The 46,669-nt window shown below is 72.7% G+C and carries 48 protein-coding genes (1 of these 48 running past the window's edge); 28 read left to right on the top strand and 20 right to left on the bottom strand.

What is annotated here, in order from left to right; genetic code table 11:
• Window positions 1–692: hypothetical protein (locus AB0C22_RS29105; RefSeq protein ID WP_357538114.1), on the bottom strand; the 692-nt coding region annotated here is incomplete at its 3' end.
• A 15-nt stretch (window positions 693–707) separates the two neighbouring features.
• Between AB0C22_RS29105 and AB0C22_RS29100 the strand changes: the two genes are divergently transcribed.
• From AB0C22_RS29100 to AB0C22_RS29090, 3 genes are read left to right on the top strand one after another with little or no spacing between them, the layout of a single operon-like run.
• Complete coding sequence (locus AB0C22_RS29100; protein ID WP_219464929.1) at window positions 708–926, top strand: hypothetical protein; 219 nt, start codon at window positions 708–710, stop codon at window positions 924–926.
• Window positions 923–1,549, top strand: a complete 627-nt coding sequence (locus AB0C22_RS29095) for a tetratricopeptide repeat protein (RefSeq protein ID WP_219464927.1) — start codon at window positions 923–925, stop codon at window positions 1,547–1,549. Before AB0C22_RS29100 ends, AB0C22_RS29095 begins: the two co-directional genes overlap by 4 nt.
• Window positions 1,550–1,557: 8 nt before the next feature.
• Window positions 1,558–2,823: a glycosyltransferase gene (locus tag AB0C22_RS29090; protein ID WP_208567859.1), complete on the top strand. Its 1,266-nt coding sequence runs from the start codon at window positions 1,558–1,560 to the stop codon at window positions 2,821–2,823.
• A gap of 46 nt (window positions 2,824–2,869) precedes the next feature.
• Here the strand turns inward: AB0C22_RS29090 and AB0C22_RS29085 are convergent, their stop codons facing one another.
• On the bottom strand, window positions 2,870–3,037 hold the full coding sequence (locus AB0C22_RS29085; protein ID WP_208567860.1) for a hypothetical protein: 168 nt from the start codon (window positions 3,035–3,037) through the stop codon (window positions 2,870–2,872).
• A gap of 230 nt (window positions 3,038–3,267) precedes the next feature.
• The gene (locus tag AB0C22_RS29080) at window positions 3,268–3,615 is read right to left on the bottom strand and encodes a co-chaperone GroES (RefSeq protein WP_208567861.1); all 348 of its coding nucleotides are present in this window, start codon (window positions 3,613–3,615) and stop codon (window positions 3,268–3,270) included.
• Window positions 3,616–3,843: 228 nt separating this feature from the next.
• On the opposite strand from AB0C22_RS29080, the gene AB0C22_RS29075 reads away from it, so the two are divergent.
• Window positions 3,844–5,148, top strand: coding sequence for an AI-2E family transporter (locus AB0C22_RS29075; protein ID WP_308290923.1), 1,305 nt, complete (start codon window positions 3,844–3,846; stop codon window positions 5,146–5,148).
• A gap of 64 nt (window positions 5,149–5,212) precedes the next feature.
• Here the strand turns inward: AB0C22_RS29075 and AB0C22_RS29070 are convergent, their stop codons facing one another.
• Window positions 5,213–7,405 (bottom strand): ATP-dependent DNA helicase, encoded by a 2,193-nt coding sequence (locus tag AB0C22_RS29070; protein WP_219464923.1) that lies wholly within the window; start codon window positions 7,403–7,405, stop codon window positions 5,213–5,215.
• Between the two features lie 142 nt (window positions 7,406–7,547).
• Here AB0C22_RS29070 and AB0C22_RS29065 point away from each other — a divergent pair, with 142 nt between their 5' ends.
• Window positions 7,548–8,054 (top strand): DUF402 domain-containing protein, encoded by a 507-nt coding sequence (locus AB0C22_RS29065; protein ID WP_219464922.1) that lies wholly within the window; start codon window positions 7,548–7,550, stop codon window positions 8,052–8,054.
• 48 nt (window positions 8,055–8,102) lie between these two features.
• Here the strand turns inward: AB0C22_RS29065 and sigJ are convergent, their stop codons facing one another.
• Window positions 8,103–9,059: an RNA polymerase sigma factor SigJ gene (gene sigJ, locus AB0C22_RS29060; protein ID WP_357538110.1), complete on the bottom strand. Its 957-nt coding sequence runs from the start codon at window positions 9,057–9,059 to the stop codon at window positions 8,103–8,105.
• Window positions 9,060–9,189: 130 nt separating this feature from the next.
• On the opposite strand from sigJ, the gene AB0C22_RS29055 reads away from it, so the two are divergent.
• The 3 genes from AB0C22_RS29055 (at window position 9,190) to AB0C22_RS29045 (ending at window position 11,946) form a co-directional block, all read left to right on the top strand.
• A complete protein-coding gene (locus AB0C22_RS29055; protein ID WP_357538108.1) occupies window positions 9,190–10,191 on the top strand; it encodes a PPK2 family polyphosphate kinase in 1,002 nt (333 codons plus the stop codon).
• A 119-nt stretch (window positions 10,192–10,310) separates the two neighbouring features.
• Window positions 10,311–10,937, top strand: a complete 627-nt coding sequence (locus tag AB0C22_RS29050) for a DUF47 family protein (protein WP_067311399.1) — start codon at window positions 10,311–10,313, stop codon at window positions 10,935–10,937.
• A 4-nt stretch (window positions 10,938–10,941) separates the two neighbouring features.
• The gene (locus AB0C22_RS29045) at window positions 10,942–11,946 is read left to right on the top strand and encodes an inorganic phosphate transporter (RefSeq protein ID WP_208567867.1); all 1,005 of its coding nucleotides are present in this window, start codon (window positions 10,942–10,944) and stop codon (window positions 11,944–11,946) included.
• Window positions 11,947–12,000: 54 nt separating this feature from the next.
• Here AB0C22_RS29045 and AB0C22_RS29040 read toward each other — a convergent pair whose 3' ends face one another.
• A complete protein-coding gene (locus AB0C22_RS29040; protein WP_219464919.1) occupies window positions 12,001–12,969 on the bottom strand; it encodes a Gfo/Idh/MocA family oxidoreductase in 969 nt (322 codons plus the stop codon).
• Between the two features lie 134 nt (window positions 12,970–13,103).
• Between AB0C22_RS29040 and AB0C22_RS29035 the strand changes: the two genes are divergently transcribed.
• A complete protein-coding gene (locus tag AB0C22_RS29035; protein WP_357538106.1) occupies window positions 13,104–14,021 on the top strand; it encodes an NUDIX hydrolase in 918 nt (305 codons plus the stop codon).
• A 414-nt stretch (window positions 14,022–14,435) separates the two neighbouring features.
• Here the strand turns inward: AB0C22_RS29035 and pstB are convergent, their stop codons facing one another.
• The 7 genes from pstB to AB0C22_RS29000 all read right to left on the bottom strand — a co-directional run bounded on the left by pstB (window position 14,436) and on the right by AB0C22_RS29000 (window position 21,617).
• Entirely contained in the window at window positions 14,436–15,212 is a 777-nt protein-coding gene (pstB, locus tag AB0C22_RS29030) for a phosphate ABC transporter ATP-binding protein PstB (RefSeq protein ID WP_357538104.1), read from the bottom strand.
• A 17-nt stretch (window positions 15,213–15,229) separates the two neighbouring features.
• Complete coding sequence (gene pstA, locus AB0C22_RS29025) at window positions 15,230–16,318, bottom strand: phosphate ABC transporter permease PstA (protein WP_208567871.1); 1,089 nt, start codon at window positions 16,316–16,318, stop codon at window positions 15,230–15,232.
• Complete coding sequence (gene pstC / locus AB0C22_RS29020; protein WP_219464917.1) at window positions 16,315–17,409, bottom strand: phosphate ABC transporter permease subunit PstC; 1,095 nt, start codon at window positions 17,407–17,409, stop codon at window positions 16,315–16,317. The genes pstA and pstC overlap by 4 nt, the downstream gene beginning before the upstream one ends.
• Before the next feature lie 45 nt (window positions 17,410–17,454).
• Window positions 17,455–18,558, bottom strand: coding sequence for a phosphate ABC transporter substrate-binding protein PstS (gene pstS / locus AB0C22_RS29015; protein WP_219464916.1), 1,104 nt, complete (start codon window positions 18,556–18,558; stop codon window positions 17,455–17,457).
• Between the two features lie 315 nt (window positions 18,559–18,873).
• Window positions 18,874–19,797 (bottom strand): mycothiol synthase, encoded by a 924-nt coding sequence (gene mshD, locus AB0C22_RS29010; protein ID WP_219464914.1) that lies wholly within the window; start codon window positions 19,795–19,797, stop codon window positions 18,874–18,876.
• A gap of 48 nt (window positions 19,798–19,845) precedes the next feature.
• A complete protein-coding gene (locus AB0C22_RS29005; RefSeq protein ID WP_357538101.1) occupies window positions 19,846–20,724 on the bottom strand; it encodes a polysaccharide deacetylase family protein in 879 nt (292 codons plus the stop codon).
• Window positions 20,725–20,900: 176 nt separating this feature from the next.
• On the bottom strand, window positions 20,901–21,617 hold the full coding sequence (locus AB0C22_RS29000; protein WP_088643167.1) for a response regulator transcription factor: 717 nt from the start codon (window positions 21,615–21,617) through the stop codon (window positions 20,901–20,903).
• A gap of 274 nt (window positions 21,618–21,891) precedes the next feature.
• On the opposite strand from AB0C22_RS29000, the gene AB0C22_RS28995 reads away from it, so the two are divergent.
• From AB0C22_RS28995 to AB0C22_RS28970, 6 genes are all read left to right on the top strand, one after another.
• Window positions 21,892–22,938 carry a hypothetical protein gene (locus AB0C22_RS28995; protein WP_208567875.1) on the top strand — a complete coding sequence of 349 codons (1,047 nt, stop codon included), beginning with the start codon at window positions 21,892–21,894 and terminating at the stop codon, window positions 22,936–22,938.
• A 163-nt stretch (window positions 22,939–23,101) separates the two neighbouring features.
• Entirely contained in the window at window positions 23,102–23,881 is a 780-nt protein-coding gene (locus tag AB0C22_RS28990) for a DUF2993 domain-containing protein (protein WP_219464911.1), read from the top strand.
• A gap of 64 nt (window positions 23,882–23,945) precedes the next feature.
• Window positions 23,946–24,074 carry an Ms5788A family Cys-rich leader peptide gene (locus AB0C22_RS28985; RefSeq protein WP_357538098.1) on the top strand — a complete coding sequence of 43 codons (129 nt, stop codon included), beginning with the start codon at window positions 23,946–23,948 and terminating at the stop codon, window positions 24,072–24,074.
• Between the two features lie 204 nt (window positions 24,075–24,278).
• Window positions 24,279–25,127 carry a sulfurtransferase gene (locus AB0C22_RS28980; protein WP_208567877.1) on the top strand — a complete coding sequence of 283 codons (849 nt, stop codon included), beginning with the start codon at window positions 24,279–24,281 and terminating at the stop codon, window positions 25,125–25,127.
• Window positions 25,128–25,130: 3 nt separating this feature from the next.
• Window positions 25,131–25,451, top strand: coding sequence for a DUF1416 domain-containing protein (locus AB0C22_RS28975; protein ID WP_208567878.1), 321 nt, complete (start codon window positions 25,131–25,133; stop codon window positions 25,449–25,451).
• 470 nt (window positions 25,452–25,921) lie between these two features.
• Window positions 25,922–26,161, top strand: coding sequence for a winged helix-turn-helix domain-containing protein (locus tag AB0C22_RS28970; protein WP_357538096.1), 240 nt, complete (start codon window positions 25,922–25,924; stop codon window positions 26,159–26,161).
• A gap of 560 nt (window positions 26,162–26,721) precedes the next feature.
• Here the strand turns inward: AB0C22_RS28970 and AB0C22_RS28965 are convergent.
• Window positions 26,722–31,104, bottom strand: a complete 4,383-nt coding sequence (locus AB0C22_RS28965; protein ID WP_357538094.1) for a S8 family serine peptidase — start codon at window positions 31,102–31,104, stop codon at window positions 26,722–26,724.
• A 304-nt stretch (window positions 31,105–31,408) separates the two neighbouring features.
• On the opposite strand from AB0C22_RS28965, the gene AB0C22_RS28960 reads away from it, so the two are divergent.
• The gene (locus AB0C22_RS28960) at window positions 31,409–31,909 is read left to right on the top strand and encodes a winged helix-turn-helix domain-containing protein (protein ID WP_308290922.1); all 501 of its coding nucleotides are present in this window, start codon (window positions 31,409–31,411) and stop codon (window positions 31,907–31,909) included.
• Between the two features lie 75 nt (window positions 31,910–31,984).
• A complete protein-coding gene (locus AB0C22_RS28955; protein ID WP_357538127.1) occupies window positions 31,985–32,761 on the top strand; it encodes a hypothetical protein in 777 nt (258 codons plus the stop codon).
• Between the two features lie 130 nt (window positions 32,762–32,891).
• Here the strand turns inward: AB0C22_RS28955 and AB0C22_RS28950 are convergent, their stop codons facing one another.
• From AB0C22_RS28950 to AB0C22_RS28940, 3 genes are all read right to left on the bottom strand, one after another.
• The gene (locus tag AB0C22_RS28950) at window positions 32,892–34,946 is read right to left on the bottom strand and encodes a glycogen debranching N-terminal domain-containing protein (protein WP_357538092.1); all 2,055 of its coding nucleotides are present in this window, start codon (window positions 34,944–34,946) and stop codon (window positions 32,892–32,894) included.
• Window positions 34,946–35,323, bottom strand: a complete 378-nt coding sequence (locus AB0C22_RS28945; protein ID WP_219464904.1) for an SCP2 sterol-binding domain-containing protein — start codon at window positions 35,321–35,323, stop codon at window positions 34,946–34,948. The genes AB0C22_RS28950 and AB0C22_RS28945 overlap by 1 nt, the downstream gene beginning before the upstream one ends.
• 111 nt (window positions 35,324–35,434) lie before the next feature.
• Window positions 35,435–35,809 carry a DsrE family protein gene (locus tag AB0C22_RS28940; protein ID WP_208567885.1) on the bottom strand — a complete coding sequence of 125 codons (375 nt, stop codon included), beginning with the start codon at window positions 35,807–35,809 and terminating at the stop codon, window positions 35,435–35,437.
• A 12-nt stretch (window positions 35,810–35,821) separates the two neighbouring features.
• Here AB0C22_RS28940 and mtfM point away from each other — a divergent pair, with 12 nt between their 5' ends.
• Both mtfM and AB0C22_RS28930 read left to right on the top strand, forming a co-directional pair.
• Window positions 35,822–35,926, top strand: a complete 105-nt coding sequence (gene mtfM, locus AB0C22_RS28935; RefSeq protein ID WP_067315095.1) for a small membrane protein MtfM — start codon at window positions 35,822–35,824, stop codon at window positions 35,924–35,926.
• Window positions 35,927–36,040: 114 nt separating this feature from the next.
• The gene (locus tag AB0C22_RS28930; protein WP_208567886.1) at window positions 36,041–36,628 is read left to right on the top strand and encodes an FABP family protein; all 588 of its coding nucleotides are present in this window, start codon (window positions 36,041–36,043) and stop codon (window positions 36,626–36,628) included.
• Window positions 36,629–36,697: 69 nt separating this feature from the next.
• Here the strand turns inward: AB0C22_RS28930 and AB0C22_RS28925 are convergent, their stop codons facing one another.
• Window positions 36,698–37,540 carry an aminotransferase class IV gene (locus tag AB0C22_RS28925; protein WP_219464902.1) on the bottom strand — a complete coding sequence of 281 codons (843 nt, stop codon included), beginning with the start codon at window positions 37,538–37,540 and terminating at the stop codon, window positions 36,698–36,700.
• Window positions 37,541–37,679: 139 nt separating this feature from the next.
• On the opposite strand from AB0C22_RS28925, the gene AB0C22_RS28920 reads away from it, so the two are divergent.
• The 4 genes from AB0C22_RS28920 (at window position 37,680) to AB0C22_RS28905 (ending at window position 41,435) form a co-directional block, all read left to right on the top strand.
• Window positions 37,680–38,084, top strand: coding sequence for a Fur family transcriptional regulator (locus AB0C22_RS28920; RefSeq protein ID WP_219470400.1), 405 nt, complete (start codon window positions 37,680–37,682; stop codon window positions 38,082–38,084).
• A complete protein-coding gene (locus AB0C22_RS28915; protein WP_357538089.1) occupies window positions 38,081–39,193 on the top strand; it encodes a folate-binding protein in 1,113 nt (370 codons plus the stop codon). Before AB0C22_RS28920 ends, AB0C22_RS28915 begins: the two co-directional genes overlap by 4 nt.
• A gap of 271 nt (window positions 39,194–39,464) precedes the next feature.
• Window positions 39,465–40,292, top strand: coding sequence for a 3-keto-5-aminohexanoate cleavage protein (locus AB0C22_RS28910; protein WP_357538087.1), 828 nt, complete (start codon window positions 39,465–39,467; stop codon window positions 40,290–40,292).
• Window positions 40,293–40,475: 183 nt separating this feature from the next.
• On the top strand, window positions 40,476–41,435 hold the full coding sequence (locus AB0C22_RS28905) for an asparaginase (protein WP_219464895.1): 960 nt from the start codon (window positions 40,476–40,478) through the stop codon (window positions 41,433–41,435).
• A 63-nt stretch (window positions 41,436–41,498) separates the two neighbouring features.
• Here AB0C22_RS28905 and AB0C22_RS28900 read toward each other — a convergent pair whose 3' ends face one another.
• Window positions 41,499–42,299 carry an alpha/beta hydrolase gene (locus AB0C22_RS28900; protein WP_308290921.1) on the bottom strand — a complete coding sequence of 267 codons (801 nt, stop codon included), beginning with the start codon at window positions 42,297–42,299 and terminating at the stop codon, window positions 41,499–41,501.
• Between the two features lie 117 nt (window positions 42,300–42,416).
• Here AB0C22_RS28900 and AB0C22_RS28895 point away from each other — a divergent pair, with 117 nt between their 5' ends.
• The 5 genes from AB0C22_RS28895 to AB0C22_RS28875 all read left to right on the top strand — a co-directional run bounded on the left by AB0C22_RS28895 (window position 42,417) and on the right by AB0C22_RS28875 (window position 46,300).
• Window positions 42,417–43,301 (top strand): helix-turn-helix domain-containing protein, encoded by an 885-nt coding sequence (locus tag AB0C22_RS28895; RefSeq protein ID WP_357538084.1) that lies wholly within the window; start codon window positions 42,417–42,419, stop codon window positions 43,299–43,301.
• Window positions 43,298–44,080, top strand: a complete 783-nt coding sequence (locus AB0C22_RS28890; RefSeq protein ID WP_219464892.1) for a hypothetical protein — start codon at window positions 43,298–43,300, stop codon at window positions 44,078–44,080. The genes AB0C22_RS28895 and AB0C22_RS28890 overlap by 4 nt, the downstream gene beginning before the upstream one ends.
• A gap of 70 nt (window positions 44,081–44,150) precedes the next feature.
• Complete coding sequence (locus AB0C22_RS28885; protein WP_091242743.1) at window positions 44,151–44,465, top strand: DUF2516 family protein; 315 nt, start codon at window positions 44,151–44,153, stop codon at window positions 44,463–44,465.
• A complete protein-coding gene (locus AB0C22_RS28880; protein ID WP_219464891.1) occupies window positions 44,462–45,349 on the top strand; it encodes an alpha/beta hydrolase in 888 nt (295 codons plus the stop codon). The genes AB0C22_RS28885 and AB0C22_RS28880 overlap by 4 nt, the downstream gene beginning before the upstream one ends.
• A 393-nt stretch (window positions 45,350–45,742) precedes the next feature.
• The gene (locus AB0C22_RS28875) at window positions 45,743–46,300 is read left to right on the top strand and encodes a nuclear transport factor 2 family protein (RefSeq protein WP_219464890.1); all 558 of its coding nucleotides are present in this window, start codon (window positions 45,743–45,745) and stop codon (window positions 46,298–46,300) included.
• Between the two features lie 48 nt (window positions 46,301–46,348).
• On the opposite strand, the gene AB0C22_RS28870 is transcribed toward AB0C22_RS28875, so the two are convergent.
• Window positions 46,349–46,669, bottom strand: partial view of a nucleotidyltransferase domain-containing protein gene (locus tag AB0C22_RS28870; protein WP_219464889.1) — the final stretch only. Its footprint extends 357 nt past the window's final position; only the last 321 of its 678 coding nucleotides appear in the window; its start codon lies off the right edge, out of view — the gene reads right to left on this strand; the stop codon is at window positions 46,349–46,351.

Genomic DNA, 46,669 nt, shown 5'->3' with positions numbered 1-46,669 from the left:
CTCAGGGGCCTCAGGGCGCGGCTGGTGCGCAGGGCGCACAGGGTTTCCAGGGTGCTCAGGGCGACGCAGGTGCTCAGGGTGCGACCGGTGCTCAGGGCCCGCAGGGTGATGCAGGGGCGCAGGGTGCTCAGGGTGACACCGGTGCTCAGGGGCCTCAGGGCGCGGCTGGTGCGCAGGGCGCACAGGGTTTCCAGGGTGCTCAGGGCGACGCAGGTGCTCAGGGTGCGACCGGTGCTCAGGGGCCGCAGGGTGATGCAGGGGCGCAGGGTGCTCAGGGGCCGCAGGGCGATGCGGGCGTGCAGGGGCCGCAGGGTGTGCAGGGTCCGCAGGGTGTCGCGGGCGAGACGGGTGCCCAGGGGCCGCAGGGTGTCGCGGGTGCGGCAGGCGCGCAGGGTGCGCAGGGTTTCCAGGGCGACGCCGGCGCGCAGGGTGCTCAGGGACCGCAGGGCGATATCGGTCCACAGGGTATCCAGGGCCCCCAGGGCGTTCAGGGTGCCCAGGGCGACGTGGGCCCGCAGGGTGCTCAGGGACCGCAGGGCGACGCGGGCGTCCAGGGCGCGCAGGGCGCGCAGGGAACGGCGGGTAACGGAATTCAGGCGGCCTACATCCAGGGCCCGCTGACCGTGATCGCGGACACGCCCGTTGACTTCGGGTGTGTGCCCGGAGACATCGCTGTCGGCACCGGATACCAACTGTCGGGTGCAGGCGTGAATCCGGTGCTGATCCAGCCACTCTCGATCAGTGGCTACCAGTTCACCTTCACCGGCGGGGGTGCCGACATCTGGGTGTCCTGCATCTCGCCCAGCACCCCGCTGGCGTTTGCCCCTACCGCCGACAGGTCGGATCGGGCAACGGCGGACAGCAGCCGTACCAGCCGGCCGAACCGCAAGTCGGACCGCCCCGGTTCCGTCAAGGAGGAGAAATGAGCACACGTCAGATCCTGGGTTCACTCGCCTGTGGTGCGGTCCTGCTCGCCGGAGTCCCGGCATGCAGTGCGAAACCCGACGACAAGCCGCAGGTCAGCAGTTCCGGCAGCAGCGACAGTGCGAACGGCGGTTCCCCCACCGGAACCACTGCGGCTGATCTGTTGAAACTCGGTGTCGAGCAGGGCCAGGCCGGTGACTACGACGCGGCGAAGACCAGCTTCGAGAAGGTGCTGGCCGCCGAGGCCGACAACAAGTTCGCCTGGTTCAACCTGGGCTTCATCGCCCAGTCGCGCAACCAGGCCGACGAGGCGATCAGCAACTACGACAAGGCGTTGTCGGCCGACGGCGAATACAAGCCGGCCCTCTACAACAAGGCCATCGTCCTGGAGGGCAGTGCGCCGACGACGTCGATGGAGATCTACCGCAAGGTCGTGTCCATCGACGACAAGGCGTCGACCGCCTATCTCCGACTGGGCGTGCTGCTGTCCAAGTCCGGTGACGACGCGGCGGCGCGGGATGCCTTCAAGGCGGCCATCCGGCTGGACAAGCGGCTCACCTCTGCCGTTCCGGCCAAGTACCGGCCGGCCCCGACGGCTCGGGCCTCCACGCCGGCGGGCAGGTGACTGACCCGATGCACACACCGCGCGTCACGGTCTTCACCGGGAGCAACCGTACCCGGTTCATCGACGAGTGCTTCCGTTCGCTGGTGGCGCAGACCTTCACCGACTGGGAGTGGGTTGTCGTTCTCAACCAGGGGTCCCGGTGGCGGCCCGAGACTCACGACGATCGCATCCGGCTCATCGTCCAGGACGACCTCAATGGTGTGGGTGCCGTGAAGGGGTTCGCCTGCGCCGAGGCCGTCGGGGACATCCTGGTCGAACTCGACGACGACGATCTGCTCAGCAGCGACTGCCTGCAGGAGATCGTCGAGGCCTTCGACTCCCACCCGGAGGTGGGGTTCGTCTACAGCGACACCGCCCAGATCCAGGAGGACGGTGGTCGCTGTGAGGACCGCTTCGCGAGTTCGTTCGGCTGGCGGCACTACGACGAGAAGGTGGATGGCCGCGAGGTGCTGGTCTGCCGAGCGTTGCCGCCGACGCCGCACAACGTGAGCTACATCTGGTACGCGCCGAACCACGTGCGGGCCTTCCGTCGGGACATCTACGAGAAGGTCGGCGGATACGACGAGTCGCTCGACGTCGCGGACGACGCCGACCTGATGGCTCGGATCTACCAGGTGAGCGAGTTCCACCACATCCAGAAGTGTCTCTACCTGCAGCGCATGCACGCCAAGAACACGCAGCGCATGCCGGAGTTCAATGCCCGTATCCAGCAGCGTACGGTCGAGATCTACGACCGGAACGTCCAACACAACGCGTTGGCCTGGTCGCGGCGACAAGGACTTCTGGCACTCGACCTGGGTGCGGCCCACAACAAGCCGGAGGGCTATCTCGGCCTGGACTGTCGCGACGGGCCGGGCGTCGACCTGGTTGGCGACGTGACGAAGGGGGTCGACCTGCCGGACGGGAGCGTCGGGGTCATTCGGGCCGTGGACTTCCTGGAGCACATCCCGGACAAGATCGCGCTCTTCAACGAGCTGTACCGGTTGCTCGCCCCGAACGGGATGCTGTTGTCGCTGACCCCCAGCACCGACGGCCGGGGTGCCTACCAGGACCCGACACACGTGGCGTTCTACAACGAGAACTCGTTCTGGTATTTCACGGACGCCAACTACTCCCGTTTCGTGCCGGAGATCCGGTGCCGATTCCAGGCGTCGCGGTTGGTCACGTACTTCCCCAGCGAATGGCACCAGGCGCACAACATCCCGTACGTCTCGGCGAACCTCATCGCGATCAAGGACGACGCCCTGCGCAACGGCGGCCTGCTGAACATCTGACCCCGCGTCCCGCGCCGGCGATCGGGTCGTGCCCGGCCGGGACCGGTCAGGTCATCAGGGTGGTGAGGAAGTCGCCGAGGCCCTGGGCCATCGCCATCAGGGCCGCCCCGATCCCCTTGAACAACTGCGCCGCCCCGTCCGGGCGGAACGCCATGAAGTAGATCAGGAAGGCGACGCTGCCCCAGAGCAGCACCTTCTTCACGAGAACCGGCATCGTCCCTCCCCAGGGCACCTGGATGTGCCTGGCTTCCCGCCAGGAAGCCGGACAAACCGGGAAGCAGGCCGGGTCGGGGAGACCGCGACGAACCGGGAAGCAGGCCGGGTCGGGGAGAGCGCGACGAACCGGGAAGCAGGCCGGGTCGGGGAGAGCGCGACGAACCGGGAAGCAGGCCGGGTCGGGGGGCCGCGACGAACCGGGGAGGCCGGTCGAGCCGGTGGGCCGTCCTACAGGTAGAGGCCGGTGCTGCCGGTGGACTCGCTCTCCACCCGCTCGGCGGCGACCGCGTGCACGTCCCGCTCACGCAGCAGGACGTACCCCCGGCCGTGCAGTTCGACCTCGGAGCGGTCGTCGGGGTCGAAGAGCACCCGGTCGCCGGCCACCACGGCCCGCACGTGCGGGCCGACCCCCACGGCGGTGGCCCAGGACAGTCTCTTTCCGACGGCGGCGGTGGCCGGGATGACGATGCCTGCGGTGGAACGGCGTTCGCCCTCGCTGCCGTCCACCTTCACCAGCACCCGGTCGTGCAGCAGGCGGATCGGCAGGCCGGTGTCGAGGTTCGGGTCGACGGTCACGCCAAGACGCTACCGTGCGCTGCGGCGGCGTCCACCTGGTGGTGGAGCCGACGGGGTGCGGGCGGTGGGGTCGAGGCGGGCGCGGGTGGCTGGAGATGGTGCGGTTCGGGCAGGTTGAGCCGGTGCCGCGCGGGGCATTGGGTGGCGGAACTGCCCTACGGTGGCGGGCATCCGGGCGTACCCTGTCCGGGCCGTCGCCGTCGGTGATCCGGCGTCGTTCTTCAGGAGGTGCGCTTGAGCCGCTTCGAGCGGGTACGCGGCCGGCTCCGCCGCGCGTACGAGTCCGGACGGGAGTCGGTCCGCGCGGGGCGTGCCGACCCGGTCGACGTACCCGAGGGCGCCGCAGTGGCCACCCCCGCGTCGCCCGGCCCGCCGGCCGCCCCGTCGGCGACGGTGGTCGGGGTCGAGCCTCCGGCGGCCATGCACAACTCCACCTCCAGCCGCGACGACGCGGACGTGCCGCACGCGCTGCGGATCGCCGCCGCCTGGTCGTGGCGGTTGATCGTGATCGGCGTGGTCACCTGGGCGCTGCTGAGGATCGTCGGGACGATCAGCATCGTGGTCATCCCGCTGGCGGTGGCGCTGCTGCTCTCCGCGCTGCTCGCCCCGGCGGTGGGCTGGCTGCTGCGGGCCCGGTTCCCCCGCTCACTGGCCACCGCCGTGGTGATGGTCGGCGGGCTGGTCGCGGTCTTCGGCACGCTGACCCTGGTGGTCAACGAGTTCATCCAGGGTGTGCCGGAGCTGAGCGAGAAGTCGTCGCAGGGGGTGCGGCAGATCCAGGACTGGCTCAAGACCGGCCCGCTGCACCTGTCCGACAGCCAGCTCAACCGCTACATCGAAGAGGCGCAGACCTGGATCAACGGCAACACCGAGAAGTTCACCAGCGGGGCGCTCGCGACCGCCACCACCCTGGCCGAGCTGCTCACCGGTGCCGTCCTGGTGCTCTTCGCCACCTTCTTCTTCCTGCGTGACGGCAGCCGCATCTGGCGGTTCCTGGTCCGCCTGCTGCCGGTCGCCGCCCGGTGGAAGGTCGACGACGCCGGTCGGGCCTCCTGGGCGACGCTCGGCGCGTACGTGCGGGCCACCGTGCTGGTGGCGTTCATCGACGCGGTGGGCATCGGCATCTTCCTGGTGGTCTTCGACGTCCCGTTCGCGTTCCCGCTGGCCGCCCTGGTGTTCCTCGGGGCGTTCATTCCGATCGTCGGCGCGTTCCTCTCCGGGGTGGTGGCGGTGCTGGTGGCGCTGGTCGACAGCGGCCCGGTGACCGCCCTGATCATCCTGGGTGTGGTGATCGGTGTGCAGCAGGTCGAGGGGCACCTGCTCCAGCCGTTGATCATGGGTCGGGCGGTGGCCATCCACCCGCTCGCGGTGATCATCGGGATCGCCGCCGGGGTGGTGCTCGCCGGCATCACCGGCGCGCTGGTCGCGGTGCCGCTGATCGCGGTGCTCAACACCGCCGTCCGCCGGCTCGCCGCCCGCAGCGTGCCGGACACCCCGCCCGACGCCGTGGTGGTCGCCGCCCAGGCTCCCTGACCACAGACCGACGACACCCCGGCAGCCGCCCGTTCCCCTGTGGGGGCGGGCGGCTGTCGCGTGGTCAGAGCTTGGCGAGGCGCTCCAAGGCGCCCTGGGCGACCTCGGGCCGGGTGGTGTACCAGAACGGTGGGAGGGAGCGGCGCAGGAACGGGCCGTAGCCGCGCGCCGTCTCCAGCCGCGAGTCGAGCACCGCCACCACCCCCCGGTCGCCGGTGGCCCGGATCAGCCGACCCACGCCCTGGGCCAGCCGGACCGCGGCGATCGGCACGCTGACCGCCGAGAAGCCGGAACCGCCGCCCGCGTCCACCGCCGCCGCCCGCGCCGCCGCCAGCGGCTCGTCGGGGCGCGGGAAGGGTAGCCGGTCGATCACCACGAGCTGGCACGCGTCGCCCGGCACGTCCACCCCCTGCCAGAGCGACATCACCCCGAACAGGCAGCTCGACCGATCCTCGCGGAACCGGCGCACCAGCAGCGGCAACGCCTCCTCGCCCTGGAGCAGCACCGGCAGGTCGGTGCGCGCCCGGACCAGCTCCGCGGCCTGCTGCGCGGCCCGCCGGGAGGAGAACAATCCGAGGGTACGACCACCGAGCGCGCCGACCAGCCGCAGCAACTCCTCGCCGGCCGCCTCGGGCAGCCCGGAGACGCTGGGCCGGGGCAGGTGCGCGGCGACGTACAGGATGCCCTGCCGGGCGTAGTCGAACGGTGAGCCGACGTCGAGGGACGACCAGCCCGGCCCCGACGTGGCCGGTACGACGCCGGTGGCGGCCCGGCTGCCCGGTGTGGTGGCGACCCCACCGGCCTGGAGTGCGGCGGACGCGGTGCCCCCCGGGACGACGCCGGTCGACCGGCCGGCGGCGGCGGTGGCCAACGCGGCGGCGGCCGGGGACGGTGGGGCGGGCGGCGGCGCGTCCAGGCCCAACGCCCGGGCCACCGTGTCGAACCGGCCGCCCAGCGCCAGGGTCGCCGAGGTGGCGACCACGGTGCGCTCGTCGTACAGGTGGGTGGCGAGGGTGCCGGCGACCGACAGCGGCGCGACCACCAGCGCCCGGCGGCTGCCGTTGTCCGGCTTCTCCACCCAGGCCACGTCGTGGTCACCCTCCTCCAGCAGCCGCTGCGCGGTGGTCGACAGCTCGTCGAGCACCGCCTTGGCCTGCTGCTTACGGACCGGGTCCGGGTCGTCGGCCTTGACGTCGCCGATCGCGTCGAGCGCGGCCCGGGTGGCCGCGTCGAGCAACGTGCACGCCTCGCGCAACGGGCCGGGCAGCCCACCGGTGAGCCGACCGGCGGGTGCCTCGGCCAGCCCGACGGCGAGCGCGTCACCGGCCTCGGTGAGCCGGTCGGCGACGTCCGGTCGCAGCAGCGGGCGGGCCCGCCGGGCGGACCGGTCGATCAGCTCCGGCACCAGCTCGGCCTGCGCGGCCGAGGAGACCCGGTCGGCCAGCTCGTGCGCCTCGTCGACGATCAGCAGCTTGTGCGGCGGGACGATGTGCCGGCCGGCCAGCATGTCCACCGCGAGCAGGCTGTGGTTGGTGACCACCACGTCGGCCTCCCGGGCGCGGGCCCGGGACGCCTCGGCGAAGCACTCCTGGCCGAACGGGCAGCGGGACGCCCCCACGCACTCGCGGGCGGGCATCGAGACCAGCCGCCACGCCTGGTCGTCGACCCCCGGGTCCAGCTCGTCCCGGTCGCCGGTGTCGGTCTTCTCGGCCCAGTCGCGCAGCCGTTGGATCTGCTTGCCCATCCGGCCGGCCTCGCCGAGCCACTTCGTCCCGCCGGCGGGACGGGCGGCGGGGGCGTCGAAGAGGGTGTCCTCCGGCTCGTCCTCGGTGGAGTTGTCCAACCGGGCCAGGCAGAGGTAGTGGTGCCGGCCCTTGAGCACGGCGAAGGTGGGACGGCGACCGAGCAGCGGCTCGACCGCGTCGGCGAGCCGGGGCAGGTCGTGCTCGACCAGCTGGGACTGCAACGCCAGGGTGGCGGTGGAGACCACCACCGGCCCGTCCACGGTCAACGCCGGGGCCAGGTAGGCAAGCGACTTTCCGGTGCCGGTGCCCGCCTGCACCAGCAGGTGCTCGCGGGCGGCGACGCTGCGCTCGATCGCCTCGGTCATCTGCTGCTGGCCCGGCCGGGTCGCGCCGCCGGGGACCGCGCCGACCGCCGCCGCGAGCAGTTCGGTGCCGCTCGGTCGGCCACCGCGCCGTCGGCCGGAGCGGGCCGACGGGGTGCTGGGGCCGGCGGCGGTACGGGGCGGAGTCACCGTGCGACGGTACCCGCCGCCGCCGACAGTGGACGCGCCGCTGCCCCCCCCGCGTGGCGCGGTCACCGTCCGGATTGTCGCCACCCCGTACCGGTCAATTCCCTACGGCGACGAGTGGGTGGAATCGGCTAGGGTGCGACTCATGCCGAGCGACACGATCCGTGTGATCTACCGCAAGTACGACGGCAGCGCCCACCGTGACTACCCGGCCCGCCGGCTGGCCGAGGACGACCTCGGGGTGTGGCTGGGGGTGACCGAGGGCACCGAGTCGGTCTACCACGGCCGCCCCTCGGTGGAGCGGATCCCCTTCGTCCTGCTGGTGCCGCACCGGGCCTGGTGGACGGGGATGTTCAACCCGCCGCCACGGACCAGCGAGGTCTACTGCGACATCGCCACCCCGGCCCGCTGGGAGGGCGACGACACCGTGCACCTGATCGACCTCGACCTGGACGTGGTGCGCCGCCGGGGCACCGGGCTGGTGGAGTTGCGCGACGAGGACGAGTTCGCCGAGCACCGGGTCCGGTTCGGCTATCCGGACGAGGTGGTGGCGCAGGCCCAGGCGGCGGCGGCCCGGCTGCTCACCGCTCTCGGTGACGGCACCGAGCCGTTCGCCTCGGCGTACCGGAAGTGGCTGGCCCTGGTGGTCTGATCCGGGGCGGGCTGGTCCGCCCGGGGCCGGTCGGTCGACGGGGGCGGGTCACCAGCGCGGTGGCCAGGTGGCGTCGGGGGCCAGCTTGGGCAGCCGGGGGAGCTTGTCCGGGTTGAGCTGGTGGAACAGGCCGGTGACCCGGCCGTCGTGCACGGCGAACCCGGTGACCATCCGCAGCAGCCGGCCGTCGGGCTGGACCGTCTCCAGGTGCAGGCCGAGCACCCCGTCGACCAGCACCGGCGCGGCGCGCAGGCGTTGGCCGTACCGGCCGGCCCGGGCGAAGAGGCCGAGCAGGAAGCGGGCCACCGGGTCGACGCCGACGATCGGTCGCCGGGCCGTCGGGAAGTGCCCGCCGCTGTCGCCGATCAGCACCACGTCCGGGGCGAGGACCCGGACGAGCGCGTCGAGGTCGCCGGATTCGGTCGCGGCGGCGAAGGCGGCGAGCACCCGGCGTTGCTCGGCGGGGTCGGCGGTGTGCCGGGGCACGTCGTCGGCGGTGACCGCCCTACGGGCCCGGGAGGCGTGCTGGCGGGCCGCCTCGGGGGTGCTCGCCAGCACCTCGGCGATCCGGGCGAACGGCACCGCGAACACGTCGTGCAGGACGAAGGCGACCCGCTGCTCGGGGCTGAGCCGTTCCAGGACGACCAGCAGGGCGGTGCCGACCTGGTCGCGCCGGACGGCCCGGTCGGCCGGGTCGGGGGCGAAACCGTCCGGTCCCGGCACGCCACCGCCCAGCGGGGTGACCACCGGCTCCGGCAACCACTGCCCCGGGTACGTCTCGCGGCGGACCCGGGCCGAGCGGAGCACGTCGAGGCAGATCCGGGCGCAGGTGGTGGTGAGCCAGCCGCCCAGGTGCCTGATCTCGGCCCGGTCGGCCGGGTCGGCGAGCGCCCCCGAGTACCGCAGCCAGGTTTCCTGGACGGCGTCCTCCGCCTCGCTGCGGCTGCCGAGCATCCGGTACGCCACCGCGGTGAGCCGCCCGCGTTCGGCCTCGAACTCCGTCACCAGGTCCACCGTCACCACAACCTCCCCGGGGTCGAGCGGATTCTCCCCCACCCACCGGACGGGCCGGCGGCGGCGGATGTGACACCGCGCCCGGGAGGCGGTGGGTGCGGTGGTGGGCGAGGATCGGGGGATGCGCGCAGACGAGCAGACGGAGATCGTCGCACCCGAGGGTGGGACGGTGCGGGAGTTGTTGCGGGTGCCCTCCGGCGACGGACCGGTCGACCTGGGGGCGGTCGACCCCCGGTCCACCCCGGGTCTGCCGGCGGCGGCGGGCGGGGGGAAGGACCGTAAGCCCTGGGCCCGCCGGCAGGTCGAGCTGATCGGTGCCGGGTTGGCCCGGCAGCAGGAGATGCTCTTCGCCACCGCCAAGGCGGCCGGTGAGCCGGACGCGCCCACCTCGGCTCCGACCGGTGGCGGGTCGAAGCTGCGGCCGGGGCGGCCGAGGCGGCTGCTGCTGGTGCTCCAGGCGATGGACTGCGGGGGCAAGGACGGCACCGTGAAGCGGGTGGCCGGCGCGATGAACCCGCTCGGCCTGCACATCCGGTCCTTCGGCCCGCCGACCCGGCAGGAGCTGCGGCACGACTTCCTGTGGCGGATCCGCCGGGCGCTGCCCCCACCCGGGTACGTCGGCGTCTTCAACCGGTCGCACTACGAGGACGTGCTGGTGGCCCGGGTCGACGCCCTGGTGCCGGAGGAGACCTGGCGGGCCCGGTACGACCGGATCAACGCCTTCGAGCGGGAGCTGACCGACGGCGGGGTGACCCTGGTGAAGGTGATGCTGCACATCTCCCCGCAGGAGCAGGCGCGGCGGTTGGCGGATCGGTTGACCGACCCGACGAAGTTCTGGAAGTACCAGCCGAGCGATCTCGACTCCCGGGCCCGCTGGGGCGACTACCAGGCCGCGTACGCGGAGGCGTTGGGGCGGTGCGACACGGATGCCGCGCCGTGGTTCCTGGTGCCGGCGGACCGTAAGTGGTACCGGGACTGGGCGGTGGCGCATCTGCTGCGGGAGACGTTCGAGGGTCTTGATCTGGGGTATCCCGCTGCGGCTTTCGACGTGGAGCGGGAGCGCCAGCGGTTGGCGAGTGGCGGCGGTGGCGGCCGAGGTGAACAGCAGATGAACGAGCGGTGAATCGGGTCTGACCAGGGGTGGGCCGACGGAGGCCCACTCCGGTGGGGTACCTAGCATGCTTCAGCGGGCGCCCCCTGGGGCGGCGGCCACCCTTCCACCGACACGACGAGGTCCGTGCTGTGAAGTTTTCCTTCCGTCCCACCGAGGGCGCTTTCTACGAGCTCTTCACCAGGGCCGCGCAGAATCTGGTGAAGGGCACCGAGCTGCTCAACGAGCTGGCCCTGCCCGGCGTCGACGTGCAGTCGGTCAGCGAGCGGCTGACCGAGGTCGAGCACGACAGCGACCAGATCACCCACGATCTCTACAAGAAGATCAACTCCACCTTCATCACCCCGTTCGACCGGGAGGACATCTACCGGCTGGGCTCGCTGCTCGACGACGTGATGGACCACCTGGAGGCGGTCGGCAACCTGCTCTACCTCTACGGCCTCACCAAGCTCCCGTCGCTGCCGCGCGAGCTGCACGAGCTGGTCAACGTGCTCGACCTCCAGGCGAAGCTGACCGCCGAGGCGATGCCCCGGCTCAAGTCGATGAAGGATCTCGAGGACTACTGGATCGAGTGCAACCGGCTGGAGAACGACGGCGACCAGGCGTACCGGATGCTGCTGGTCCGGCTCTTCTCCGGCGAGTACGACGCGCTGACCGTGCTGAAGATGAAGGAGGTCGCCGACGAGTTGGAGGCCGCCTGCGACGCCTTCGAGCACGTGGCGAACACCGTCGAGACCATCGCGGTCAAGGAGTCCTGATCCTGTGAGTCCCGAACTCATCGCCGTGCTGGCGGTGATCGCGGTGGCCCTGGCGTTCGACTACACCAACGGCTTCCACGACGCCGCCAACGCGATCGCGACAAGCGTCTCCACCCGGGCGCTGACCCCCCGGCTCGCCCTGGGCCTGGCCGCGGTCGGCAACTTCGTCGGCGCGCACTTCGGTGCCGGCGTGGCCAAGACCGTCGGCGACGGCCTGGTCACCCTGCCCACCGGGGTGGGCAGCCTCGGAGTGGTCTTCGCCGGGGTGCTCGGTGCCATCGCCTGGAACCTGATCACCTGGTACTTCGGCCTGCCCTCGTCGTCCTCGCACGCGCTGTTCGGCGGGTTGGTCGGGGCGACCCTGCTCTCCACCGGCGGTGTGGTGCAGTGGGTCACCATCGGCGAGAAGGTCATCCTGCCGATGGTCCTGTCGCCGATCGTCGGCCTCACCCTCGGTTACCTGCTGATGCTGGCCATCCTGTGGGCGTTCCGCAAGGGGCAGCCGGGCAAGCTCAACCGGGGCTTCCGCTGGGCGCAGACCGCCTCGGCGGCGGCCATGTCGGTCGGCCACGGCATGCAGGACGCCGCGAAGACCATGGGCATCGTGGTGCTGGCCCTCTACACGGGCGGTTTCCAGGACGACAAGACGCACATCCCGGGCTGGGTCTTCTGGACCTCGGCGACGATGCTGGCGCTCGGCACGTACGCCGGTGGGTGGCGGATCATCCGGACCCTCGGTCGCAAGATCATCGACCTGGGCCCGCCGGAGGGCTTCGCCGCCGAGACGGTGGCCAGCGCGGTGCTCTACTTCAACGCCCTGGTGCTCAAGGCCCCGATCTCCACCACCCACACGATCACCTCCGCGATCATGGGGGTGGGCGCCACCAAGCGGCTCTCCGCCGTGCGCTGGAACGTGGCCGGCAACATCGTGCTCGCCTGGATCATCACCTTCCCGGCCGCCGCGCTGATCGCCTGCCTCACCTACCTGGTGGTCCGCCCGCTGTTCTGACCGCCGTCGCCGAGGGGCGCCCCGGTCCCGGGGTGCCCCTCGGCGACGCCGTGCTCAGGCGTAGTCGACGCCGATCCGGGCCCGGATGTCGTCCAGCAGGGCCATCACCTCCAGGGTGACCGCGTGCGGCACGAGCGGGCTCTCGGTCAGCCCGGCGGCCAGGCAACGCTGCACCTCGGCGGCCTCGTACTGGTAGCCGCCGCCGGCCGGGTCGTCGGTGAGCGTCTCCGGCTCGGCCCCGGCCCGGTGCAGCACCGCCGACCCGGGGCGGAAGAACGGCTCGGGCAGTTCGATCCGGCCGGTGGTGCCGGTGATCGCGGCGGTCAGCGGGGTCGCCCCCACCATGCCGCAGCCGAGCGTGGCGACCGCACCCGAGTCGTACCCGAAGACGATGCCGGTGTTCTCGTCCACCCCCTCCGGGCTGAGCTTCGCCCAGGCATGCACGTGCTGCGGCGCACCGAGCAGCAGGTGGGCCAGGCTCACCGGATAGACGCCCAGGTCCAGCAGGGCGCCGCCGCCCAGCACCGGATTGCGCATCCGGTGCTCCGGCGGGAACGGCCCGGCCACCCCGAAGTCGGCCCGCACACCGGTCACCTCGCCGATCGCCCCGGCCCGGACCAGCTCGACCAGGCGCAGGATCAGCGGGTTGGTCCGCATCCACATGGCCTCCATCAGGAAGACCCCCCGGGCCCGCGCCAGGTCGACCAGCTCGGTGCTGGTGGCCAGGTCGAGGGTGAACGGTTTCTCCAGCAGCACCGCCCGCCCGGCCTCCAGGCAGACCCGGGCGGCCTCGTGGTGGGCGGCGTGCGGGGTGGCCACGTAGATCGCGTCCAGCTCGTCGTCGGCGGCCAGCTCCGCCCAGGAGCCGTACGCCCGGCCGGCGCCGTACCGGGTGGCGAACCGCTCGGCGCTCTCCGTCGTCCGTGAGCCGACCGCGACCAGCTCGGCCCCGGGCACCAGCCGTAGGTCCTCGGCGAACCGGCCGGCGATGTGGCCGGTGGACAGAATCCCCCAACGTGTCATGGGTTCACGCTAACCCGCCGCCCAGGCCGGCCCGCCGCCACTGTCCGGCCCGGTCGCTGGCCCGCCCGGCGGCGGCGTACCACCGGGGGTCGTCGGCCCCGGGGTGGTCGGTGTGTCGGGGCTAGGCTCGGCCCATGACGATCGACAGTCCCGGTTTTCCCGCCCCGCCGGCCCTGGTCGAGCACGCCCGTCGGTTCCACGCCGAGGGGGCCACCCCGGTGACGCCCCGGGTCGCGGCCACCGTGCTGCTGCTCCGCCCGGCCGGCACCGACTTCGAGGTGTACGTCATCCGCCGGGTCGCCGCGATGGCCTTCGGCGGGGTGTACGCCTTCCCCGGCGGTGGCGTCGACCCGTCGGACTCCGAGGCGCACCTGGACTGGGCCGGCCCCGATCCGGCGGCCTGGGCGGGACGGCTGGGCGTCACTCCCGACGCCGCGCAGGCGGTGGTGTGCGCCGCCGCACGGGAGGTCTTCGAGGAAGCCGGCGTGCTGCTGGCCGGACCCGGCGGCGGCCCGGTGACCGGCGACGTCGGCGGTTCGGTGGTGGGCGACGTCAGCGGGGACGACTGGGAGACCGCGCGGCAGGATCTGGAGGCACGTCGACGGGGCTTCGCCGGGCTGCTCGCCGAGCGGCAGCTCACCCTCCGGTCCGACCTGCTGCTGCCCTGGAGCCGGTGGATCACTCCGGAGTTCGAGCCGCGTCGCTTCGACACGTACTTCTTCGTTGCTCTGCTGCCCGAGGGGCAGCGGACCCGGGACGTCTCCGGCGAGGCCGACCACACCATGTGGGTCCGCCCGGCGGACGCCCTGGCCCGCGCACGGGCCGGTGAGCTGACCATGCTCCCGCCGACCCTGGTCACCCTGGCCGAGGTGGCCGCCGCTGCTGCCGACGGCGCTGCCGGTGCCGGTGCCGGCACCGGTGCTGCCGTCGGTGATGGTGCCCGTTGCATTGCTGCGGTGGCGCGTGCCTCGGCGGCCCGGGACGCGGCCACCCCGGTGACCCCCCGCCTCCACATCCCCGAGGACGGTACCCCGCACTTCACCCTCGCCTGACCCGGCCACGTTCCGCGTCGGGCGGGCGGTCCAGCGGCTGCCGACCTCCACCGCAGCTGGTCGGTGTGGGCCAGTCTGCTCCGGTCGGTGCGGGTCGGTGCCGCTGTGCCCCGCCGCAGCTGGTGCCGCTGCGCCTCCACCCCGTGTAGGTCCACCTCGGGCCCTTTCGAGCTGATGACGCTGGCGGCTCACCAGCACCGCCGGTGCGGGCATTTCGCCATGGCACCGGGGCGGGACCCTCGTCAGGGGTGGTACCGGTGACGTCGCCGGGCGGGTGAATCGTCGACGTCATCAGCTCGACAGGGCCCGAAGGAGTGTTCCGAGACCCCCGCCCCACTGCGGCGGTCGCCCCCGCAGGGACTCCCACCCCCGCACGCCCCACCCCGACCCCCGGGCGCAGCGGAGCGGCCGGGGTCAGCCGAAGCGGCCGGTGATGTAGTCCTCGGTCTTCTTCTGGCTGGGGTTGCTGAAGATCTTCTGGGTGTTGTCGTACTCGATGAGCCGGCCGGGGTCGCCGGTCTTCTCGATCGAGAAGAAGGCGGTGCGGTCGGAGACCCGGGCCGCCTGCTGCATGTTGTGGGTGACGATGATGATGGTGAACTTGTCCTTGAGCTGGAACATCAGGTCCTCGATGGCCAGCGTCGAGATCGGGTCCAGCGCCGAGCAGGGCTCGTCCATCAGCACCACCTGCGGCTCGACCGCGATGGTCCGGGCGATGCACAGCCGCTGCTGCTGACCACCGGACAGGCCCGCGCCGGGCTTGCCGAGGCGGTCCTTGACCTCGTCCCACAGGTTCGCCGCGCGCAGCGCCTTCTCGGCGGACTCGTCCAGGATGGACTTCTTGCGCACCCCGTTGAGCCGCAGCCCGGCCACCACGTTCTCGAAGATGCTCATGGTGGGGAACGGGTTCGGTCGCTGGAACACCATGCCGATCATGCGGCGGACGGCGGTCACGTCGACGTCGCGGTCGTAGACGTCCTGACCGTCGATGGTCAGGCTGCCCTCGACCCGGGCGCCCGGCAGCACCTCGTGCATCCGGTTGATCGACCGCAGGAAGGTCGACTTGCCGCAGCCGGACGGGCCGATCAGGGCGGTGACCGTCTTCGGCTCGACCGTCAGGTTGATGTTCTCGATCGCCTTGAAACCGCCGTAGTAGGCGGTCACGTCGGTGGCGTCGATGCGCTTGGCCATGGTGGTACCTCCGGGGTTCATCGGCCGAGCCGGTTGCGGCGGGCCAGCAGCTTCGCGGCGACGGTGAGCACGAGCACGAGGACGACCAGGGTCAACGCCGCCGTCCAGGCCCGTGCCGGTGAGTACTTCGACGCCTCGCCGGCCTGCTGGTAGACGAACAGGGCCAGCGACGACTGGTTGTTCTCGAACGGGTTGAAGTTGATCGCCGCACCACCACCGGCGACGAGCAGCACCGGGGCGGTCTCCCCGGCGGCCCGCGCGATGGAGAGCATGATGCCGGTGACGATGCCGGGCAGCGCGGTGGGCAGCACCACCCGCAGGATGGTCTTCCACTTGGGTACGCCGAGGGCGTACGCCCCCTCGCGCAGCGGCGCGGGGACCAGCCGCAGCATCTCCTCGGTGGAGCGGACCACCGTCGGCAGCATCAGCACGCTCAACGCGAGCGCGGCGGCGAAGCCGGAGAAACCGGGCTGGCCGTCGTTGAACCACGGGGACACGATCAGCACCCAGAAGGCCAGTACGAACAGGCCGGTGACGATGGACGGGATGCCGGTCATCACGTCGACGAAGAACCGGATGGTGAAGGCGAACCGGCCCCGCCCGTACTCGACGATGTAGATCGCGCAGAGCACGCCGAGCGGGACGGTGATCGCGGTGGCGATGCCGACCTGCTCCAGGGTGCCGACGATGGCGTGGTACGCGCCGCCGTTGGCGTCGCGGGCCCCGATGTTGTTCATCGAGCTGCCGAAGAAGTCGCCGTCGAGCCGGGCGGTGCCCTTGCTGAACAGCGTCCACACCACCGAGGCCAGCGGCAGCACGGCCAGCACCAGGGCGGAGTGGATCAGGGCGCTCCAGAACCGGTTGCGGGCCGACCGGCGGCCCTCCACCGCGTTGGCGGCGGCGAACAGGCCGGCCAGGTAGAGCAGCGCGCCGAGCACCACGACCAGGACGGGGCCGCCGAGGTCGACGCCGTAGACGAGGCCGGCGGAGACCAGCAGGGCCAGCACCGCCAGGGCGGGGGCGGCGTATCCGGGCAGGCGTTTCGCCCGCAGGCTGTCCGGCTGGGCCGGTGGGCGGGAACGGCGGGGGGTGAGCGTGGTGGTCATGCGGCCGACTCCGTGAACTCGCGGCGGCGGTAGATGATCGCCCGCGCGGTGATGTTGACGACCAGCGTGATGGCGAAGAGCACCAGGCCGGACGCGATGAGCGCACCCCGGCCGGTCTCGTTGGCCTCCGCGAACCGGTTGGCGATGTTCGCGGCGATGCTGTTGCCGCCGTTGGCGAGGATGTTGAACGAGATGGCGTACGTCGAGCCAAGGGTGAGCGCGAGCGCGATGGTCTCGCCGAGCGCCCGGCCGAGGCCGAGCATGACGGCGGCGATGATGCCGGGCCGGCCGTACGGCAGGACCGCCGTGCGCAGCATCTCCCAGCGGGTGGCCCCCAGCGCGATGGCGGCCTCCTCGTTGGCGGTCGGGGTCTGGAGGAACACCTCGCGGGAGAGTGAGGTGATGATCGGCAGCACCATGATCGCCAGGACGAGGGACCCGAGCAGGATCGAGTTGCCGTACGGGCCGTCGCCGAAGATCGGGATCCAGCCGAAGTACCGGTTCAGCCAGGCCGACAGGTCGGCGACCGGCCCGACCAGGTAGTCCCGCCCCCACAGGCCGAACACCACGCTCGGCACGGCGGCCAGCAGGTCGATCACGAAGCCCAGGGCGGTGCCGAGCCGCCGCGGCGCGTAGTGCGACAGGTAGAGGGCGATGCCCAGCGCCACCGGCACCGCGACCAGCAGGGCCAGCAGCGCGGTGAGCAGGGTGCCGAAGGCGAGCGCGCCGATGCCGAACGTGGGTGGATCGTCGTTGGGGAACCAGCCCTCGAAGGTCCAGAAGTTCGCACTGTTGGCCCGCAGCGCCGGCACGGCCTTGGCGACCAGGAAGACCGCGATGGCCGCGATGACGACCAGCACGGTGACACCGGCGGCCAGGGTCACGCCACGGAACGCCCGTTCCGCGCCGAACGCGCGGGCCCGGGGCAGCCCGCCGCCCCCGCCCAGGCCGTGGTCGTCGTCGTGGGGGGTACGGGTGCTGACTGGTGCCTCGGCCACACGCGCCGAGGCACCGGCGGACCGCTCGTGACCCTGGGTCACGGCATGCCCACCGGTGCCGGCGTGTGCCGAGCGGTGAGGGGTTTCACCCATCTGCTCGCTCGCTTCGACTTGAGGAGGTGTTGTCGCTCGGGAGGGTCAGCCGAGGTTCTTGACTGCGGTCTCGACCTTGGTGCGGACCGAGTCGGGCAGCGGGGCGTAGCCCAGCTCCACCAGCTCGGCCTGGCCCTCGGTGCTGGCGGCGTGGCCCAGCAGGCCCTTGACCAGCGGCAGCTTGTCGGCGGCGAGGCCCTTGCTGCAGACGATCTCGTAGGTCACCAGGACGATCGGGTACGCCCCGGCCTCCTTGGTGGCGTAGTCGATCGACATCTTGAGGTCGTCGCCCTGGCCCTCGATCTTGGCCCCGGCGATGGTCTTGCCGGCCGACTCGGCGGTCAGCTCGGCGTACTCGCCGGCACCGTTCTGCACCTTGGCCTTCTTGAGGCCGGAGTTCTCGGCGTACGACCACTCGACGTAGCTGATCGTGCCCTCGGTGCTCTTGACCTTGGCGGCGACACCGTCGGACTTGGGGGCGCCGAGCCCGCCCGGGGCCTTCCACGCCTTGTTGTTGCCGAAGGTCCAGTCCGTCGCGGCGGTCTTCGACAGGAACTTGGTGAAGTTGTCGGTGGTGCCCGACTCGTCGGAGCGGTGCACCGTCTGGATCGCGGTGGAGGGGAGCGTGGCGTTCGGGTTGTCGGCCTTGATCGCCGGGTCGTCCCACTTGGTGACCTTGCCGGCGAAGATCTGCGCCAGGGTGGCCGGCTTGAGCTGGAGGTTGTCCAGGCCGCCGACGTTGTAGACGACCGCGACCGGGCCGATCACCATCGGCAGGTTGAGTGCCGCGCCGCCGGTGCACTTGGCGTCGGCCTGCGGCTGCTCCTCCGGCTTGAGGGCGGAGTCGGAGCCGGCGAAGTCGGCGGTGCCGGCGATGAACGCCTGGATGCCCGCGCCGGAGCCGCTGGCCTCGTAGTTGATCGTGGTGCCGGCGCACTTCTGCTGGTAGGCCTTGATCCACTCGGCCATGGCGTTCTTCTGCGCGGAGGAGCCCTGCGCGTTCAGGGTGCCCTTGCCACAGTCGGCCGCGCTGGCCGAGCCGGAGGCGGAGGCGCTGGCCGGCTCGTTGTTGTCCGAGCCGCAGGCGCTGAGGCCGAGGACCGCGGTAAGAGCGAGGCAGGCAATGGCGCCGTGCCGCTGGAGCTTCACCTGAGGGGTTTCCCTTCACGTCTTTGGTCAGGTCGCCCGGATTGGGGCCCGAGTGCCGGCGCGCTGACCGGCTGACACGAAAGCTAGAAGTGCCAGGTAGACGGTTCGCCGGTCGGAAGTGAACGGGGCATGAACAGCCCCGGCCGGGAAGGTGACCGCTGCCTGAGGGAGGGTTGTCCGTTAGGTGAACTGCCGTCCCGGTATCCGCATTGATGCGATATATCCGGGCAGCCGTTATCCGGGCGTGGCCCCGCCGTTACCGCACGGAGACCGCACCTGTCGTGCCCCGGCCGGGGCGGAGCGGACGGGAGAGCGTCAGCCCCGGTGGTAGTTGACGTGCCCGCACCAGCGGGCGAAACCGAGCCGCTCATAGAGCGAGACGGCCGCCGTGTTCGACTCGTCGACATAGAGCATCACCCGGTCCAGCCCGCGCCGGTCCCGCAGGTAGGCCAGCCCGGCGGTGGTGAGTGCCCGGCCCAGGCCGCCACCGTGCGCGTCCGGGTCCACCCCCACCACGTAGACCTCGCCGATGCGGGCCGAGCCGGGCCGCTCGTGCACCTTGGTCCAGTGGAAGCCGAGCAGCCGCCCGGCGGCGTCGACGGCGAGCAGGAAACCGGCCGGGTCGAACCACGGCTCGGCCAGTCGGGCCCGCAGGTCGTCGGTGGTCCACCGGCCCTGCTCCGGGTGCCCGGCGAAGGCGCGGGCGTTGAGCGCGAGCCAGGTGTCGTCGTCCTCGCCGGGGCGGAAGGAACGCAGCGTCGCCCCGGCGGGCAGGTGGGGTTCCGACACCGGGTCGGTCAACGAGCGGCGCAACTGCCAGAGGACCCGGGCCCGCGCGAAGCCCAGGTCGACTGCGAGCGCCGCGGCGGCCGGGTGGTCGCCGTGCGCCCAGGCCCGCAGTGGTCCGGGAGTCGCCGCGAGTACGCCCCGGGCCAGCGCCCGTCCGGTGCCCCGCCGCCGGAAACCCGGGCGCACCACCAGCTCCACCCCGACACCGGACGTCGGGTCGGTGGTGTCCAGGTGGGCGTACCCGGTCAGGGTGCCGTCGAGGGCGTGGATGGTCAGGTGCCGGGCTGCCGCCTGCGGGTCGCGCAGCCGCAGCAGGGTGTGCTCGTCGAAGGGGTCGGCTCCGTCGGTGTCGCCCGCGAGGCGGGCCAGGGCCAGCACCTCGGTCACCTCGGCCGGGGTGAGCCGGTCGCTCTGGGTCAACCGGTCGGTCGTCGACTCGCCGCTGCTCATGTGATCACCGTAGCGGGATCCGCCCGATCGTCCCGCCCGTCGATCGGTTCAGTTGGCCCCGCCGGGCGGCAGCGCCTCCAGGCGGAACCGGGCGAGCAGGTCGGGCAGGATCCGGCGCAGCGCGTCCACGGTGCCCTGCCGGTCACCACCGGCGTCGTGCATGAGCACGACCGCGCCCGGCCCGGTGTCCCGGGTGACCACCGTGGTGATCTTCGCGGCACCGGGGACCTGCCAGTCGTTGGGGTCGACGGTCCAGTGCAGCGGGGTCATCCCCAGCCCCTCGGCGACCGACACCACCGGGTACGTCCAGGCCCCGCCGGGCTGCCGGAAGTAGCTGATCCGGGCGTCCGGCACGGCGGCGTGGATGGCTTCGTTGGTCCGGATCAGGTCGGCCCGGATCAGGGCGGGGGAGCGCTTGCCGAGCAGCACGTCGTGGTGCCACGAGTGGTTGCACAGGGTGTGCCCGTCGGCGACGATCGCCTGGAGCAGCTCCGGATGGTCCTGGGCGTTCTCGCCGACCACGCAGAACGTCGCCTTGACCCCGTACGCGCGGAGCACGTCCAGCACCTGCGGTGTGTACGTCGGGTCCGGCCCGTCGTCGAAGGTCAGCGCGACCTCGCCGGTGCCGGTGCTGGCGTGGCTGCCGAACGGGCCGTCGCCGCCGCTGGCCGGCTGGGCCGAGTCCGGATCGGTCCCGTCGGCGGTGGGGGCGCCGGTGGGGCCGGTGCCGTCCGGGCCGGTCGGTGCAGCGTCCGGGTCGGCGGGTTGCTCGCCGTACTGGGCGCCGGCGATCTGCGTCGACGCGCCGGTCGGCTGCCGGGGTGGGCCCGGGGTCATGCTGCGCCCGAGGGCGTAGGTGGACCCGAGCAGGGCGGCCAGCACCAGGGTGACGACGCCGACGGTCCCGCCGGTGGACCGGGGGCGCATCAGTGCCCCCACCGGTCAGGATGACGGGACGGCCCTCTCGTCGCCCCCGTGGTCAGTGCACGCACCGTCGCCCCTTTCACTCCTGCTGATTACGGCAATAAGAATAGAGCCGACAACAGGTGCAAAAGGGGCGTATCGGAAACAGTGCGCTCGGCCGGTGGTGCTGCGGACCGGGATCAGACCGGCAGCGGCGCGGGCTCGGACTCCGGCAGGGACCGGGACGACGGCGGGACGACGAACTTGTAACCCACCTGGCGCACGGTGCCGATCATCGACTCGTACTCCGAGCCGAGCTTGGCCCGCAGTCGTCGGACGTGCACGTCCACCGTGCGGGTGCCGCCGAAGTAGTCGTAGCCCCAGACCTCGCGGAGCAGCTGGTCCCGGGTGAACACCCGGCCCGGGTGCTGCGCCAGGAACTTCAGCAGCTCGAACTCCTTGTAGGTGAGGTCGAGCGGCCGGCCCTTGAGCTTGGCGGCGTAGGTGTCCGGGTCGATGTTCAGCTCGCCGGCCCGGATCGAACCGCCGGCCCCGGAGGTGGCGTTGCTCAGCCGGCCCACCGCGAGCCGCAGCCGGGCCTCCACCTCGGCCGGGCCCGCACCGGCCAGGATCACGTCGTCGACGCCCCAGTCGGCGTTGAGGGCGATCAGGCCGGCCTCGGTGACCACCGCGACCAGCGGCACACCCAGGCCGGTGGCGTGCAACATGCGACAGGTGGCACGGGCCTCGCTCAACTCCGACCGGGCGTCGACCAGCACCGCGTCCGGGCTGGGCCCGGAAACCAGGGTGCGCACGTCGCGCGGCGCGGTACGCACCGAATGCGGCAACAGGTCGAGTGCCGGCAGCACCGCCGAGGGCTCACCTGCACGCGCGGTCACCAGCAGCAGGAGCTCCACACGATCACCTCCGTCCCGGCGGCTCAATGGCCGCACGCGACCAGCTGACCCGCCGGTGGGCGGGGCGCTGAGAACTTGCGTGGGTCCCGGCGTCGCTGACGGGCGGGTAACGGCTTGAGCGTAACCGATCGCCCCGTCGTCGCCCCGGCGTCCTTTCCTGTTTGTCGGATCTGCCCGTGATCACCGCCCAGGTTTTAACGTCGCCGAAACCGTGATCCCCCGCCGGACGCCCCGTGATCCCCGCCGGACCCCGTCGGTCTGGCACGATCGGGGCGTGTTTCCCTCCACCTCGCCCGACACCGGCCGTGACCCGTGGGCCGACGGCGCCCCCGACGGGCCCGCCGGCCCGGCCGGCGGACCCGCACCCGGGCCGCGCCCCGCCCCGGACGACGACACCGGGAGCCGCCGCGAGCGTGGCCCGCGCCGGTTCCGTAAGGGCGGTGCCCCGCGCCGGAGCGAGGACGACGACGTCGAGCCGGACGAGGAGCCGATCGAGCCGGTCGAGGTGCACCGGCCGCTCTCGCTGACCGTCGCCGGCTTCGCGGCGCTGCTCGGCGTCGGCCTGGTGCTCGGTGCGCAGACCGCCGGGCCCGGACACCGGCTGCCGTTCGCGGTCATCGTGTTCGGCGTTCAACTGCTCTTCGTGCTGGCCTGGACCATGGCCATGCGCCCACCCGCGCTGCTGCTGGTCGCGCTGACCAGCGGCGTGGTCGCCGCGGCGGCCGACGTCGCCGCGGTGCAGACCGACGTCGCCGGGCTGGCCCCGCTCGGGTTCGTGGCGCTGGGCGGGTTCCTGCTCGGCGTGCTCGGTCAACTCGTCCGCCGGGTGGACCGGGTCCGGGTGACCGACTCGCTCGGCACCACGCTGCTGATCGTGGTCGGCGTGGTGGCGTTCGCCACCCTGATCACGCTCAGCCGGATTCCCGCCGGCACCCAGGCGATCACCGTCTGCCTGGTCGCCACCGGCGTCGCGCTCACCGTGGCGCGGCTCACCGACGCCGTGCTGGCCTGGCCCCGGCTGGCGCCGCAGGTGCCCCGGGGTGCCGCCGGGGTGGTGGTCGGCGCGATGGCCGGCACCCTCACCAGCGCCCTGCTCGGCAGTTACCTGGTGGGCTTCACCCCGACCAGCGCCGCGCTGATCGGGCTGGTCACCGCAGCCACCGCCGTGCTGGCCGACCTCGCCGTCGGCTACGCCGAGGCGGGCCGGCTGATGGCGGGCGAACCACCCACCATGTGGATCGCCCGGCACATGCAGGGCCCGCTGGGTGGCTTCGCGTTGGCCGCTCCTGCGGCGTACGCCATGTGTGTGCTCTTTCTCTGACGCCGGTCGACGGCGGTGGGCGCGCGGCGCGGTTGGGCGCGACGGCGCTCGGGTAGTAGCGGTGCGCCGCGGGCGGCGGCATCGATGACGGCACGTCGCGGGACCGCGACGGCCACGACGGCACGTCGCGCGACGGCGACGGCGACGACGGACGGAGACGGGCGTGGCGCAGACGTACGAGGAGCGGCCCCGGCGGCGCGGGCGCAGGTGGCTCGTCGTACTGGTCGTCCTGGTCCTGATCCTGGGCGGGCTGCTGGTGGTGGCCGACCGGGTGGCGGCCGGCCTGGCCGAACGGGCCATCGCCGACCAGGTCACCCAGGAGGTCGCCAAGCAGAACGCCAGCTCCGCGCCGCCCCAGGTGGACGTGGGCGGGTTCCCGTTCCTCACCCAGGTGGTCGACGGCCGGTACGAGCGGATCTCGATCGTGCTGACCGACGTCAAGGGCTCCGTGGAGGGCAACGCGGTCAGCCTGCCCCGGCTCGACGTGGACGCCCGCAACGTGCGTGCCTCGCTGGACACCATCCGCTCGGGGCAGGGTGAGGTGGTGGCCGAGACGGTGGCCGGCACCGGCACGGTCACCTACGACAGCCTGGCCAAGCTGCTGGACCGGCCGGGGCTCAAGCTCGGTGAGCAGAACGGCAAGCTGGCCGTCACCGCGCCGGTCGACATCCTCGGCCAGAAGCTCACCGTCACCGGCACCGCCGAGGTGACCGTGGCGGACGGCGGCAAGGTGGCGTTGAAGTTCAGCGACCTGAATGCCCAGGGGCTGCCGAACGTGGCGCTGGCCCGGACCCTGCTGAACAACTACGCCCGGGGTATCTCGGTCGACGTGCCCCTGCCGGCGCTGCCGTTCCAGCTCAACGTGCGCAAGGTCGAGCCGCGCCCGGAGGGGCTGACGGTGACCGCCGACGCGAAGGACGTCCCGATCAACTCGGCAAGCTGACCCACCGCTCAGTTCTGAACGCGGCCCGGCCCCGGGGTCCCTTGCCGGCCGGGTCGCGTCCCGTATGGTGGTCGGCCCCTGGCACTCTCCGGGACGGCTGGTAGGCTCCGAAACCATGGGGACGCACCTCACCAAACGGCGCGCGGTCGACCTGTGCCGCGTGGCCACCTGCCTGTGTCGCTCCGTCATCTGACGGCGGGGCTGTCTCCGGCCGCCCAGCGGCCACTGCACCCGGGGTCCCACTGATCCTGCGGTGCCCACCCTCCGAAACGCCCGGCAGCGGCGCCGTCGCACGAACCCGTGATCCGTTCCTCTATGGGTCCCGCGCATGGTGCGACATCACCGATCTCCACCACCCGCGCTGGCTCACCACCCATCCTCACCAGGGAGTGATCTGATGAGTCGCGACACCGCACTCGTCTCGGCCGAATGGGCCGAGAAGAACCTCGACGCCCCGGGCGTCGTCTTCGTCGAGGTCGACGAGGACACCTCCGCCTATGACACCGGCCACATCGCCGGTGCCATCAAGCTCGACTGGAAGACCGACCTCCAGGACCAGGTCCGCCGGGACTTCGTCAACAAGGCCCAGTTCGAGGCGCTGCTCTCCGAGCGGGGCATCGGCAACGACGACGTCGTGGTCCTCTACGGCGGCAACAACAACTGGTTCGCCGCGTACGCGTACTGGTACTTCAAGCTCTACGGCCACCGCGACGTCAAGCTGCTCGACGGCGGTCGCAAGAAGTGGGAGCTGGACGCCCGTCCGCTGGTCAAGGACGCGGTGACCCGCCCGGCCACCCAGTACGTCGCGCAGGAGCCGGACACCTCGATCCGCGCGTTCCGCGATGAGGTCGTCGCCGCGATCGGCACCAAGAACCTGGTCGACGTGCGCAGCCCCGACGAGTTCGCCGGCCGGCTGCTGGCCCCCGCGCACCTGCCGCAGGAGCAGGCGCAGCGGGCCGGGCACATCCCGACCGCGATCAGCGTGCCGTGGTCCAAGGCGGCCAACGAGGACGGCACCTTCAAGTCCGACGACGAGCTGCGCAAGATCTACGCCGACGCCGGCCTGGACGACGGCAAGGAGACCATCGCCTACTGCCGGATCGGCGAGCGCTCCTCGCACAGCTGGTTCGTCCTCCAGGAGCTGCTCGGTCACCCCAACGTGAAGAACTACGACGGTTCCTGGACCGAGTACGGCTCGCTGGTCGGCGTGCCGGTGGCGCTCGGCGACGAGCCCGGGGAGGCCTGAGCCATGACTGCCCCCACCGCCGCCGGTTGCGCCGCGCCGGACCAGTCCGCGCCCCTGCCGGCCAGCCTGGACCTGGAGAAGGAAACCGTCATCACCGGCCAGGTGCTGGCCGAGTCGGGCGACGTCGTGCCCGGCGCGTACGTCCGGCTGCTGGACTCGACCGGTGAGTTCACCGCCGAGGTCGTCACCTCGCCGACCGGGCAGTTCCGGTTCTTCGCCGCGCCGGGCAACTGGACCCTGCGGGCGCTGTCCCGGCACGGCAACGGCGACACCGCCGTGACCGCCAACCGGGGCATCAACGAGGTCTCCGTCACGGTGGCCTGACCCACGAATCGATCGGCCCGGGGCCGGTCACCCCACCCGGGGTGACCGGCCCCGGGCCGTCGCACCCTCCGACCAGCGCCCCGGCAACCCAGGACCGGCCTGGGCGATGGTGCGGGGGGTGGCGGCGCCGGTGTGTGTCCGCGCCCGGTAGGCGCGAGGTGCCCGCCGCCCGGCAGCCCACCGGGCCGTCGCCCGGCCGGCGGTGTCACGAGGTGCAGCCGCCCTGGTGATCGACTCGCCGGACGCAGCGGCGACGCCCACCGAGCCGCCTGTCGCAGAAGACCTGATGCTGCGGTTGTGACCCACCCTCCTCGGAGACGGTCGTCTCACCGAGCACCCCCTCCGGCAGGAACGCCAGCGACCGGCCGATCGCGCGGGCCAGTGGAAGGTGACCGGGGCGGGCGGTTTCCCTTCCACTGCACCCACCCCGACCGGGGGAGAGCCCTGCTCGTTGCCACGCGAGGAGTGCTATGCCTGCTTTGACTGATTACTTCAAGATCGCCAACGAGATCATGTCGGACACGCGGAGCCGTCGCCTCAAGCCGGGGGACAAGCTGCCGTCGATCGCTGAGCTGTGTGAACTTCACAAGGTGAGTGCATCGACGATCAGGATGGTTTTCGTGCGCCTTGAGGCGCTTGAAGTGATCGACCGCCATCAGGGCAAGGGTGTCTATGTGACCGACCCGGCGACCTGGCTGCGCAAGCCCTGAACTGAATCTGACGGTGCTTTCGGGGCTGCGCCGGTGCTGGCTACGTTCCGCTGTCGCTGTCGCTGTCGCTGTCGCTGTCGCTGTCGCTGTCGCTGTCGCTGTCGCTGTCGGTGCGCCGCTGCACGCTTGCCACTGAGTGGCCTGTCCTCGGTGGCCGTCGGATGCCGGCGCTTCAGGACAAGGCCGCTGCTGCTCTGCTGCCCTGCCACTCTGCAGACCCCGACGGGGGGACTATGTGTCCCCAGAAACGGTTATGCCTGTCCGTCATATTTATGACCCACAGGCATATCCGGTTCAGAAACATAGTGTGGCTACCCCGAGCTGGCCGAGAGGGGCGGGCCCCGGCGAGTTCGGTGGTGGTCGAAGGGTTGAATCGTGCAGTGGGCGTCCCGAGCTGGCCGGGAGGGGTGGGTCCCGGTGAGGAAATAGCGATCCCGACCGAGCCCAACCCAACCCGGCCGAGCCCAACCCGGCCGGGGCCGGGGCCGAGGCCGGGCGGAGATGGCGGTGGCCGCCGACCCCGGGAGGGGTCGACGGCCACCGTCAATGCGGCTGTCCGGTCAGAGGCCGGACGCCCGTGCGCCCGCACAGGTCGACGTCGGAGCCAGGCGGAAGTCGAGCGTGCCGACGATGCCTGCTTCCACGACGGCCCGCTGGACCTGGGGCACCCAGCTGTCCTTCGCCACGATCACCTCGTACTTGCCCTTCGGCAGCCACCAGGCGTAGCGGCCCTGGGCGTCGGCGGTGAGCGTGGTGCCGGTGGTCGAGCCGACCAGGTTCAGCCGGATCGTGGCCGGGACGCCGACGGTCTGGCCGCCGCAGGTCACCCCGGTCACCGTGCCCTGGATCTTGCCCCAGTTGTTCGGCGGCGAGACGTTCATCTCGACACCGACCGACGACACCGGGTACGGCGTGTCCGAGGTGATCCCCAGTTCACCCGAGTATGCCCCGGGCTGGAGCACCCCGGCCGCCGCCGTGGCGGTCAGCGTGACGGTGACCGTCTGGGACGCCCCCGGGGCCAGCGTGAAGCTGGTCGGTGCGGTGGACAGCCACGGCAGGTCACTGGCGTCGGCGCAGCCTTCCAGCCCACCGAGCCGCTCGCTGTCCGCCGAGCCGACGAACGAGCTGGGCGAACCACCGATCTTGTACGCCCCGCAGGCGGCAGCGCCCCGGTACCTGTTGAACTGGGCGTTCGGCAGGTTCCGCCACGCCCCGGCGACCGGGTCGAAGCCGACCGTCCGGTTGGTGACCGACGTCGAGCCGCCCGTCACCCCGCCGGCCAGCACCAGCATGCCGCCGGCCGACGCGTACTGGGAGCCCCACAGGTCGACCGGGAGGTTCGGCAGCGGGCTCCAGGTGTCCGACGCCGGCTCGTACCGCCAGGCGTCGGTGTACTCGTCGTCGGCGACGCCACCGGCGCAGTACACCTGGGCACCGATCCCGCCACAGGACAGCCAGGAGACCGGGTGCGGGTAGGCCGCTCCGGCCCGGAACGTCCCGGTACGCGGGTCGAACACCACCAGCTTGTTGCTCTCCGTGCAGGTGGTGTCGACGCAGCCACCGACCAGGTACACCTTGCCACCCGCCACGGCGGTGCCGGCTGCGGCGGCAGGGGCCGGGTTGACCGCCCCGGCCAGGGTGCTCCACGAACCGCTGGCCGGGTCGAAGACGTCCACCGTCGGCTCGGCACCGGTGCCGTCGCCCCAGCCGCCGAGCACGTACAGCTTGCCGCTGATGCCCACGGCGGACGGCTTGGAACGGGCGTGCGGCAGGTCGGGCAGCGCCGTCCAGACGCCGGTGGTCGGATCGAACACCCAGGCCTTGCGCTCGTTGCCGGTGTCGCCACCGCCGCCGACCGAGTAGACCTTGCCGTCCAGGTTGGCCGCCGCGTTGTCGTAGATCGCGGCGGGCAGGTTGGTGATCCGCGTCCAGGCGTCGTCGGCCTGCGGCGCGGCGTCGGCGTTCCCGCCGCCGTACCGGGCACCGGTACGGCCGGTGCTGATCCCCTTGACCACCTGCTCCCGCAGCGGTGCGCCGCCGGTGGACAGCACCTCGAACCCGCCACCGCGTTCCAGCAGCTCCACGGTCGCCGGGGCGGAGCCCGTGTTGCGGACCGTCACCTTGGCGTTGCGGGTGCTGCCGTACGGCTGGTGGGCCTCGATCGTGGTGGTGCTGACGGTGAGCCGCCCCGCGGCCAGGGCCAGGTCGGCCCGGCGGGTGCTGTCGGCCACCACCGTCACCTGCTGGGTGACCGGGGTGTACGGCGGCCGGGACGCGGTGAACGGGTGGGCGCCGGTCAGCCCCGAGAAGAGGTGGTAGAAGCCGTCCGGCAGGTTCGGGTCGTCCGGGGTGGCCGCCGAGACGGCCGTGTCGGTGGGCCGGTCGACGCTGGTCACCGTCACCCCGTTGACGGCCGCGCCGGTGTTGCGGTCGGTGGTGTTGCCGACCACCAGGCCACCCGGCACGGGGGTGCAGTCCCGGTTGACCAGCTGGACGTCGTCCACCTGCCACCACCAGGCGAAGGTGCCCTTGAACCGGAAGCGCACCAGCGCCCCGGTCGCGCCGGCCGCCGGGGTCAGCGGCACCTCCTCGACGCGGGGGCCCCGCCGGCTGGCGGTCTGGTGCCACACGTTCGTCCAGCTCGCCCCGGCGTCGGTGGAGACGTCCACGTCGGCGGTGTCGCTGATCCCGACCGCCCGCCAGTCACTGCGGAACCGCAGCAGCGGCGCGGCCGAGGCGGACAGGTCGACCGGCGGGGCGATCAGGTCGGTGTCCTGGGTGTTGCCGGTGCCCAGCTTGTCGCTGTCGACGATCGCGAACCCGCCGGTGCCGCCGGTCAGGTTGCCCCGCGCGCCCGGGTCGTTGAAGACCCAGCCGCCCTTCTCGGTGCGGTTGCGCACCGACCAGCCCTCCGGTGCGGTGGTGCCGTCGAAGCTCTGCGACAACAGCGGCGCGCTGAGGCTGCCGGTGTAACCGGCGGCGACACAGGCCGCCTCGACCGGGACCGGGATGTCCGCGGTGGTGGCCGTCGCGCCGACGGTCAGGTCCTTGGTCACCGTCCGGTAGCCCGGGTATTTCGCGGTGACGGTGAGCTTGTAGTCGGTGTTGCCGGCCACGGTGAAGGAGTACCGGCCGGTCACCGGGTCGGTGAAGACCGGTGCGCCGGGCCGGCCGGCGACCTCGATCTTGGCGTACAGCGGCCAGCCGTGCCCGGAGCCGTCGGTGACCCGACCGGAGACGGTGACCGTCGGGGTCGCCGTCAGGGCGAAGTCCCGGGTGACCGTGCCGTCCTCCGGGACGGTCACGGTGCCGGTCGCGGTCCGGAAGCCGTACGCGGACACGGTCAGCGTGGTCTCGCCGGCCGGCACGGTCAGCGTGTACCGGCCGTCCGTGCCGGTGGTGGTGCTGCGGTCGCCGTCGGCGACGGTGGCACCGGCGACCGGGTCACCGTCGGCGGTGTCGGTGACCGTGCCGCTGATCCGGCCCACCGGCCCGCGCGGGGCCTGCCGGACCGCCTCGTACGCGTTGAGCCGGCCCTCGCCGAAGACGTTGTTGTCGGCGGCGGTGCCCCCGCAGGTGGTCGCGTCGACGTCGGTCGCGGTGCGGTCGAGCAGTGCCTCCGTGGCGGCGATGTCACCACGCAGGCTGGGCGCGGCCGACCAGACCAGGGCGACCGTGCCGGCCACGTGCGGGGCGGCCATCGAGGTGCCGTTGAACGACGCGTACCCGTTGCCGGGGACGCTGGAGCGCACGTTGCTGCCGGGCGCGGCGATGTTCGGCTTCAACCCGGCCGGGTCGGTGGCGTTGCCCCGACCGGAGAAGCCGGAGATGTTGTTGTTCACGTCGTACGAGCCGACCGCGTACGCGTTGGAGTTGTCACCGGGGGAGCCGGCACTGCCACAGGCCGGGCCGTCGTTGCCGGCGGAGAAGACCGGGAACATCCCGGCGGCCCGCCAGGCGGCCACGGTCTGCTGGTACCACAGGTCGCCGCCGTCGCCGCCCCAGGAGTTGTTGACGATGTCGGGGCGCAGGTCGGGGCGGGGGTTCTGGCCGTTGAGGTCGGTCGGGGCGAGCACCCACTGGCCGGCGGCCAGCAGTGAGGCGTCCGAGCAGTTGTTGGACTCGCAGCCCTTGGCGGCGATCCACTTCGCGCCGGGGGCGACCCCGACCTGGTTGGCGGACCCGTCGGTGCCGACCATCGTGCCCATGGTGTGGGTGCCGTGGTCGTTGTTGTCGCAGGGGGCGTCCTGCGGGCAGACGTTGGCCGGGTCGTACCAGTCGTAGTTGTGGTCGAAGGTGCCGCCACCGAGGTTGCCCCGGTAGGAGTTGACCAGCGCCGGGTGGTCGAACTGGACGCCGCTGTCGATGTTGGCGACGACCAGGCCCTCACCCCGGTCGCCGAACTCGTCCCAGACACGGGGTGCGCCGATGTTGGTCAACCCCCACTCGACGGCGTCGGTGCCGGCCCGCGCGTCAGTGCTGCGGACCGGGCGGATCAGCGGGTAGCTGCGGGTCGGGGAGATCCGGGCGACCTCGGGACGGGCGGCGACGACGTCCAGCAGCGCCCGGTCGCCGGTCACCCGTAGCGCGTTGGCGATCCAGTACGCGGTGTAGGTGGCCTTGCGGTCGTCGAGCACCGCGCGCAGGTCGCGCTGGGTCCGCTCGGCGGTGGTGGTGAGCAGTCGGTGCACCTCACCGGCGCGGGCGTCCGGGCTGCGCAGCCGGGCCGCGTCGGCGAGCGGGGCCTGCTCGCGCAGGTAGACCAGGAAGGTTTCGGTGCCGTCGGCGAGCCCGTCGAGGACCTGCTGGTCCACAGTGGCCCGGGGCGCGGCCGGTGCGGCACCGGCGGGTAGTGCGGGCTGGGCGGTGAGGCCCAACAGTCCGGCCGCGAGCGCGGCCACCAATCGCCACCGGGACGGTCGTCCGGTCGGTCGTCTGAGCACGCTGTTCCTCCCCACGTCGTCGGGCCCGATCGGTTCGGACCCGGCCGCGTGTGCCGTGGTGGTGGCCACGCGGAGCGGCTGGGGGAGACGGCCGGTGGTGGGTGCTGGAGGGCCGGCCCCCCACGGCCGCTGTGCATCATGCTCAGCCGGAGAACCATACTGATCAATGGATCGGGTCGGTCAGTATTTGGTCAGTAACCAGGCGCCACGCTGACCGTTAGGCTGACTCCAGCCGCGTCGGCACCTGTCGTGGGCGGACGGGACCGTCGGCAGCGGGCGGCAGGTGCGCTCCTGGGGAGGACGTGTGACCGGTGTCGACATCCCGTTCGTGGTCTGTGTGAGCGCCGACGTCTCGGTCCGGGAGCGGGTGGTCCGCCGGCTCGACGACCTCGGCCCGGTGGTGATCTGTGCCGACCTGGCCGAACTACGCGCCATGCTCTTCCCGACCCCGCCGGCGTCCGCCGCGCCACCGACCGGGCCGACCCCGGTGCGCTGCGGCGATCTGGTCGTCGACCCGGCCGGTCACCTGGTCACCTGGCGGGGGGAGCCGTTGGCGCTGACCCGGTTGGAGCGGGAGCTGTTGGCCCGGCTGGCCGGTGACCCGGGGGCGGTCTGGAGCTACGAACGGATCTTCGGCTCGGTCTGGGGCGGTGCCTGGCTGGGCGACGCGGCGATCCTGCACTCGGCGGTCAAGCGGCTGCGCCGCAAGCTGCGCGCGGTGCCGGGCTGCCCGCAGGTGCAGACCGTGCGCGGTGTCGGCTACCGGCTCGGCGTACCGCCCGGCCGGCCTGCGGTGGGGCCGTGACACGATGATCCGGTGAGTGGTGCCGTCCATCCGGGGTACGCCCCACCGCCCGGCCCGTCCGCGCCGCGCCGCCGGCTGCGCTGGCTGCTGGTGGTGACGGTGGCCTGGGCGGTGCTGCTGGGTGTGCTCACCTGGTGGTCGGCGCGCAACGACGCGCCGACCGTGCGGGAGCAGCGCACCCTCGCCGAAGCCGGCCCGGTGGTGGACCGGGCCCTCGGTCGACTCGTCGCGGCGGTCGGCGACGGGGCCTGGGCGCTGACCGGGCCACAGGTCGAGCGCGGTTGCCGGATCACCCCGATGTCCGCCGGTGCGACCCTGAGCCGGGGGCTGGACGTGCTGGTGGCCGAGGGTGGCGAGCGGGCGTTGCTGGACCGGGTCGCCGACCGGCTGCCGGCCGACTGGCGGGCCGGGGTGCGCTCCGGCTCGGCGGGGCCCCGGCTGCGCGCCGACGCGGGGGGGTTCGTCACCGTGCAGGGGCGGGTCACCAGCGGCGGCCGGGTCCGGTTGACCGCCGACACCGGTTGCCGCCCGGTCGGTGCCGGCTATCCGCAACCCCCGGCTGCGTCGGCCGATCCGACGCTGGACGCCGCGCTGGCGGCCCTGGGCCGCGCGGCGCAGACCGCCCCGCAACCGGTCACCGCCCCCTGCCCGGGCGGCGGCACCGCCCGTACCGTCGCCGTCACGGCCGGGGCCGCACCGGCCGCGCTGACCGGCCTGCGCCCGTTGGCCGCCGGCCCTCCGGTGGTCGACCTCCCCGAGGTGTACGCCTACCGCAGCGGCCCGACCACCGTGCTGGCCGACGGCACCGGCGCGCAACTGCGGCTCTCCGTCTCCACCGGCTGCCCCGCCTGACCGCCCGGCTGCCCGCCTGGTCCGGTCGACGCCCGCCCGGCTGCCCCGCCTGATCCGGTCGACCCCTGCCCGGCTGCCCCACCTGATCGGGCCGACGCCCGCCCCGCCCGCCGGTCCGTCCGTTGCCGGGTCAGTCGCGGTGATCGTGGTCGTGCGGGGTGCGGCTGCGGCCCAGGGCGTCGACCCGACCCCACCGGCCCGGGATGTCCAGCAGCTCGACCCGGCCCATCCCCTCCGGCACCAACGGATCGATGATCAGATGCTCGCCCTGCGGTTCGAGGCCGAGGATCACCCGCAACAGCAGCAGCGGGGTGCCGGCCGACCACGCCTGCGGACTGCACGCCGTCGGGTACTGCACCGGATAGTCGGTGAGGGTGCGGTCGAAACCGGCGAACGCCTCGGGCAGCCGCCCATCGAAGTACCGCGAAGCGTTGATCATCGCCTCGCAGATCCGGCCGGCCTCCTCACGGAAGCCGTACCGGCTCAGACCCCAGGCGATGAAGGCGTTGTCGAACGGCCACACCGTGCCCACGTGGTAGCCGATCGGGTTGTAGCGGCCCTCGTCGGTGGCCAGGGTGCGTACCCCCCAACCCGAGAAGAGCCTCGGGCCGAGCAGGTGCTCGGCGACCATGGCGGCCCGGGGCTCGTCGACGATGCCGCTCCACAGCAGGTGACCGATGTTGGAGGTGAGCGAGTCGACGTGCCGGCCGTCCGGGTCCAGGGCGAGGGCGTAGTGGTTCTTCTCGGAAATCCAGAAGTCCCGGTTGAAGCGTTCCTTGAGCGCCTTCGCCTCCCGTTCCAGCCGGTCGGCGTACTCCGGGTCGTTCCAGAACAGCCGGGCCATCCGCGCCCCGCGCCGCTTGGCGTCGTAGGCGTACCCCTGGATCTCGCAGGTGGCGCGGGGGAAGCCGGGCAGCCGGCCGTCGGCGTAGGAGATGGCATCCCAGGAGTCCTTCCAGCACTGGTTCTCCAGGCCGGTCTCCGGGTTGCGGCTGCGGTACCAGACGTAACCGGTGCCGAGCAGGTCGCCGTAGGTGTCGATCCAGTGCAGCGCGGCCCGGACCGGGGTTTCCAGTTGCTTGACCAGCGTGGCGTCCCCGGTCCAGCGCTCGTACTCGTCGAGCAGGATGACGAACAGCGGGGTCGAGTCGGCCGCACCGTAGTAGGGGGAGTGCGGCTGCTCCTCGAAGCCGGCGGTCTCGCCGTACCGCAGCTCGTGCAGGATCTTGCCGGGTTCCTCGTCGCGGAAGTCGTCGAGCCGGTAACCCTGGAGCCCGGCCAGCATCAGGATCGTCGGCGGGACCAGCTCCGGCAGGAACGGCAGCACCTGCAACGAGGTGAGCATGCTGTCCCGCCCGAAAAGGGTCATGAACCAGGGCAGACCGGCGGCGAGCAGCCGGACGCCCAACGTGATCGACTCGTACCGCAGCGCCGCCAGGTCGTGCAGACTCTGCCGGTACGCCCCGGCGAGCGGTTCGCAGTCGCAGCCGAGTTGCGGGGCCCGACCGACCAGCGCCTCCTGCTCGTCACGGATGACGGCCGGGCCGCGCGCGGCGCCCAGCGCGGTGATCGCCCGGACGTCCTCGCCCCGGGCCCCGTGGATGATCGGCGTCACGGTCACGCAGGTGCTCCACCCGGAGTGCGGCTCGACGGTGATCGACCAGGTCATCCCGCGCTCGTCGACGTGGGCGTCGGTGCTGCTGACGATCAGCGCCTCCCGGTGGAAGGCTTCGCGGCGGTAGGTCAGCCGCAGCTTGTTCTCACCGGCCTCCGCGCTGGTCCGACCCTTCTTCGGCCGCTGGTGCTTGATCTCGAACAGGTCGGCGAAGTCCGAGCCCATCTCCAGCCGCAACTGGAACCGCGCCTCCCGGCCGGAGTGGTTGAGCACGGTGAGTTCCTCGGTGAAGACGCCGCCGATCGACCGGCTGCGGATGATCGACACCTTGGCGTCGAGGTAGTGCGTCGGCTCGCCGGGGACGAGGAAGAACCGGGTCTGGTAGGAGTGCGCGTCGTCGACCGAGAGGGCGTGCAGGCGCTCCCCGTCGAGGGTGAGCAGCCAGGTGGAGAGGAACCGGGTGTCGAAGGAGAACATCCCGGTGGGAAAGTCGAACGACGGCTCGACGTCCCCGCTGCTGTCGCAGACCAGGAAGGTGTTGCCGTCGAGGATGCTCACCCGCTGCTGCATCAGGCCCGCCCGGTCTGCTCGCGGGCGGTCTCCCGGGGGTCGCGGACGCCGGGCGGGGTGGGGAAGAACTGCCGGAAGACCAGGAACAGCATCACGTTCCCGCTGAACGTGGACTCGTTGCGCAGCACCGCCGAGATGCTCTGGGCGGTGCCGGTGGCCAGCCGTTCGAAGAGGTCGGCGCTGCTGCTCCACACCGCGTCCGCCGGGCCCCGGGCCCGGTCCACCACGGCCCTGCCGGGGCTGAGCCGTACCAGCCAGTGGTCGGTGCGGTTGTCGGTGGTGAGATCGATCTGGAGGGTGCCGGTGACCGGGGCGCGCAGGATCGCCGGGGCGCGCGCCGGCAACGATGCGAAGAACTCCTCCGTCGCCTGGCTCACCCCCGAATGGTAGGCAGCAAAACGACAATTGGGTTCAGGATCGGCAGTGCGCGTACAACGGGCGAACGGTGTGGCCGAACGGTGGAGGCGGGTGCGTTCCGCAGCCGGCTGTCAGTAGACCAGCGCCTGCGCGCCCTCGGCCATCGCCTCCTCGACGAAGACGGCCGCCCCGGCGATCCGGACGCCGGGCAGCACGTCGTCCGGGCCGATGTCCCGCCGGGCGACGCACTGCGTGCAGGCGGTGACCTGCCCGGTGGCGAGGATGACGCCCAGCAGGTCGGCCAGCGGCGCGGAGTGCGGCAGGGTGAACTGCTCGGCCCGGCCGGGCACGGCGAACCAGGCGGACTCACCGGTCAGCCAGAGCGACACCGGCACCCCGGCGGCGGCGGCCGTGGCGGCCACCGTGAACGCCTGCGCGCACCGCTCCGGGGCGTCCGCTCCGGCGGTGGCCTTGACGACGAGAGTGCGGCCCATGGGACCCAGCATAGGATGACCATGATGGTTACCGAGATCGGGTTCGTCAGCCTGCTGGTCGCCGGCCTCGGCGCGCTCGCCGGTGGCCTGGTCTACCTGGCCGTACGCCTGTCGAGAGGTAAATGGTGAGCGCGAGGAGCGAGCCGGGGTTGCGAGCCCCGCAGTCGCGAACGAAGGTGGCCGGGTGAGCGCGAGGAGCGAGCCGGGGTTGCGAGCCCCGCAGTCGCGAACGAAGGAGAGCCGGTGAGCGAGAATCCCCTTCAGCCGCCGTGGTTGAACGCGCCGCCGGTCGAGGAGTACCCCTACCAGGAGAGCCATGACCTGCGGGTCGGTCCGAAGCTGCACCCGGCGCTGGACGGCCTGCTGCCGTACGTCGGGGTGTGGCGGGGTCGGGGTCGGGGCGGGTTCCCCACCATCGAGGACTTCGACTACGCCCAGGAGATCCGGATCAGCCACGACGGCCGGCCGTTCCTGTTCTACGAGTCGCGGGCGTGGCTGCTCGACGAGGAGAGCCGTCCGATCCGTCCGGCCGGGCGCGAGGTGGGCTGGTGGCGTCCGGTGCTGGATGGTGAGCGGGTCACCGACGAGTTGGAAGCGCTGATGACCACCCCGACGGGGATCATGGAGCTGCACATCGGCAAGCGCACGGGCACCCAGATCGAGTTCGCCACCGACGCGGTGGTGCGTACCGCCACGGCCAAGGAGGTGACGGCGGGCGCCCGGCTCTTCGGCATCGTGGAGGGGGCACTGCTCTACGCCCAGGAGATGGCGGGTGTGGGTCACAGCCTTTCCCCGCACCTGTCGGCCCGCCTGGTCCGGGTCGCCGGCTGACCCTCCGCCACCGGCCACCGGACTCAGCCGACCGGCGGCTGACCTCCGCCAATCCGCCGGTCGGGCCGGTCAGGCGAAGCCCAGCAGTTCCTGGAGGCGGGGGGTGTGCGGGGCGGGTGGGCGGCCGGTGCCGTCGAGGGACCTGACCTCGACCAGACCGCGTACCGAGGAGGTCAGCCAGATCCCGGCGGCGGCGTGCAGCCCGGTCGGGGTGACCATCCGTTCGGCCCGTCCCAGGCCCAGCCCGGCGGCGTGGTCGAGCAGCCAGCCGCAGGTGGTGCCGGGCAGGATGCCGGTACGCGCGGCCGGGACGGTGCAGAGCGTGTCGCCGTCCAGCCAGACGACGTTCGCGCTGGGCCCCTCCAGCACGTAGCCGTCGGTGGAGACCCAGAGCACGTCGTCCACCCCGCTGCGGGCGGCCCAGCGGCGGGCGGCGCTGTTGGTCGCGTACGAGATCGACTTGATGCCCGCCGGGAGCCAGGACAGTTCGGGGCGGGCGGTCGCCGGCACCCCGAGGGGCAGGGTGGCGACGGTGACCCCGACGTCGCGGAGCCGTTTCGCGGCGGCCGGCACCTCGGTCAGGGTGGCGTACACGGTGGGCAGCCCACCCCCCTCCGGCCCCCGCGTGCAGACCAGGCGCAATGCGCCCTCGACCTCGGTGGGCCAGCCGGCGGCGATGCCGTCCAGCAGTTCCACAAGCGCCCCGTCCGGGGGCAGCGGGAGTTCCAGGGCGGCGGCCCCGGCCCGCAGCCGGGCCAGATGGGCGGTACGCAACCAGGGGTTTCCGCCGCGCAGGTGCATGGTCTCGAACAGCCCGTCCCCGCGCAGCACACCCAGGTCGTTCCCGCGTAGCACCGGCTCCGTCGCGGGGACGACGCCCCGACCGAGCACGGCGACCCTCGATGCCACCATGACCGCCGAGCCTAACGGCGTGACCCGTCGCACCCCCGAGCCCGGTGACGTGACCCGCCCGGCGGCCCGGTGGCGGGCGGGCGGTGACCGGCGCGGGCCGAACTATGATCGGACGGTGTCCGAATCCTCCCTGGCGGAAATGCTCCGCTCGCGTGGGCTGCGACTGACGGCGCAGCGGCAACTGGTCCTGCAGGCCGTGCTCGACCTGGGGCACGCCACACCCGAGCAGGTGCACACGGCGGTCCGGGAGGTCGCCGCCGGGGTCAACATCACCACCATCTACCGGACGTTGGAGCTGCTGGAACGGCTCGGCCTGGTGACCCACACCCACCTGTCGCACGGCTCGCCGACCTATCACGCGGCGGGTGAGCACCAGCACATCCACCTGGTCTGCCGGGAGTGCGGCGCGGTCGACGAGATCGACCCGGAGCTGATGCGCCCGCTGGCCGACCGGCTCGCCACCGAGCGGAACTTCCAGGTGGACATCGGGCACGTGGCGCTCTTCGGCGTCTGCGGCAACTGTGAGGACGGGGAACCAACATGATCGACATCGCGGGAGCGGTGGCCGTCGAGGCGATCGACGAGGCCAGCCGGGACCAGCCGGACGCCGGGCACCGGGCGGCCGGGGTGCGGGGTGTCGCCGCGCACTACGGCGACCCGATGCGCGAGCAGCGCACCCTGGCCACCGGGGTCGGCCTGGTGGACCGCTCGCACCGGGGTGTCGTCGCCGTCACCGGCCCGGAGCGGATCGGTTGGCTGCACACCCTGACCAGCCAGCACCTCGCCGCGCTCGGCCCCGGCCAGGGCACCGAGCTGCTGGTGCTCAGCCCGCACGGGCACGTCGAGCAGCACGCCATGGTCGCCGAGGACGGCACGACCACCTGGCTGGACACCGAGCCGGGGATGACCGCCGACCTGCTGACGTACCTGGAGAAGATGCGGTTCTTCAGCCAGGTCGAGCCGCGCGACGTCACCGCCGGCCACGCGCTGCTGTCGCTGGTCGGGCCGCAGGCCACCGACGCCGTCGCCACGCTGGGCGTCACCGGCCTGACCGCCCCCGAGGTGCTCGCGGTGCCGGGTCCGAAGTTCCGCTCCGGCGAGCTGCCCCCCCGCCCCACCGTCTCGTACGACGTCCAGCCGCTGACCGGTGGTGGCTGGGCCCGTCGGGTCCCGCTGGGGGTGGACCTGCTGGTGCCCCGGCCCGCCCTGGACGAGGTCGTCGCCGCGCTGCGCGAGCACGGCGTCCCCCCGGCCGGCCTGTGGGCGTACGAGGCGGTGCGGGTGGCCGCCCGACGGGCCCGGGTCGGGGTGGACACCGACCACCGGACGATCCCCGCCGAGGCGGGCCTGATCGCCCCGGCGGTGCACCTGGACAAGGGCTGCTACCGGGGGCAGGAGACCGTCGCCCGGGTGCACAACCTGGGCCGGCCGCCGCGTCGGCTCGTCCTGCTGCACCTGGACGGGGTGACCACCGACCAGCTGCCGGCGTCCGGCACCCCGGTCACCCTGGACGGCCGGACGGTCGGCTTCGTCGGCACCGCCGTGCACCACTACGAGCTGGGTCAGGTCGCGCTCGCCGTGGTCAAACGCAACCTCGCCGACGACGCCCGGCTGTCGGTGGGCGACACCGCCGCGGCCATCGACCCGGAGTAGCCCGTCCCGGCCGGTGGGTCGCGCTTTCCGGCATGGTCCGGGCGGTGGGTCCGTGCTTCCCGGCGTGGCCCGGGCGGTGGGTCCGTGCTTCCCGGCGTCGCCCGGGCGGTGGGTTCGCCTCCGGTTGTGCTCGTCGGCGAAGTAAGGATGCCTACCGCCAGCCGATTCGGCGGGAATTTCTTCGCGTCTCTCTCTCCTGATGTGCGGTTCTTCCTGTCGGGCCGGCCTGCGGCGTCGACCGGGGGCGGCCGGGGCGGCTACCATCGCCGGCATGACGACAGGGACGTTGATCACGGTTGCCCCGACGGGCGCGGAGTCGGCCAAGGAGCAGGTGCCGGCGCTGCCGGTGACCCTCGACGAGTTGCTGCTCACCGCCAAGGAGTGCGAGGCGCTCGGCGCTTCCGTGATCCACGTCCACATCCGCGACGACCAGGCCCGGCCCACCCTCGACCAGGGGCGGCTGCGGGAGACCGTGGCGGCGCTGCGGGAGAGCACCGACCTGATCGTGCAGCTCTCCTCGGGTGGGGCGGTGACCGATCCGGAGGCCGACCGGCTGGCCGTGCTGGACGCCGCGCCGGACATGGCCTCCTGCACCATGGGCACGGTCAACTTCGGCGACGACGTCTTCCTCAACCGGTGGGAGTTCATCGTCGACCTGCACACCCGGATGCAGGAGCGCAGCATCCTCCCCGAGTACGAGATCTTCGACCTCGGTCACCTCACCGCCCTGCAACGCCTGCTGGACCGGCACGGCCTGCCGTACGGCGGGCACGTGCACGTCGACTTCGTGATGGGGGTGCCGGGCGGGATGCCGGGCACCACCGCCACCCTGGTCGCCGCCCAGCAGATGCTGCGTGACCTGCCGGCGGGCACCACCTTCTCGGCCACCGGCGTCGGTCGCAGCACCATCGCGGTGCTGCTGGCTTCGCTCTCCACCGGCGGTCACCTGCGGGTCGGTATGGAGGACACCGTGACGTACGCCAAGGGTCGCCCGGTGGAGTCCAACATGCAGCTGGTGGCCCGCGCGGTCGGGTTCGCGCAGCTCGCCCAGCGCCCCCCGCTGACCACCACCGAAGCCCGTCAGTTGCTGTTCCGCTAGCCCGCCCGGCGGGCCGGACCGGTCCGGCCGGTGCTGCGGTTCCGGGTCGGGGCCCGCCGTGGGCCCGGCCGGGGCAGGTCCGCCCGGTAAGCCGCGCCTGCCCCGGCACTCCTGTACGCCGGTGGTCGACGTCGCAGGTCACCCGGGTGTCGGGGTGCCGGCCCCCGTCGGTACCTTCGCCAGGTGTCCAAGACGTACGAGGGTGGCGAGCCGCTCGCCGAGGTGGTCCGGTCCGGGTTCGTGGAGGGTGTGCACCGGGGCTCGGTGGTGGTGCTCGACGCCGCCGGTGCGCCGGTGGCCGGTGCCGGGAACGGCGTCCCGCCGATCTTTCCCCGCTCGGCCAGCAAGCCGTTGCAGGCGCTCGGGATGCTCCGGGCCGGGCTCGCGGTGACCGACCCCGCCGACGTCGCGGTGGTCTCGGCCAGCCACGCCGGTGAGGAGTTCCACCTGGCCCGGGTCGCGGCGCTGCTGGGCTCCGCGGGCCTGGACCCGGGGGCCCTGCACTGCCCGCCCGACCTGCCGTTCGGCGAGGCGGCCCGGGAGGCCGTGCTGCGGGCCGGTGGTGGCCCGAGCCGGTTGGCGATGAACTGCTCCGGTAAGCACGCCGGGATGCTGCTGACCTGCCTGGCGGCCGGCTGGCCGGTGGACGGGTACTGGCGGCCGGAGCACCCGTTGCAGCAGCGGCTGACCGCCACGATCGAGGAGTTCACCGGCGAGCCGGCGGCGGCGGTCGGCGTGGACGGTTGTGGTGCGCCCGTGCTGGCGGTCTCGCTGACCGGGCTGGCCCGGGCCTACCTGCGGCTGGTGGCCGCCGAGCCCGGCTCCCCGGAGCGCACGGTGGCGGACGCGATGCGGGCGTACCCGGAGGTGGTCGGCGGCACCGTGGCGGACGACACCCGCCTGATGCGCGGCGTACCCGGAATGCTGGCCAAGATCGGCGCGGAGGGGGTGATCGCGGCGGCGCTGCCCGGCGTCGGCGCGGTCACCCTCAAGATCGACGACGGTGCCACCCGCGCCCGGATGCCGGTGCTGGTCTCCGCGCTGCGCCGGCTCGGTGTGCGGGCCCCCGTCCTCACCGAGTACGCGGAGGTTCCCCTGCTCGGCGGTGCTCTTCCGGTCGGTGGAGTGCGTCCCGTCTGGTGAGCTGCGGGCGATCCGTGGCCGGGCCGCACCAGGGTGCGGGACGGGCCCGGGGTGCGGGGCCGGTCAGGGCAGGAAGGCGCGGAGGGCCTCGGCCACCTCGGTGGGGCGTTCCACCGGGATCAGGTGCGCGGCCTCGGGGATGTCGGGCAGGCGGACGGCCCGGGGGGCCTCGGCGGCGATCCGGTCGGCCAGCCGGATGATGTCCGGGATGTCGACGGCACCGGCGGTGACGAGGACCGGCAGGTCCAACTCGTCGAGGCGGCCGATGGCGGGCGGGTCGAGGTCGACGACGTCGACCGCGCTCAACGCCTGCTCGGCGGCGAGGGCCCGCCGGTCCGACTCCTCGGCGAAGGCGATGAGCGCCGGGTCGAGATCCTCCGGACGGCGGTGCGGGCCGACCACCCAGAACCGGACCTCACCGGCCGCGCTCGCCGCCAGGTCCTCCTCGTCGACCTCACCGACCAGCCGGTCCCACAACTCCTCGGTGTCCGGCGACCACTCGTGCCCGGAGACGGCGGTGCCGAACAGCGCCAGGGCCGACACCCGCTGCGGGTACGCCAGCGCGGTGTCGATCGCCACCGCCCCGCCGAAGGAGCAGCCGACCAGGGCGGCCCGGTCGATGTCGAGCGCGTCCAGCACCGCCACCACGTCGTCGCGGTGGGCGAAGGACTCCGGCGGCAGCGCCGAGTCCCCATAGCCGCGCAGGTCCAGCGCGATCGTCCGGTGCCGGTCGGCGAGGGCGGCGCACACCTCGCGCCACATCCGCCGATCGGCGATGCCCGCGTGCAGCAGGAGCACCGGCGTGCCGGTGCCGACCTCGTCGTAGCCGAGGGTGGTGCCGTTGACAGCGATCTGTTGGGTCACGCCGTGCAAGTTACGACCGGACATCCCGGGCCGCAACGTACTTTGCCTCCTGTTACCTTGCTAACTCTGGCTAGCGTTTTGCTTGCTGGAGCTAGCAGCGCGGACTACCGTTGGGGTATGGCCGCACCCAAGGATCTACCCGACGTCGGCGGATTCATCCGTGACCTGCGGCGGAACGCCAAGATCTCGCTCCGCCAGCTCGCCGAGCAGGCCGGCGTGAGCAACCCCTACCTCAGTCAGATCGAGCGGGGCCTGCGCAAGCCCAGCGCCGAGGTGCTCCAGCAGCTCGCCAGCGCGCTGCGGGTCTCCACCCCGGCGATGTACCTGCGGGCCGGGCTGCTCGACGACAAGGAGGGTCAGGGAGTGCTCGCCGCCATCGCGGTCGACCCCGACCTGACCATGGCGCAGAAACAGTCGCTCAGCCAGATATACGAGACCTTCCGGCGGGAGAACACCCGGCTGTCCGAGGCCACCGCCGACCACTCCGCCCCGGCGGAACCCGGCACGGACGAGCCGGCCGGCACGAACCGCCCCGGCACCGACCAGACGGTCCCCGATGGGGTCGCCGGCACGGATCAACCGGTCGTCACCGATCGGACCGCCGCCGCGGTGGACCGCCCGGACGCCGGCCCCGGACCGGCCGCGCCGACCTCCGCGTACGCCGTACCGACGCCGACCGGGCCGACGGAGGCGGCGGCCACGGTGACGCCGGCCGCCACCGGACCGGTCACCCCGGAAGGCACCCCGACCGAGGCCGTCCTCGAATCGGTCGCCGTCACCGAGGCGGGCACCGCCCCCGCCCCCGCGACCGGTGAGACGCGCACCGCACCCACCACCGGTGGGGTGGGGACCCCACCCGCGACCGGTGAGACGCGCACCGCGCCCACCGCCAGCGGGACGCGCACCGCGCCCACCGCCGGCACCCATGACGGCACGGCGGATGCCGCGCCCACGACCAGCAACGACAAGGCCGCCGGAGCGGCCGAGGAGGAGTTGTCATGACCCAGCCGAAGACCAACCGCATTCCGGCCCCCGTCTACGCCGCCGCCGGTGCCGGGGAACTGGCCATCCAGCAGCTGCGCAAGCTGCCGACCGTGGTGAGCGAGCTGGGCAACCGGGTCGTCGCCGACGGCACCAAGGTCGCCGCCGAGTGGGGCGGCAAGGCCGTCGTGACCGGGTTCGAGCTACGCCAGAAGGCCACCGAGACCTTCCGTACCGCCAACCTGACCGCCACCGGCCTGCGCGAGAAGGCCACGCCCACCGAGCTGAACCTGGACAAGCTCCGCGCCGAGCTGGACCTGGACAAGCTCCGCGCCGAGCTGGACCTCGACAAGCTGCGCGGTGCCGCCACCCGCAACGCCGCCGTGGTGCTCGCCGGGGCGCAGGCGGCCCAGGAACGGGCACTGGCCGCGTACGGCGCGTTGATCGCCCGGGGTGAGCGGGTGGTCGGTGCCGGGGTGCTGGAGGCCGCCGAGACCGTCAACGCCGACATCGAGGCGACCGACGCCACCGTCCCGGCCGGGGCGCAGGCCGGGACCGACCAGGACCGCACCCCGACCCCGGCTGCCGTGGCGCAGGCCGACACGGACCACCCGCCGACCCCGGCGGACGTGGCGCAGGTCGTCGAGGCCAAGCCGGCCGCAGCCAAGGTCACCCGGTCCCGGGCCACCAAGGCCGCGACCAAGCCGGCCGCGACCAAGGTCGCCGCCAAGCCCGTCGCCACCGATCCGACGGCGAAGCAGCCGAAGACCACGAAGCGGACCCGCCCGGCCGCCGAGTGACCGTCGCCGACACCGGCCCCGGGGGCGTCCTGACGGACGTTTCCGGGGCCGTCGGCATATGCTGGCCGGCATGGCCATCGCCGCGCCGATCTTCGTGTTCCACCTCGTCTACGTGATCGATCTGATCCTGCTCGTGTTCGCCCTGGCTGTGCAGGGCATCTCGCTGGTGCACGCGTTCACCCAGCGCTCGGACGCCTTCCCGGCCATCGGCACCCTCCCCAAGGGCGGCTGGATCGCGATCCTGGCCGTCTGCATGCTGCTCACCCTGCTTGGTTTCGGCGCGCTGAGCATCTTCGGGCTGATCGGCATCGCGGCCGGCCTGATCTACCTGCTGGACGTCCGGGTCGGGCTGCGTGACCTGCACGACGGCAAAGGGTTCTGGTGAGGGGTTTCCGCTGGCCGCCACCGCCGGACGGCGGACCCCGCACCTGGGGGCCCGGGCCCGGCGCACCGCGTACCGGGCGACCCGCCCTGCCGGAACCGGAGACCGAGCTGGTCGCCACCCCGCACGACGTACAGCTGGAACGGCTGGTCACCGGCGTCGGTGACCCGGTCACCGTGTTTGCCCACGGATTCGGCAACGGCATCGCCACCACCCGCCCGTTCGGCAGTGCCGTCACCGGCCGACGGGTCTTTTTCCAGTTCCGGGGGCACGGCCGCTCCGACGCCCCGCCCGGCCCGTGGAGCTACCTCGACCTGGCCCGCGACCTGCGGGCGGTGGCGGACCTCAGCGGCGCCACTCGGGCGTTCGGCGCCAGCCTCGGCGCGGGCGCGCTCTGCCGGCTGCTCGTCGAGAGCCCGGACCGGTTCGAGAAACTGGTCTTCCTGCTGCCCGCCGTCCTCGACCGGCCGCGTGGCCCGGTCGCCCGGCAACGACTGGCCGACCTGCTCGACGCGGTCGCCGGGGGCGACGCCTCGGCCGTGGCGGACGTGGTCGCCCTGGAACTGCCGCCGTCGGTCCGCAACACCCCGGCCGGTTGGGCCTACCTGCGTCAGCGACTCGACCAGCTGCTGCGGGACGGGCTCGCCGCCGGTCTGTCCGACCTGCCGGAGCAGTCCCCGCTGGCCGACCTCGCCGCCCTGGCCGGGGTGACCGCACCGGCCCTGGTGATCGGCTGCGTCGGCGACGACCTGCACCCCACCCACATCGCCGCCGAGCTGGCCGACGCGTTGCCGCAGGCGACACTGCACGTCTACGACCGTCCCGGGTTCGCCTGGACCGACCGCGCCGACCTGCGGGACCGGATCTCCACCTTCCTCAACGACTAGGCCCCGGGCCGGGCCCGGGACGCGTTCTGTCCGCCCGTGGCCTCCGCCCGGTCGGGATCCGGCGGACCGTCGGATCCGAGCTGGCAGTCCGGTGTGGACGGATGTCCCCGGTGCCGGCCCCGGCACTCGTTCCAGGCGTTCGCCCGCCTCCGGCCCGCCTGCCCCGCCCCGGCCCGCCTGCCCCGCCCCGGCCCGCCCGCCCCGGCTCGGCTGCCCCCGGCTCGGCCTGCCGCCTGTGCGGCCCCGCCTGCCGCCGTTGCCGTCCGTCTGCCCGGACCGGTAGGCCCGCGATCGCCCCGCCACCACTCCGCTACTCCGCTCGTGTTGACGTCAAATCACTGTAGTTATAGGCTATAACTAAAGCGAGCTGATCTCATTCATGGAGGAGTCATCATGAACCGCAGGTCCACCGTCACCCTCACCGCGCTCCTGATCGCCGGTGGCGTGCTGACCGGCAGCAGCGTTCCCGCGCTGGCTGGCGGCACCGCCACCACCCACACGCGGCCCGACGGGCCCGACGACACCCGCCGGACGCAGCAGCAGGTGACCCGCGACTGGGTCCAGCTCTGGAACGGCGACTACGCGCTGGCCGAGCACCTCATCGCGCCGGACGTCCGGGTCCGGGCCGCGCTGCTCGACGGCGGCGACGGCAGTGCCGTGCACGGCCCGGCCGGCATGGTCGACCTGATCGGCCAGATCCGGGGAGCCTTCCCCGACCTGCGCTTCACCGTCGAGGTCGGCCCGATCATCGACGGCAGCCACGTGGTCGTGCGGTGGGTCGCCGACGGCACGTACGGCGGAGGATTCCCCGGGGCGACAGCCGCGCCCGGCACCACGGTCCGCTTCACGGGCACCGACACGCTGCGGACGAGGCACGGCCTGATCACCGACTACTGGCTCAACGCCGACACCCTGCTGCTCACCACCCAGCTCGGGGTGGAAGCAGTCTGATCGCCTCGTCGCGGGCCCGGCACGGACCCCGGCAACGGCTGCCGTGGGTCAGTCAGGCGGCGGCAGGTGGGCGGCGCGGACGGCACGCAGCCAGCGTTCCACCGTCGCCTCGTCGGGCCGGTCGGGCAGCGGGGTGCGGAGCCGGTCGAAGTCCCGTTCCGCCTCGGCGACCAGCGCTTCCGCCTCGGTGAGCGCGCCGCCCGCGACCCGCTCACCGAACGCCCGGAACCACGCCGGGTCCGCCAGCCGGATCTCCAGCACGCCGGTGGCGTAGAGGGTCCGCCCCTGGTGCAGCAGCCGGGCCAGGTGCCGGGCGTGCTTGGCCGAGCGGCGCCGGCCGCCCACCGTCGAGTCGCGGGTGGTCAGCTT

This window comes from Micromonospora sp. NPDC048894 (assembly GCF_040649765.1).
GTDB classification, from domain to species: domain Bacteria; phylum Actinomycetota; class Actinomycetes; order Mycobacteriales; family Micromonosporaceae; genus Micromonospora; species Micromonospora antibiotica.
The sequence above is the reverse complement of the archived record's forward strand: the minus strand, read 5'-3'. Positions and strand labels throughout refer to the sequence as shown.

Coding starts and splice junctions, on each gene's coding strand:
- AB0C22_RS28940 (WP_208567885.1), bottom strand. CDS start 35,809: ATGCTGGGTCCCATGGGCCGCACTCTCGTCGTCAAGGCCACCGCCGGA.
- AB0C22_RS29085 (WP_208567860.1), bottom strand. CDS start 3,037: ATGCCGGTTCTCGTGAAGAAGGTGCTGCTCTGGGGCAGCGTCGCCTTC.
- AB0C22_RS29095 (WP_219464927.1), top strand. CDS start 923: ATGAGCACACGTCAGATCCTGGGTTCACTCGCCTGTGGTGCGGTCCTG.
- AB0C22_RS28895 (WP_357538084.1), top strand. CDS start 42,417: ATGGCCGCACCCAAGGATCTACCCGACGTCGGCGGATTCATCCGTGAC.
- pstC (WP_219464917.1), bottom strand. CDS start 17,409: ATGGGTGAAACCCCTCACCGCTCGGCACACGCCGGCACCGGTGGGCAT.
- mshD (WP_219464914.1), bottom strand. CDS start 19,797: ATGAGCAGCGGCGAGTCGACGACCGACCGGTTGACCCAGAGCGACCGG.
- AB0C22_RS29090 (WP_208567859.1), top strand. CDS start 1,558: ATGCACACACCGCGCGTCACGGTCTTCACCGGGAGCAACCGTACCCGG.
- AB0C22_RS29055 (WP_357538108.1), top strand. CDS start 9,190: ATGCGCGCAGACGAGCAGACGGAGATCGTCGCACCCGAGGGTGGGACG.
- AB0C22_RS28980 (WP_208567877.1), top strand. CDS start 24,279: ATGAGTCGCGACACCGCACTCGTCTCGGCCGAATGGGCCGAGAAGAAC.
- mtfM (WP_067315095.1), top strand. CDS start 35,822: ATGGTTACCGAGATCGGGTTCGTCAGCCTGCTGGTCGCCGGCCTCGGC.
- AB0C22_RS28975 (WP_208567878.1), top strand. CDS start 25,131: ATGACTGCCCCCACCGCCGCCGGTTGCGCCGCGCCGGACCAGTCCGCG.
- AB0C22_RS28915 (WP_357538089.1), top strand. CDS start 38,081: ATGATCGACATCGCGGGAGCGGTGGCCGTCGAGGCGATCGACGAGGCC.
- AB0C22_RS28985 (WP_357538098.1), top strand. CDS start 23,946: ATGGTGGTCGGCCCCTGGCACTCTCCGGGACGGCTGGTAGGCTCCGAA.
- AB0C22_RS28885 (WP_091242743.1), top strand. CDS start 44,151: ATGGCCATCGCCGCGCCGATCTTCGTGTTCCACCTCGTCTACGTGATC.
- pstA (WP_208567871.1), bottom strand. CDS start 16,318: ATGACCACCACGCTCACCCCCCGCCGTTCCCGCCCACCGGCCCAGCCG.
- AB0C22_RS29040 (WP_219464919.1), bottom strand. CDS start 12,969: ATGACACGTTGGGGGATTCTGTCCACCGGCCACATCGCCGGCCGGTTC.
- AB0C22_RS28950 (WP_357538092.1), bottom strand. CDS start 34,946: ATGCAGCAGCGGGTGAGCATCCTCGACGGCAACACCTTCCTGGTCTGC.
- AB0C22_RS28925 (WP_219464902.1), bottom strand. CDS start 37,540: ATGGTGGCATCGAGGGTCGCCGTGCTCGGTCGGGGCGTCGTCCCCGCG.
- pstB (WP_357538104.1), bottom strand. CDS start 15,212: ATGGCCAAGCGCATCGACGCCACCGACGTGACCGCCTACTACGGCGGT.
- AB0C22_RS29005 (WP_357538101.1), bottom strand. CDS start 20,724: ATGCGCCCCCGGTCCACCGGCGGGACCGTCGGCGTCGTCACCCTGGTG.
- AB0C22_RS29035 (WP_357538106.1), top strand. CDS start 13,104: ATGACGATCGACAGTCCCGGTTTTCCCGCCCCGCCGGCCCTGGTCGAG.
- AB0C22_RS29065 (WP_219464922.1), top strand. CDS start 7,548: ATGCCGAGCGACACGATCCGTGTGATCTACCGCAAGTACGACGGCAGC.
- AB0C22_RS28970 (WP_357538096.1), top strand. CDS start 25,922: ATGCCTGCTTTGACTGATTACTTCAAGATCGCCAACGAGATCATGTCG.
- AB0C22_RS28890 (WP_219464892.1), top strand. CDS start 43,298: ATGACCCAGCCGAAGACCAACCGCATTCCGGCCCCCGTCTACGCCGCC.
- AB0C22_RS28920 (WP_219470400.1), top strand. CDS start 37,680: ATGCTCCGCTCGCGTGGGCTGCGACTGACGGCGCAGCGGCAACTGGTC.
- AB0C22_RS28910 (WP_357538087.1), top strand. CDS start 39,465: ATGACGACAGGGACGTTGATCACGGTTGCCCCGACGGGCGCGGAGTCG.
- AB0C22_RS28875 (WP_219464890.1), top strand. CDS start 45,743: ATGAACCGCAGGTCCACCGTCACCCTCACCGCGCTCCTGATCGCCGGT.